Annotated in this window: 45 protein-coding genes and 1 pseudogene (1 of these 46 only partly in view); 35 read left to right on the top strand and 11 right to left on the bottom strand. The window is 40.9% G+C overall.

Annotated elements, in window-relative coordinates:
- From MTBBW1_RS18645 to MTBBW1_RS18565, 16 genes and pseudogenes are all read left to right on the top strand, one after another.
- On the top strand, positions 1 to 684 hold the final stretch of the coding sequence (locus MTBBW1_RS18645; RefSeq protein WP_186441486.1) for a TolC family protein. 762 nt of this gene lie to the left of the window's left edge; the window shows 684 of its 1,446 coding nt (coding positions 763-1,446); the start codon falls outside the window, past its left edge; it ends in the stop codon at positions 682 to 684.
- A 27-nt stretch (positions 685 to 711) separates the two neighbouring features.
- Entirely contained in the window at positions 712 to 3,831 is a 3,120-nt protein-coding gene (locus MTBBW1_RS18640; protein WP_080805848.1) for a peptidase domain-containing ABC transporter, read from the top strand.
- Between the two features lie 125 nt (positions 3,832 to 3,956).
- A complete protein-coding gene (locus tag MTBBW1_RS18635) occupies positions 3,957 to 4,499 on the top strand; it encodes a transposase (RefSeq protein ID WP_186441484.1) in 543 nt (180 codons plus the stop codon).
- A gap of 222 nt (positions 4,500 to 4,721) precedes the next feature.
- Complete coding sequence (argC, locus tag MTBBW1_RS18630) at positions 4,722 to 5,924, top strand: N-acetyl-gamma-glutamyl-phosphate reductase (protein ID WP_080805843.1); 1,203 nt, start codon at positions 4,722 to 4,724, stop codon at positions 5,922 to 5,924.
- Between the two features lie 229 nt (positions 5,925 to 6,153).
- Positions 6,154 to 8,694: a preprotein translocase subunit SecA gene (gene secA, locus MTBBW1_RS18625; RefSeq protein ID WP_080805841.1), complete on the top strand. Its 2,541-nt coding sequence runs from the start codon at positions 6,154 to 6,156 to the stop codon at positions 8,692 to 8,694.
- A gap of 172 nt (positions 8,695 to 8,866) precedes the next feature.
- Positions 8,867 to 9,181: an ATP-dependent Clp protease adapter ClpS gene (gene clpS, locus MTBBW1_RS18620; RefSeq protein ID WP_080805839.1), complete on the top strand. Its 315-nt coding sequence runs from the start codon at positions 8,867 to 8,869 to the stop codon at positions 9,179 to 9,181.
- A gap of 2 nt (positions 9,182 to 9,183) precedes the next feature.
- Complete coding sequence (clpA, locus tag MTBBW1_RS18615; RefSeq protein ID WP_080805837.1) at positions 9,184 to 11,463, top strand: ATP-dependent Clp protease ATP-binding subunit ClpA; 2,280 nt, start codon at positions 9,184 to 9,186, stop codon at positions 11,461 to 11,463.
- 66 nt (positions 11,464 to 11,529) lie between these two features.
- Positions 11,530 to 12,246, top strand: coding sequence for a leucyl/phenylalanyl-tRNA--protein transferase (gene aat, locus MTBBW1_RS18610; RefSeq protein WP_342743935.1), 717 nt, complete (start codon positions 11,530 to 11,532; stop codon positions 12,244 to 12,246).
- 319 nt (positions 12,247 to 12,565) lie between these two features.
- On the top strand, positions 12,566 to 13,255 hold the full coding sequence (locus MTBBW1_RS18605; RefSeq protein WP_080805835.1) for an MBL fold metallo-hydrolase: 690 nt from the start codon (positions 12,566 to 12,568) through the stop codon (positions 13,253 to 13,255).
- A gap of 873 nt (positions 13,256 to 14,128) precedes the next feature.
- Positions 14,129 to 14,317: a hypothetical protein gene (locus MTBBW1_RS18595; RefSeq protein ID WP_080805830.1), complete on the top strand. Its 189-nt coding sequence runs from the start codon at positions 14,129 to 14,131 to the stop codon at positions 14,315 to 14,317.
- On the top strand, positions 14,310 to 14,594 hold the full coding sequence (locus MTBBW1_RS18590; RefSeq protein WP_186441482.1) for a type II toxin-antitoxin system RelE family toxin: 285 nt from the start codon (positions 14,310 to 14,312) through the stop codon (positions 14,592 to 14,594). The genes MTBBW1_RS18595 and MTBBW1_RS18590 overlap by 8 nt, the downstream gene beginning before the upstream one ends.
- Positions 14,595 to 14,739: 145 nt before the next feature.
- Positions 14,740 to 17,129 (top strand): annotated as a pseudogene (gene hsdR, locus MTBBW1_RS18585) (EcoAI/FtnUII family type I restriction enzme subunit R).
- 67 nt (positions 17,130 to 17,196) lie between these two features.
- The gene (locus MTBBW1_RS18580; protein ID WP_080805826.1) at positions 17,197 to 17,562 is read left to right on the top strand and encodes a four helix bundle protein; all 366 of its coding nucleotides are present in this window, start codon (positions 17,197 to 17,199) and stop codon (positions 17,560 to 17,562) included.
- A 16-nt stretch (positions 17,563 to 17,578) separates the two neighbouring features.
- Positions 17,579 to 18,997, top strand: coding sequence for a class I SAM-dependent DNA methyltransferase (locus MTBBW1_RS18575; RefSeq protein WP_080805823.1), 1,419 nt, complete (start codon positions 17,579 to 17,581; stop codon positions 18,995 to 18,997).
- Entirely contained in the window at positions 18,997 to 20,010 is a 1,014-nt protein-coding gene (locus tag MTBBW1_RS18570; RefSeq protein ID WP_080805820.1) for a PDDEXK nuclease domain-containing protein, read from the top strand. Before MTBBW1_RS18575 ends, MTBBW1_RS18570 begins: the two co-directional genes overlap by 1 nt.
- Positions 20,010 to 21,359, top strand: coding sequence for a restriction endonuclease subunit S (locus MTBBW1_RS18565; RefSeq protein ID WP_222424102.1), 1,350 nt, complete (start codon positions 20,010 to 20,012; stop codon positions 21,357 to 21,359). Before MTBBW1_RS18570 ends, MTBBW1_RS18565 begins: the two co-directional genes overlap by 1 nt.
- 348 nt (positions 21,360 to 21,707) lie before the next feature.
- Here the strand turns inward: MTBBW1_RS18565 and MTBBW1_RS18560 are convergent, their stop codons facing one another.
- Both MTBBW1_RS18560 and MTBBW1_RS18555 read right to left on the bottom strand, forming a co-directional pair.
- Positions 21,708 to 22,883 (bottom strand): RtcB family protein, encoded by a 1,176-nt coding sequence (locus tag MTBBW1_RS18560; protein WP_080805818.1) that lies wholly within the window; start codon positions 22,881 to 22,883, stop codon positions 21,708 to 21,710.
- Between the two features lie 75 nt (positions 22,884 to 22,958).
- Complete coding sequence (locus MTBBW1_RS18555; RefSeq protein ID WP_080805816.1) at positions 22,959 to 24,713, bottom strand: adenylate/guanylate cyclase domain-containing protein; 1,755 nt, start codon at positions 24,711 to 24,713, stop codon at positions 22,959 to 22,961.
- Between the two features lie 329 nt (positions 24,714 to 25,042).
- Between MTBBW1_RS18555 and gap the strand changes: the two genes are divergently transcribed.
- Positions 25,043 to 26,062, top strand: coding sequence for a type I glyceraldehyde-3-phosphate dehydrogenase (gap, locus tag MTBBW1_RS18550; RefSeq protein ID WP_080805814.1), 1,020 nt, complete (start codon positions 25,043 to 25,045; stop codon positions 26,060 to 26,062).
- Between the two features lie 157 nt (positions 26,063 to 26,219).
- Here the strand turns inward: gap and MTBBW1_RS18545 are convergent, their stop codons facing one another.
- A complete protein-coding gene (locus MTBBW1_RS18545; protein WP_080805811.1) occupies positions 26,220 to 26,897 on the bottom strand; it encodes a zf-TFIIB domain-containing protein in 678 nt (225 codons plus the stop codon).
- A 54-nt stretch (positions 26,898 to 26,951) separates the two neighbouring features.
- Positions 26,952 to 28,265 (bottom strand): SPFH domain-containing protein, encoded by a 1,314-nt coding sequence (locus MTBBW1_RS18540; RefSeq protein WP_080805806.1) that lies wholly within the window; start codon positions 28,263 to 28,265, stop codon positions 26,952 to 26,954.
- A gap of 223 nt (positions 28,266 to 28,488) precedes the next feature.
- On the opposite strand from MTBBW1_RS18540, the gene MTBBW1_RS18535 reads away from it, so the two are divergent.
- The 3 genes from MTBBW1_RS18535 to aroB all read left to right on the top strand — a co-directional run bounded on the left by MTBBW1_RS18535 (position 28,489) and on the right by aroB (position 32,162).
- The gene (locus MTBBW1_RS18535) at positions 28,489 to 29,937 is read left to right on the top strand and encodes a sensor domain-containing diguanylate cyclase (RefSeq protein WP_080805804.1); all 1,449 of its coding nucleotides are present in this window, start codon (positions 28,489 to 28,491) and stop codon (positions 29,935 to 29,937) included.
- 164 nt (positions 29,938 to 30,101) lie between these two features.
- Positions 30,102 to 31,121 (top strand): 3-deoxy-7-phosphoheptulonate synthase, encoded by a 1,020-nt coding sequence (aroF, locus tag MTBBW1_RS18530; RefSeq protein WP_080805802.1) that lies wholly within the window; start codon positions 30,102 to 30,104, stop codon positions 31,119 to 31,121.
- A 24-nt stretch (positions 31,122 to 31,145) separates the two neighbouring features.
- The gene (gene aroB / locus MTBBW1_RS18525; RefSeq protein WP_342743934.1) at positions 31,146 to 32,162 is read left to right on the top strand and encodes a 3-dehydroquinate synthase; all 1,017 of its coding nucleotides are present in this window, start codon (positions 31,146 to 31,148) and stop codon (positions 32,160 to 32,162) included.
- Between the two features lie 107 nt (positions 32,163 to 32,269).
- On the opposite strand, the gene MTBBW1_RS18520 is transcribed toward aroB, so the two are convergent.
- A complete protein-coding gene (locus tag MTBBW1_RS18520) occupies positions 32,270 to 32,887 on the bottom strand; it encodes an FmdE family protein (RefSeq protein WP_080805797.1) in 618 nt (205 codons plus the stop codon).
- Between the two features lie 306 nt (positions 32,888 to 33,193).
- Between MTBBW1_RS18520 and MTBBW1_RS18515 the strand changes: the two genes are divergently transcribed.
- From MTBBW1_RS18515 to MTBBW1_RS18490, 6 genes are all read left to right on the top strand, one after another.
- The gene (locus MTBBW1_RS18515; protein WP_139786817.1) at positions 33,194 to 33,721 is read left to right on the top strand and encodes a class I SAM-dependent methyltransferase; all 528 of its coding nucleotides are present in this window, start codon (positions 33,194 to 33,196) and stop codon (positions 33,719 to 33,721) included.
- A gap of 317 nt (positions 33,722 to 34,038) precedes the next feature.
- Positions 34,039 to 37,041 (top strand): transporter substrate-binding domain-containing protein, encoded by a 3,003-nt coding sequence (locus MTBBW1_RS18510; protein WP_186441480.1) that lies wholly within the window; start codon positions 34,039 to 34,041, stop codon positions 37,039 to 37,041.
- Positions 37,042 to 37,125: 84 nt separating this feature from the next.
- Positions 37,126 to 37,830, top strand: coding sequence for a BamJ family beta-barrel-assembly machinery protein (gene bamJ / locus MTBBW1_RS18505; protein WP_080805790.1), 705 nt, complete (start codon positions 37,126 to 37,128; stop codon positions 37,828 to 37,830).
- Between the two features lie 534 nt (positions 37,831 to 38,364).
- Complete coding sequence (locus MTBBW1_RS30030) at positions 38,365 to 38,679, top strand: type II toxin-antitoxin system HigB family toxin (protein WP_080805787.1); 315 nt, start codon at positions 38,365 to 38,367, stop codon at positions 38,677 to 38,679.
- Entirely contained in the window at positions 38,655 to 39,056 is a 402-nt protein-coding gene (locus MTBBW1_RS28515) for a helix-turn-helix domain-containing protein (protein ID WP_186441478.1), read from the top strand. Before MTBBW1_RS30030 ends, MTBBW1_RS28515 begins: the two co-directional genes overlap by 25 nt.
- Positions 39,057 to 39,104: 48 nt before the next feature.
- Positions 39,105 to 40,082: an NAD(P)H-dependent oxidoreductase gene (locus MTBBW1_RS18490; RefSeq protein WP_186441476.1), complete on the top strand. Its 978-nt coding sequence runs from the start codon at positions 39,105 to 39,107 to the stop codon at positions 40,080 to 40,082.
- On the opposite strand, the gene MTBBW1_RS18485 is transcribed toward MTBBW1_RS18490, so the two are convergent.
- Positions 40,068 to 40,652 carry a CYTH domain-containing protein gene (locus tag MTBBW1_RS18485; RefSeq protein WP_080805778.1) on the bottom strand — a complete coding sequence of 195 codons (585 nt, stop codon included), beginning with the start codon at positions 40,650 to 40,652 and terminating at the stop codon, positions 40,068 to 40,070. The two genes, MTBBW1_RS18490 and MTBBW1_RS18485, sit on opposite strands and share 15 nt — an antisense overlap.
- 418 nt (positions 40,653 to 41,070) lie before the next feature.
- Between MTBBW1_RS18485 and MTBBW1_RS18480 the strand changes: the two genes are divergently transcribed.
- The 4 genes from MTBBW1_RS18480 to MTBBW1_RS18465 are packed head-to-tail and all read left to right on the top strand — an operon-like array spanning position 41,071 to position 46,042.
- Positions 41,071 to 42,210: an ABC transporter substrate-binding protein gene (locus MTBBW1_RS18480; protein WP_186441474.1), complete on the top strand. Its 1,140-nt coding sequence runs from the start codon at positions 41,071 to 41,073 to the stop codon at positions 42,208 to 42,210.
- Positions 42,211 to 42,259: 49 nt separating this feature from the next.
- Positions 42,260 to 44,800: a hybrid sensor histidine kinase/response regulator gene (locus MTBBW1_RS18475; RefSeq protein ID WP_186441472.1), complete on the top strand. Its 2,541-nt coding sequence runs from the start codon at positions 42,260 to 42,262 to the stop codon at positions 44,798 to 44,800.
- Positions 44,797 to 45,504, top strand: a complete 708-nt coding sequence (locus MTBBW1_RS18470) for a response regulator (protein WP_245809464.1) — start codon at positions 44,797 to 44,799, stop codon at positions 45,502 to 45,504. The genes MTBBW1_RS18475 and MTBBW1_RS18470 overlap by 4 nt, the downstream gene beginning before the upstream one ends.
- A gap of 52 nt (positions 45,505 to 45,556) precedes the next feature.
- On the top strand, positions 45,557 to 46,042 hold the full coding sequence (locus tag MTBBW1_RS18465) for a DUF2058 domain-containing protein (RefSeq protein WP_080805771.1): 486 nt from the start codon (positions 45,557 to 45,559) through the stop codon (positions 46,040 to 46,042).
- A 418-nt stretch (positions 46,043 to 46,460) separates the two neighbouring features.
- On the opposite strand, the gene MTBBW1_RS18460 is transcribed toward MTBBW1_RS18465, so the two are convergent.
- The 3 genes from MTBBW1_RS18460 to MTBBW1_RS18450 all read right to left on the bottom strand — a co-directional run bounded on the left by MTBBW1_RS18460 (position 46,461) and on the right by MTBBW1_RS18450 (position 50,132).
- Positions 46,461 to 47,834, bottom strand: coding sequence for an alanine/glycine:cation symporter family protein (locus MTBBW1_RS18460; protein WP_080805768.1), 1,374 nt, complete (start codon positions 47,832 to 47,834; stop codon positions 46,461 to 46,463).
- A gap of 424 nt (positions 47,835 to 48,258) precedes the next feature.
- A complete protein-coding gene (locus tag MTBBW1_RS18455) occupies positions 48,259 to 48,786 on the bottom strand; it encodes a PadR family transcriptional regulator (RefSeq protein ID WP_139786815.1) in 528 nt (175 codons plus the stop codon).
- Between the two features lie 263 nt (positions 48,787 to 49,049).
- Positions 49,050 to 50,132, bottom strand: a complete 1,083-nt coding sequence (locus tag MTBBW1_RS18450) for a 4Fe-4S dicluster domain-containing protein (protein ID WP_080805764.1) — start codon at positions 50,130 to 50,132, stop codon at positions 49,050 to 49,052.
- A gap of 544 nt (positions 50,133 to 50,676) precedes the next feature.
- On the opposite strand from MTBBW1_RS18450, the gene MTBBW1_RS18445 reads away from it, so the two are divergent.
- Together MTBBW1_RS18445 and MTBBW1_RS18440 are read left to right on the top strand one after the other, a co-directional pair.
- Positions 50,677 to 50,931, top strand: a complete 255-nt coding sequence (locus MTBBW1_RS18445) for a type II toxin-antitoxin system Phd/YefM family antitoxin (RefSeq protein ID WP_080805762.1) — start codon at positions 50,677 to 50,679, stop codon at positions 50,929 to 50,931.
- A complete protein-coding gene (locus MTBBW1_RS18440; RefSeq protein ID WP_080805760.1) occupies positions 50,924 to 51,184 on the top strand; it encodes a Txe/YoeB family addiction module toxin in 261 nt (86 codons plus the stop codon). Before MTBBW1_RS18445 ends, MTBBW1_RS18440 begins: the two co-directional genes overlap by 8 nt.
- Here MTBBW1_RS18440 and MTBBW1_RS28510 read toward each other — a convergent pair.
- Positions 51,164 to 51,328 carry a hypothetical protein gene (locus MTBBW1_RS28510; RefSeq protein ID WP_186441470.1) on the bottom strand — a complete coding sequence of 55 codons (165 nt, stop codon included), beginning with the start codon at positions 51,326 to 51,328 and terminating at the stop codon, positions 51,164 to 51,166. The genes MTBBW1_RS18440 and MTBBW1_RS28510 overlap by 21 nt on opposite strands.
- A 141-nt stretch (positions 51,329 to 51,469) precedes the next feature.
- On the opposite strand from MTBBW1_RS28510, the gene yiaA reads away from it, so the two are divergent.
- Complete coding sequence (gene yiaA, locus MTBBW1_RS18435; protein WP_080805758.1) at positions 51,470 to 51,967, top strand: inner membrane protein YiaA; 498 nt, start codon at positions 51,470 to 51,472, stop codon at positions 51,965 to 51,967.
- A complete protein-coding gene (locus MTBBW1_RS18430) occupies positions 51,968 to 52,498 on the top strand; it encodes a Sir2 family NAD-dependent protein deacetylase (RefSeq protein WP_080805756.1) in 531 nt (176 codons plus the stop codon).
- A 164-nt stretch (positions 52,499 to 52,662) separates the two neighbouring features.
- Here the strand turns inward: MTBBW1_RS18430 and MTBBW1_RS18425 are convergent, their stop codons facing one another.
- Entirely contained in the window at positions 52,663 to 55,707 is a 3,045-nt protein-coding gene (locus MTBBW1_RS18425) for an ATP-binding protein (protein ID WP_080805755.1), read from the bottom strand.
- Between the two features lie 233 nt (positions 55,708 to 55,940).
- Here MTBBW1_RS18425 and MTBBW1_RS28505 point away from each other — a divergent pair.
- Positions 55,941 to 57,671, top strand: a 1,731-nt coding sequence (locus MTBBW1_RS28505) for a transporter substrate-binding domain-containing protein (RefSeq protein WP_186441468.1), incomplete at its 3' end; no start/stop codon positions are given.

Here is a 57,671-nt window from a genome sequence, read left to right as displayed (position 1 = left end):
GGAACCCTGCAACTTGTGACATGTTCAAAATCATTAATTAACTTGTTTAAACCTGCTTCAAAGGAACAGACAATTGAACATGTGTTGGCAATGGATTCTTTTTTAATCTCCCTTGAATATAGTAAAAAGGAACTTGAGCAGGATCTTCTTATTGCCTTGGACAGGGCAAAACCAAAACTTGACGTTGTTTTCCAGGCCGGTATCAATGGATATGACCCAAATGGATTGGATGGAGCTTTTAAAGATATTGATACTGCCAACCATTTCATGGCTTTTAAAACATCCTTTGAAATTCCCCTGAAACAGGATGGAAACCATGCACGGATTTCAATTGTAAAAAAACAGATAACAAATATTGATAACAGCATTAAAAAAAGAACTGCGGAACTTAAAAAAGAGATAATTGGAATATATGATGACCTCACTGACCTTGACAGGCAAATTGCATATTCCCGTGAGATTGTCGCCCTTTCAAAGCAGAATCTTGAAAATGAAGTTGAAAGGCTTGTTCAGGAAAGAACAACAGTAATTAATCTCCTTGATTACCAGCAAGAACTTATAGCATCAGAATATGAACTTTTAGCACTTAAACAGGAGTATCTTATGCTTGTGGGAAAATATTATCATATCAGAATGGAGCTATCCTGGTTTATTAATCAAACAGAAATTATCTGCTGTGATTAATTTTTATGGGCTTTAGGATTTGAATTTATGCAGATGCACGATACTGAATTATTTTTAAGAAAATTGTGGCTATTTTCAATTTTATCAGATGAGTCATTGCAGTATATCGCCAAAAACTCAAGGTTTGTATCATCACAAGCCGGGGATTTGATTTTTGACCAGGGTGATGCAGGTGACTGCTTTTATATCATATACAGCGGCAGAATCAGAATTATTTTCAAGGACAACAGCGGTAAAGAGATCAACATGGGGGTGAGAACCCGTGGAGATCACTTTGGGGAAACTGCCCTGATTTCCCATAGACCCAGAAATGCAGCAGCAAGGGCTGTTGAACAATCTCTTTTGATAGCCATAGATAATGAAATCTTTGAAAAATTTGTTTTCAGCAAACCTGAAATCCGTGGTTATTTTGATAAGTTTATCCATTCCACATCAATTCAGCTTTTCTTAAAGGGTTGCTCCCTTTTATCTCCTCTAAAGCCCAAGGATGTACAGCAGATTGTGAAAAATTTCAACCCAGAATCCTTTATGGCAGGGGAAGGGATTTTCAGGCAGGGGGATGAGCCTGATAAATTTTATCTAATTGAATCGGGGAAATTAAAGGTTATAAAATGGGAAGATGGAGATCAAAGTATAATTAATTTTCTTCACCAGGGGGAATTTTTCGGGGAAAAGGCACTAATTGAGGATAGCCCACGATATGCAGATGTTGTCTGTCTGACAAATTGTCATCTTTTTGCATTGAGCAGAGACACATTTAAAGAACTGATCCAGAAATCCCCGGATCTTAAATCGCTATTCTCCGACAGACTGCACCAGTATCGCTCCATATCTCCCCCCAATATCACCCCAAATATATATACAGACACACAACCTGAACACAACAAAGGGGAATTGAATCAAACCCGGGATTACAGGGAAAAGCCACCGGAGGTAGAGCAGAACACCATAGATACATCATCCCCATCCACAGCGAAAAAAAAATACCACGGATTGCGTTTTCCCTTTGTAAGACAGCATGACGAGATGGGCTGCGGCCCTGCCTGTCTTGTGATGATTTCCCGTTTTTATGGGAAAAAATTTTCCCTGGCCAGAATTTCCGAGCTTTCCCACGCAGATAACTCAGGTGTAACCCTTTCCAACCTTGCCTCGGCAGCTGAACACCTGGGCTTTTTGACCAGGGGGATAAAAATCAAATTTGATGGGCTCCTTGATATAAAGTTGCCCTGTGTTATTCACTGGCAGGGTTACCACTATTGTGTTGTTTACAAAGTTTCAAAAAAATATGTATGGGTTGCAGACCCGGCCATGGGTCTCAGAAAATACCACAGGGAATATTTTTCAGATAACTGGAATGGAATCACCCTTATTATTGAACCCACACCACTTTTGGGTAACCAGGAGGTGGATAAACAATCTTCCCTGAAAAAATTTATTGGTTTTGTTACTCCCCATAAAATGATCCTTGCAGAGATTTTCCTTGCGTCCATGCTCCTGAATTTACTTGGCCTTGCCACCCCTGTTTTTACCCAGAATATAGTTGATAAGGTATTGTACCACGAAAACATATCCTTTCTTAACATTATGTTAATAGGAATGCTTATTGTTCTTATATTCAGAATATTGATAACCATTGTCAGGCAGTACCTAATTGTACATACAAGCATGAAAATTGATATAAGTATGCTGGTTTCATTTTACAAACATCTATTGGCATTGCCCCTTGGTTACTTTAAGGCCAGAAAAATTGGCGATTTTGTATCAAGGTTTGGTGAAAATGAAAAAATAAGAACTTTTATGACTCAGACAGCTTTGACCGTTGTTCTGGATACCTTTCTCATCATAATCTATTTAGGGCTTATGCTTTATTATAACGCCAATATGACTCTTCTTGTGATCTTGTTTATCCCTTTTTTCATTGCCATCACCCTTGGATTTACTCCGTTTTTAAAAAAGCTCAATATTGATGCCTTTGCTGCCGGAGCTGAAGCAAAATCCCATATGATTGAATCCATTAAGGCCATAGATACAGTAAAAGCGATGCACCTTGAAAATCAGATAAGATGGAAATGGGAAAACAAATTTATAAAAAGTATCAATATAGAGTTTTCCCTCAGCCATCTAAAAATATATTTCCACTCCCTTGGCGATTTCATGGGAACACTTGGTTCCACTATTATCCTTTGGTATGGTGCCCATGAAGTTATAAAACATAATATTTCAGTTGGTGAACTCATGGCTTTCATGGCCCTCATGGGAAGCGTTGTCACCCCCATTAATCGAATTATAACTGTATGGGATCAACTACAGGAGACCCTGGTCTCGGTTGACCGCCTCAATGATGTTTTTGCAGCTAAAACCGAATATGGTGAAAGGGATGGTAAATCCCCGGGCATAGTCATGGAGAAGCTTTCCGGCAATATAAGATTTGAACAGGTATTTTTTAGATATGGCGGTGTTGATGACCCCTGGATTCTATCCAATATCAATATCGAGATTCCTGCTGGAACAAGATGTGCCATTGTGGGACGCAGCGGATCAGGTAAAACAACCCTTGTAAACCTCATAGCAAGGTTTTTTCATGCCAATGAAGGTTCAATATCAGTTGGTGGTTTTGATATCAAAAATTTAAATCTTTCCTTTTTAAGATCCAATGTGGGTTATGTACTCCAGAACAGCTTTGTATTCAGTGGAACAATTGGGGACAACATCTCTTCGGATGATCCTTCTGCCACAATGGAAAAAATTATATCCGCAGCAAAGCTTGCCAATGCACATGATTTTATCTCTAATTTCCCCAATGGTTATGAAACAAAGGTTGGAGAATCTGGATTGCAGTTATCAGGTGGACAGATGCAAAGGATTGCCATTGCCCGTGTTCTATATAAAAATCCTGGAATAATTATCTTTGATGAAGCCACAAGTTCTCTGGACATTGAGTCTGAACAGGCTATACAAAAAAACATGGATACAATATTAAAAAACAGAACCGCCATAATCATTGCCCATCGTCTGAGTACTGTTCGCAGTGCAGATACCATTATTGTCCTTGATAAGGGTGAGGTGGTTGAGCAGGGAAACCATGAAGAGCTTATGGGCAAAAAAGGTCTTTATTACTATTTGAATCACCAGCAACTAAATTTATAATCAGTGTCTAAACCAATAGTTCGGACAGTTTTTTTGAAACATAAAAAAAAGGATGGACAAGAGTTTTCCAAAATTGGAAGATTATGTTTTACACACAACATTACAGTCCAACAAAGGAGATCTCTATGAGAACAATAAACTGTATTTTGTCCAAAATAACCAAACATCAGCATAAATTTTTACTGACACTTTTTTCAACTATAATGCTACTACAAGGTCGAATGAACTTTCGCAACATGGGGCGCTATAGCAATTTGAATGAGAAAAGTTATTCGAGAAATTTTAGAAAATCATTCGATTTTACACTTTTCAATCACCTGCTGATTATGGACACTATCCCAAATACCAATAAACGAATAGCTGCTATAGATGCTTCTTATGTTCCCAAAATAGGTAAGCATAGCTATGGGATAGACAAATTCTGGAGTGGCGTTGCGGGTAAGTCCCAAAAAGGTCAAGAGATTTCATCCCTCGCAATTATCGATTTGGACTACAATACCGCATACAATCTCTCTGTTGAGCAAACCCCTTCCAGCTATGAAATTGGTGAAGAAGAAGAAAACCGCATCGACTTCTATCTTCAACAAATCAAAAAGAACAAAGAATACTTAATCTCCCATGGTGTGAACCATATAGCTACCGATGGTTTGTACAGTAAACGGGCATGATTGTGTATTATCACCCCCAACCATAAAAATGATAGTTATTTTCACGGTAAACCGTCATGGACGATTTTCGGCCACCCCCGAATATGAAAATTTGTATCCATTTTCACGGTAAAAGATTATGGTTCAGCCTTGTGTTGCACTCAGAGCTTGAAAAGATGATTTCTCTCTGGTAGAGTAATTGCTTAATCTTCAATAACATAACAAATTTATTCAGGATATGAAATGATAAAAACTGCTGTTGCCGGAGCAACCGGATATACCGGAGCTGAGCTTGTCAAACTTATTACAGGACACCCTGATGCCGAACTTACATCTGTAACCTCACGTTCGTATGGCGGTAAAAATATTGCAGATATTTTTCCTTCAATGAGGGGTGTTGTTGATATTACATGTCAGGATATGAATCCGGATGAACTCAAGGGCAAGGTGGACTGTGTTTTTCTTGCCCTTCCCCACAAAATTTCCATGGGGTATGCCCCTCTTTTTCTGGAAAATGGTATCAAGGTCATTGATCTTTCTGCTGATTTTCGTTTTAAAAGCCTTGAAACCTATGAAAAAACATACCAGAAACACAGTGCTCCTGATCTTTTGAAGCACTCTGTTTATGGTTTAAGTGAAATATATAGAGATGAAATACAAAAGGCAGATCTTGTCGGTAACCCCGGATGTTACCCCACAAGCCTTCTTCTGCCGATTATTCCCCTTGTCAGAGATGGCCTTGTAAGAACAGAAGGAATCATTTCTGATTCCAAGTCAGGTGTAAGCGGTGCAGGACGCTCCCTCTCCCTTACCTCTCATTATTGTGAAGTGACAGAGTCCTTTAAAGCCTACAAGGTAGGTTCTCATCGCCATGTGCCTGAAATGGAAGAGATTCTTACAGCCCATGCCCCTGATAAAAACGCTGGAGCTGAAACTGCAATTCAGGGTAATGACAAAATGGAAGCTGAAATTCAGGGTAATGACAAAGTTGAAGCTGAAATTCAGGATCATCACAGATTGAAACCAGCAATTGCGGAAAATGATAAGGTGGCGTTTGGCACTTCAGACGGTAATGTCAATAATATCAAGATAACCTTTGTGCCTCACCTTCTTCCCATGAGTCGGGGAATGCTGACCACCATATATGCAGGTATTTCTGATAATGCAACGGAAAATAGTATCAGAGAGACCCTTGCAGATACCTATAGGAACAACTTTTTTGTAAGGATTCTTCCTGAAGGTATGTTTCCTGATACCGCCCATGTGAGGGGTACAAATTTTTGTGACATTGGATTGTGGGTGGACGAATCCTCAAAACGTATTATTATTATTTCTGCCATTGATAATATACTCAAAGGTGCAGCAGGTCAGGCCGTTCAAAACATGAATCTTATGTTCGGTCTTGATGAGGCAACAGGATTGAAAATAATTCCGGGAGCAATATAGTAATTGGGTTTAATTAACTTACCCAAACTCCCCCTTGCAAGTCTGTAAAATGTGGCTGGGGCGAGTTGAATGGACAAGTTATTAAAAATCAATTCCTAACGTACAACCCTGATACTCCGGAATAACAGGGTTAAAAATAATTAATGGAGCAAAATAACTAACAACTCTTGCAAAGCAGGGGTTTTTAAGGTTTTTGCCCTCAGGGTAAAGCAAAGGCGAAATAAAGTATATGGTATTCAGTTTACTTACAAAAATATTTGGATCAAACAATGACCGTCAGATAAAAAAAATCATGCCTCTGGTGGAGCAGATCAATGCACTTGAAGACGGAATGAAAGCTCTGACAGATGAAGAGATGGCTGCAAAGACCCTTGAATTCAGAGCTCGTCTTTCAAAGGGTAAAAACCCTGAAAGCTCTGAATCACTTGACGATCTTCTCCCCGAAGCCTTTGCAATTGTACGTGAGGCTGCTGTAAGAACCCTTGGAATGCGTCACTATGACGTTCAGTTGATAGGTGGGATAGCCCTTCATCGTGGAATGATTTCAGAGATGAAAACCGGTGAGGGAAAGACTCTAATGTCAACTCTGCCTGCTTATCTTAACGCCCTTTCAGGCAGGGGCGTTCATGTTGTGACTGTGAATGATTATCTTGCAAAACGAGATGCCGAATGGATGGATGCCATATATAGCTTTCTTGGCCTGCGGGTGGGGGTCATTATACATAATCTCAATGATGCCCAGAGAAGGGAAGCTTACAGCGCAGATATCACCTATGGCACAAACAATGAGTTCGGGTTCGATTATCTTCGGGATAACATGAAGTTTGACAGAGAGTCCCTTGCCCAGGGAGAGCTTAATTTTGCAATTGTGGATGAGGTGGACAGTATCCTCATTGACGAGGCAAGAACGCCTCTTATCATTTCAGGTCCTGCTGAGAAATCAACTCATATGTATCATCAGGTTAACACAATCATCCCTTCATTTGTGGCAGAGACTGATTATTCCATTGACGAAGAAGCTAAAAGTGTTACTCTTACGGAGGAGGGTGTTGCAAAGGGCGAAAAACTTCTTGGTGTGGAAAATCTCTATGATCCCAAAAATATAGAAACCCTCCACCACTTGAATCAGGCACTTAAAGCACATACCCTTTTTAAACGGGATGTCGATTATATTGTCAAAAATGACGAGGTTGTTATTGTTGACGAATTCACAGGCCGGCTTATGGAGGGTAGGCGTTACAGTGAGGGGCTTCACCAGGCCCTTGAAGCCAAGGAAAATGTGAAGATTGCCAACGAGAATCAGACCCTTGCATCCATTACATTTCAGAACTATTTCAGAATGTATGAAAAACTCAGCGGCATGACAGGAACCGCTGAAACCGAAGCAGCAGAGTTCAAAAAGATTTACAACCTTGATGTTCTGGTCATTCCTACCCATAAACCCATGATCAGAAAAGATATGCCTGATGTTATCTACAAAACCAAAAAAGAGAAATATGAAGCTGCCATTAAAGAGATAATCAGGCTTCATAAAAAAGGTCAACCTGTCCTTGTGGGAACCATATCAATTGATGTCTCTGAAGATTTAAGCAGGCAGCTTGAAAAAAGAAATATCAAACATACTGTGTTGAACGCCAAACATCACAAGGCAGAAGCTGAAATTGTTGCAGCAGCAGGCCAGAAGGGTGCTGTTACAATATCCACAAACATGGCAGGAAGGGGAACCGATATTGTTCTCGGAGAAGGTGTCAAAGAGCTTGGCGGTCTTCATATACTTGGAACATCCCGCCATGAATCAAGGCGAATTGACAACCAGCTTCGGGGTCGTTCCGGCCGTCAAGGGGATGAGGGGTCTTCCCGTTTTTATCTATCCCTTGAAGATGATCTTTTGAGAATTTTCGGAGGAGAGCGAATATCCTCCATAATGGATCGTCTTGGCATAGATGAAGGGGAGCCTATTGAACACAATCTCATAAGCCGTGCAATTGAAAATGCCCAGTCCAAGGTGGAGGGTCATAACTTTGAGATAAGAAAGCAGCTCATTGAGTATGATGATGTAATGAATCAGCAGCGTGAGGTCATATACCGTCAGAGGCGTCAGGCCCTTACAGAGGAAAATCTCAAGGATGAATTTCTCCAGATGATTGAAGAGCGCTGCTGGGATATTCTTGAGATTTTTGAAGATGAGAAACTACCTGTGCCGGATTGGGATATTGAGGGGTTGTGTGATACTTTTAACCGTCAGTTTAATTGCACTCTCCAACCTTCAGATTTCGACAGGGAAGATATTGACGGCGAAAAAGCAGGTCGTATCATGGTAGATAAAGCTCTTGAAAAATATGTGGAAAAGGAGACACTGATAGGAGATGCAGAGTTTCGGCAGCTTGAAAAATATGTCATGCTTCAGACTGTTGACTCTCTCTGGAAAGATCACCTTCTTAATATGGATCATCTCAAGGAGGGTATTGGCCTTAGAAGCTATGCCCAGCAAAATCCTCTGGTTATCTACAAGAAAGAGGGATTTGAGATGTTCCAGGGTCTTATTGACCGTATAAGAGAGCAGACTTTAAATATTTTGTTCAGAATCCAGATTGTAAACCCCGATGACCTCAATCAGATTCGTAAACCCAAAAATGAAAAACTGACGCTTTCCCATTCTGACAGCTCTGCACCAAGGGAGCCTGTAAAAAGAACTGAAGCAAAAACCGGCAGAAATGATCCATGCCCCTGCGGAAGTGGCAAAAAGTATAAAAAATGTTGTGGTGCGTGAGTAATTTTTTTTGATTATAGTATTCCAGATAATTAAATTGATAATGGAAAAGTCTAACTATCTGTTATCTGTATTAATTTTATTACCAAAAAAAATAATATTTTTCTGGAAAGCTATAGTATAAAAGTAGGGGAGTGTTTGCCCCTTAAATACCGAGGAATCATTAACACAAATGACGACACTTGATCCGGAAACCAAAAAAAGAACATCATCTGATACGGATTTTAAGCGGGGTTTCCCCCCTATGTATAAGGTGATACTGCTGAATGATGACTACACTACCATGGATTTTGTTGTTGAAATTCTCATGGCTGTTTTTGGAAAATCATTGGAAGACGCCACACGGATCATGCTTAATGTACATGAACAGGGAAGGGGCGTATGTGGTATCTATACACGTGACGTTGCAGAGACCAAGGTTCATACAGTGCACGTCCTTGCAAGGGAGAGGGAGTTCCCCCTGAAAAGTATAATGGAGAAGGAGTAGCCATGATAAGCAAAGAACTGAGCATAACACTTGGTGTTGCTGTTAGAGAAGCCAAAAGAAGGCGGCATGAGTATGTCTGCGTGGAGCATGTTCTATACGCGATACTCAGCAATGCTGAAGGATATGCCACTGTGAAAAACTGTGGCGGTAACCCCGACACCATCAAGGCAAACCTTGATCTTTTTTTCAAGGATAAAATGGAGAGTATTGAGGAGGGGCAGGATTATGTTCTTCAGCAGACCATAGGGTTTCAGCGAACAATCCAGCGGGCCATTAACCATGCACGATCCGCTGAAAAAACAGAGATCAATCTTGGAGATATCCTTGCATCCATTTTTCAGGAAAAGGATTCCCATGCAGCCTATTACCTTGAATCAGACGGAGTTACAAGGGTAGATATCCTGAACTACATCTCCCACCACGCACCGGCAAATTCAACCAGAGCAAGGGGGACTGCAAAGAGCCGGCAGCAGGGCAAGAAGAGTCCAGGGCAGGGTGATAGCAGCGGAAAGGGAGAGCAGCAGCCTCAACCCCAATCTGATCCCTTAGCAATGTTCACCACAAATCTGCTTGAAAAGGCTGAAAAAGGCAGAATTGATCCACTTATAGGCCGTGAAAATGAAACAGACAGAGCAATGCAGGTGCTGTGCCGCAGAAGAAAGAATAACCCTGTTTTTGTGGGTGACCCAGGTGTTGGAAAAACAGCCATTGCAGAAGGGATAGCCCTTAAGGCATTTAAAGGAGAGGTTCCTGAATTCCTTGCATCATCGGAAATGTACTCACTTGATATGGGAGCACTCCTTGCCGGTACAAAATACCGAGGGGATTTTGAGCAGCGTTTAAAAGATGTTATTGATGCTCTTGAGTCCAAGGAGAATGCCCTGCTTTTTATTGACGAGATACATACTGTTGTAGGAGCAGGAGCCACAAGCAGCGGTTCACTTGATGCATCCAATATACTGAAACCCGCACTTTCAACCGGTACCATCCGCTGCGTTGGCTCCACAACGTATGAAGAGTTTAAAAACTATTTTGAAAAGGACAGGGCACTTTCAAGGCGGTTTGAAAAAATTGAGGTGCCAGAGCCTTCTGTTGATGAGACAATAGAGATACTTAAAGGGCTTAAGCACTGCTATGAGGAGCATCACCAACTCAATTATACGGATGAGGCTCTTGAGTCTGCGGCAAAGCTTTCAGCCAAGCACATAAATGACCGTTTTCTCCCTGACAAGGCAATTGATGTAATTGATGAGACAGGTTCTCTGATACGTCTTTCAGGAAATGCCAGACGAAAGAATGTCCTTGCAGGAGACATTGAAAAGACAGTTGCAAAAATGGCCAAGATTCCACCTACAAGTGTCACTTCAACGGATAGATCAAATCTTGAGAACCTTGAAAAGAAGCTTTCCCAGGTGATATTTGGCCAGGATAATGCCCTTTCGCTTTTGTGTACTTCCATTAAGCGTTCAAGGGCCGGCCTCTCAGCGCCGGGGCGTCCAATTGGCTCCTTTCTGTTCACAGGCCCTACTGGGGTTGGCAAGACCGAGGTTGCCAAGCAGCTTGCATCCAACATGGGCGTTAAGTTCCTTCGCTTTGACATGAGTGAATATATGGAAAAACACTCAGTTTCCCGCCTCATAGGTGCACCTCCTGGTTACATTGGATTTGAACAGGGTGGTATTTTAACTGACAACATCCGCAAAAATCCCCACTGCGTTCTTCTTTTGGATGAGATAGAAAAAGCGCATCTGGATCTTTTCAATATTCTGCTTCAGGTGATGGATTATGCCACATTGACTGATAACAACGGCAAGTCAGCAGATTTTAGAAATGTTGTTATCATTATGACATCCAATGCCGGTGCAAGGGAGATGACATCCAACAAGATAGGGTTTGGTGATCAATTAAAAGATGTTACATCAAAAGGTATGAAGGCTGTTGAGAAGACATTCAGTCCTGAGTTCAGAAACCGTCTTGATTCCATTGTACAGTTTAACCCTCTGTCCCATGAAACAATGGAGCTTATTGTTGACAAGGGCATGAAGGAGTTGAAAGAGCTTCTTGCCAACAAAAATGTCTCCTTAAAATATACTCCTAAAGTTCGCTCCTGGCTTGCGGAAAAAGGATTTGATCCAAAATTTGGAGCACGTCCTCTTGATCGTGTAATACAGACAAATATCAAGGATGTTCTGACAGACCAGATTCTTTTTGGAGCCCTTGACAAAGGCGGAGAGGTTTCCATAGGTATAAGGGATGGCGAACTGACCTTTAACTATAAATAGTTTTTTTTGAAATAAGTGTCACTAAAATGTTGGTCAACTTTTGTTCATAACCTGATTGGTGATTAGTTGATCAGCATTTTTTATGACACCACTTTATTGAATATGCCGGTTTTCATGCTCTCAGATGAATTTATTTTTCCTCCTGCCGATTTTGCACGACATGACGGTCTGCTTTGTGTGGGAGGAGATCTTTCATATCATCGCCTTATTAAAGCCTACAAGAGCGGCATCTTTCCATGGTTTTCTAAGGGAGAGCCAATCCTGTGGTGGTCACCTGATCCCCGCCTTGTACTTTTTCCCTCAAATATCAGAATATCAAGAAGTCTTGGAAAAAAAATCAAAAAAGGTACCTTCTCAGTTACAATGGACACTGCTTTTGAGGATGTGATTCGGGAGTGTGCTACATCAAGGATTGAAGCAGGCATTGATACCTGGCTTGTGGATGGTATGATTGAAGCCTATGTTGACCTTTATAACAGAGGCGATGCCCATTCGGTTGAAACCTGGCAGAAAGGCAGACTTGTAGGTGGCCTTTATGGTGTATCCATTGGCAGGATTTTTTTTGGTGAATCCATGTTTTCCCGTGAAAGTGATGCATCCAAGATTGCCCTTGCAGCACTTTGTTTCCATCTTCAAAAATATAAATTTGATCTCATTGACTGTCAGGTTACAACACCGCATCTTGTTTCAATGGGAGCTGAGGAGATTCCGCGACAGGAGTTTCTTTTGCAGCTTAACTCATCAGTGAAAAAAAAAGGTCTGTCAGGAAGATGGATTTATTAAGGATTCAAAATCGGCATCTTATTGCTTTTTTTGCAGTTACCGTATCTGTCTGAATCTGTTTGAATCAGTCAGTATCAGGATAATCAGGATAATCAGGATAATCAGGATAACCAAGATAATCAAGATAATCAAGATAATCAAGATAATCAAGATAACCAAGATAACCAAGATAACCAAGATAACCAAGATAACCAAGATAAAAATGATGTTCAAGATTAATAATCCTGCATTATCCTGTTAATCCTGGACATCTTGATTCAGACAGTATTGACAATGCTTAAAAAATTACAGGCATAGACTTTGAGTAAGGAGATTGATAATGGATATTGTTGGACTTTTGTCTCAGGATAGTATGGCAAATTACAGTTACCTTATTGTTGGAGCAGAAAACAGGGCATTTTGTGTTGATCCATGGGATGGTTCCTCAATTTTCAAGGTTATCTCAAATCGCGGTCTTACCCTTGAAGGTATCATCAATACCCATCTTCATTTTGATCATACCCGTGGAAATGATAGCCTTGCAAAGTTGACAGGCGCAGAAATCTTTTCAAAGGAGAGTTTGCTGGAAAAGGGCAGTATTGACCTTGGTGATGGCGCTTCCATGGAATTCATGGATGCCAATGGTCATACCATGGATCATCTCGTGATTCTTTTAAAGGAAGGTAGTGAAATTGTTGGCTTTATCAGTGGAGATGTTCTTTTCAACTGTGGCGTTGGTAACTGCAAAAGTGGCGGTAACGTGGATATCCTGTATGAAACAGTGACAAAAATAAATTCTATTTTACCTGATGAGGCCATTCTATATCCAGGTCATGACTATATGGCAACAAATCTTGGTTTCTCCATGGCAAATGGTGTTGTCAAAGCAGGGGAACTCATTGACAGCATTGAAGATACCACATGCTTTAATACCACAATGGGCCTTGAAAGGGAGCTTAATCTTTTTTTACAGGCAGACTCCCTTGAAACTTTCAGAACTCTTAGAGATAAAAGAGATCAATGGGCGTGAATGGTCAAAAAAATAGGCTGTTATGAAGACTTTTTCCCATCACAATGACTATCATTTTTATTTTTGGGAATGATTGATGCGCAACCATGCCCGTTTATTAACATAACTACATGCGAGGTAAGAGGAATCGGAGAAAAACGCCTTTCGTGGATTCACGAAAAAGAGGACTTCTCCCCGGTCAAACTTGCTGAACTCATTGCCCAAGGGGAATCGTCCTTAACAAGTTCTATCTGTGTAACACACCAACCGTTGCAAGTGCCTTAAAAGTGATACCTGACAAAAAGTGCCAGTCTTTAAGGTTCCGGTGTGCTGGATTGTTCTACCTTTCCCTTCCTTCACGAATGATATCAACTATTTCCTTAGTTGTGATTTTAGCCTTTATTGATGGAACATTTAGGGGGGATGTCACTGCATTTTCTGGTATCAAAGCGAAAGTGCGCCCATCTTTTCTTCGAATTAATACTTTGCCCGTATTTTCTGATTCTAATTTTTTTGTGGTCAGATACTACATTCCGACATGTAAGCTGAAATTGGTAAATTATGCAATTAATTTTAATTATAACTAACCCATTTAACTTGTGAATAGGAGAGGAATTGGTAGAGTTTTGGGCGATTATGCCTCGTTTTTGACTAAACCACAAAAAAATTAGAAACAGGATATTTCACTGCCCTTGCTCAACAATATATTTTTTATATCTGACAGATAATTTCGTGCAATTTAAAGATTTATCAATTTGATTTAACAGGCAAATATAATAAATACGAACAAGTTATATAAATTAAAAGCGTTATTGTTAAATTTTAATGCAAGAAATGAAATATTTGTATTCGCCAATGTCCAAAAATCTGATACCATTTTTGAAAGGAAATGATATGCCACAACTGATGATAAATATACCTGTTCAGCAGGTTGCAACTATAATCAACAGCATGAATGAAGGTGAAATGGAAACTTTACTTTTACTTCTATCTGAAGAAGGGAAGGAACTTGTAAAACGTTCAGAAGACTTCAAAAACAAGAAAGTTAAATATCTATCAAGGGATGAAGTTTTCGATGTATAAAGATGAATATCACCCACAGGTAAAGAAGGATCTTAAAAAAATTGATACTCCGATAAGGAAAAAAATCAAGGAAGATTTAATTCCTGAAATATTGCAAAATCCTGAAATTGGAGTCAGCCTTACTGGAGATTTAAACGGTATTCAATCTTACCATTTTACATATGCAAGGAAACAATATCGAATAGCTTATATTGTTGATGAAGATGATAAAATCGTATTTATACAAATGGTTGCTAAAAGAGGAGATTTTTATACCTTACTGAAAAGAAGAATATAACCTGGTGCTGAACTCGGACGCAAAAGGATTCCGGTCGCTATCGCTCCCTCCACCCTTTTGCGCCGGTTAGCTTAGCCTTTATTTGCAAAGTTATCTTTTCCAAAATAAACATCGAGGCATCAATAATAAAAATGAGTAGCAAAAAATGACATCTAAAAAAGACCTATCAGAAAGAGACATCTGCACAAAATATATCCAGCCAGCACTTGAAAAAGCTGGTTGGAACCCGCTTACCCAAATTCGAGAAGAAGTCACTTTCACTGATGGTCGTATCTATGTTAAAGGCAACCTGACAAGCAGAGGAAAAAGGAAAAGAGCGGATTACATCCTTTATTATAAGCCAAATATCCCCATTGCCATAATTGAGGCAAAAGACAATAAACACTCAGTCAAAGCAGGTATCCAGCAGGGGCTCAATTACGCCGAGATTTTAGATATCCCCTCTGTTTACAGCAGCAACGGTGACGGCTTTTATGAACATGACCGAACCTGCACAGATGGCAATATAGAAACAGACCTTACCCTTGATCAATTCCCTTCGCCGGAAATACTCTGGCAACGCTACAAAAAATATAAAGGCATTGAAACAGAAGAACAGGAACGTATTACAGCACAGGATTATTTCTTTGATGGTTCAGACAGAACCCCACGCTACTACCAGCAAATAGCCATCAACCGAACGGTTGAGGCTATTGCCAAGGGACAAAATCGTATATTGCTAACCATGGCAACAGGCACGGGCAAGACTTACACCGCATTCCAAATTATCCACCGCCTTTGGAAAGGAAAAACAAAAAACGCATATTGTTTCTGGCTGATAGAAACGCCCTGATTGATCAAACTAAACGGGGAGATTTTCGTCATTTTAAAGATAAAATGACGGTTATCAAAAAGAAGAAAATAGACAAATCCTATGAAATCTATCTGGCCCTGTATCAGGGTTTAACCAACTACGATGAAGACAAAGACGCCTACCGTGAATTTAGTCCCGAATTCTTCGACCTCATCGTCATTGATGAGTGCCACCGTGGCAGTGCCGCCAGCGACAGTGCATGGCGTGAGATTCTCAATTATTTTGCGGGGGCAACCCATATCGGCTTAACCGCAACTCCAAAAGAAACAAAAACCGTTTCCAGTACCGAATATTTTGGCGACCCAATCTATACATACTCACTAAAACAGGGCATAGAAGATGGTTTCCTTGCCCCCTATAAAGTTGTACGAGTAGGCTTGAATGTTGATTTGGAAGGCTGGCGACCAGAACAGGGCAAGACCGACAAGCAAGGTTTGCTTGTCGATGACCGCATATACAACCGTAAAGACTTTGACAAGAATTTGGTCATTGATGAACGAACCGAAACAGTTGCCAGAAAAGTCACCGAATTCCTGAAAAAGACCAACAGATTTGATAAAACCATTATCTTCTGCGTTGACATTGATCACGCCCAGAGAATGAGGGCTGCCATAGCCAACGAAAACAGCGATCTCATGGCACAAAATCCCAAATTTGTCATGCAGATTACCGGCGACAATGATGAAGGAAAAATGGAACTGGACAACTTCATCAACCCAGAGGAGAGGTACCCGGTTGTTGCCACCACTTCAAAACTTATGACCACAGGCGTGGATGCTCAAACCTGTAAACTTATTGTGCTGGACAGCAACATAGGCTCCATGACGGAGTTCAAACAGATCATTGGCCGTGGAACACGCATCAATGAAGAATTTGGTAAAACATTCTTCACCATCATGGACTTCCGCAATGTAACAGATCTCTTTGCCGACCCAGACTTTGACGGTGATCCAGTCAGGGTAAAAGTACTTGATGAAGATGATGAATTCGAATCACCGGAAGAAGAAGCAGAATCACTTGATCCGATCATTGATGAAGACGGCGAGGAAATAATCTTTGATCCACCTCCTTATGAGCCTGATATCACCACAGGTGGAGACATTGTTGCCGAGCCGAGAGAAAAATACTATGTCAACGGTGTCAACGTGACTGTACTCAATGAGCGTATCCAGTATATGGATAACAACGGCAAACTGATTACCGGCAGCCTCAAGGATTACACCAGAGAAAAAGTGCGTGAGCAATACCGCACCCTGTCTAACTTCCTTAATAAATGGAATCAAACCGACAAAAAACAGGCTATCATCGAAGAACTGACAGAACAGGGTATTATTTTTGAAAATCTTAAGGAAGCCATTAACAAGGAAATGGATATTTTTGACCTCATCTGTCATACAGCATTTGACCAACCACCACTGACCAGAGCGGAACGGGCGAACAATGTCAAAAAACGGGATTACTTTACCAAATATGGAGAACAAACCCGCAAAGTGCTGGAAGCTCTGCTGGAAAAATACGCGGATGAAGGCATTGAAAACATTGAAGATATGAAAATTCTGCAAGTGAACCCACTGGATCAGTTCGGCTCTCCCCTTGAGATTATCAGCCTTTTCGGTGGTAAAAAGAAGTATTTGCAGGCAATCACAGAACTGGAAGCGGAAATTTATTCAATTGCGAGTTAGGAATTAGAAATTACGAATGAAACGTGATAATATTATTCAATTGCGAGTTAGGAATTAGAAATTACGAATGAAACGTGATAATATTATTCAAGAAAAGAGTTATGCGTTTGCTTTGCGAATAGTGAAGCTTTATCGCTATCTCAAGGGTGAAAAACAGGAATATGTTTTAGGGAAACAGGTTCTAAGAAGTGGCACATCGATCGGAGCAAATGTGGAGGAAGCAATTGGCGGACAATCAAGTAAAGATTTTCTATCAAAAATGAGTATTGCCTACAAAGAATCAAGAGAAACTCATTACTGGATAAGATTGTTATCGGACAGTGGATTTATTAAATCATATGAAAAGGATTCATTGCTAAAGGATTGCGAAGAGATAATGAAAATTATCGGGAGCATCCAAAAAACAATGAAACAAAAGATTCGTAATTCTTAATTGGAAATTGGTAATTATGATCAGCGGTATTGTAAAATCAGCAAGAAACATCATGCGCCAGGACACAGGAACCGGCAGTGATGAACTGCGTATCCTGCAATTGGGCTGGATGCTTTTTTTAAAAATATTCAGCGACAAAGACAAAGAATTGGAGTTGTTGCAGGACGACTATATTTCCCCCATCCCCGCTGAACTGCACTGGGATGAATGGGCCGGAGATGACGAAGGCATGACCGGTGACGAATTACTGGCCTTTGTCGATCAAAAACTTTTCCCAACTCTATCAAATGTCGATCTTTCCACCGGCAACAAACGTGCTGTACTGGTACGTGAAGTTTTTGCAGGTAACTACAATTACATGAAATCAGGTATTCACCTGCGGCAGGTCATTAATAAACTCAACGAAATTGACTTCAACAACTCCAAAGACAAGCAGGTCTTCGGCCAGATTTATGAGACCTTTTTAGGTGAACTGCAAAGTGCCGGTACATTGGGTGAGTTTTACACTCCCCGTGCCATTACCGAACTGCTCACCGAACTAACCGACCCTAAAGCAGGTGAAAAGGTGCTTGATCCTGCCTGTGGCACGGGCGGTTTTCTCACCGCCGCACTGGAACATCTCAAGGCCAAAGCTTCATCCGTGGCAGAACGGGATGCTATCCAGAGCAATGTCATGGGCTGGGAGTACAAACCACTACCTTATTTACTCGGTAATACCAATCTGATCCTCCATGATATCAATCTGCCCAATATCAAATATGGCGATTCGCTGGCAACCCCCCTGACCGAATACCGCCAGAAAGACCGGGTTGATGTTATACTTACCAATCCGCCTTTCGGTGGCGTTGTTTCCAATAACAACGAAAACAATTTTCCCCAGACCTACCGCACCAAGGAATCGGCAGACCTGTTTTTAATCTTGATGATCCATCTGCTAAAAGAGGGCGGAAGAGCAGCCATTGTATTGCCCGATGGTTCCCTGACCGGTGATGGCGTAAAGCAGCGTATCCGCCAAAAACTGCTGGAAGACTGCAACCTCCACACCATTATCCGGCTGCCAAACTCAGTGTTTCAGCCCTACGCATCGGTGGCAACCAATCTTTTGTTCTTCACCAAGGGCGAACCAACGAGAAATGTTTGGTATTGGCAACATAAATTGCCAGAGGGCTACAAGGCTTATTCCAAGACCAAGCCCATCCAGTCTGCCGAGTTTGATGGGCTTAAAGAGTGGTGGAATGAACGAGAGGAAAGCGAACTGGCTTGGCGGGTTGATATTAAAACCATCAAGGAAAACGGGTACAACCTTGATATTAAAAATCCCCATCAACCCGAAGAAGAAAAGCAATACAGCAGTGCGGAATTACTTGATTTACTCCATAAGTCCTTTGCCAAAGGAGATCAACTGCTTCAGCAGCTTAAAAAGGAGTTGTCCTGATGGCAAATCAGATAGAAAAACAAAAAACCGAAAAACAATTTGCTGAGATACTTCACCGCATACAACAGGCCAAACAGCGTGCTTTTCAGCAGGTCAATACGATTTTGGTGGAGTTGTACTGGAATATCGGCGAGTATATATCAAAGCAGGTAAAACGTTCAGGTTGGGGCAAGGGCGTTATAAAAGAACTGGCACACTTTATCAAAACCAGTGATCCTGAATTAAAAGGTTTTACCGACAAAAACCTGTGGCGGATGAAGCAGTTTTATGAGACATACCAGGATGATGAAAAACTCGCCTCACTGGGGCGAGTTTTAAGCTGGACCCATAATCGGCGAATAATGACCTTGAAAACACCTGAAGAGCGTGAGTTTTATCTTTTACTCTGCAATCAAAAAAACTATTCTGTCAGAGAGCTGGACAGGCTCATCCAAACCGGCACTTTTGAACGTACCATGCTTGCCAATGAAAAACTGTCTCAGACTATTACAGAACTCCCCCAATCCACGGAAAATGTTTTCAAAGACAGCTATGTGTTTGAGTTTTTGAATTTGCCAACCCTCTACCGGGAAAAAGAACTACAACAGGCACTGATGGCTTCTCTCAAAGATTTTATTCTGGAGTTGGGCATCGGTTTTACCTTTATCGGCCATGAGTACCGCCTGCAGGTGGGCACCGATGATTTTTTTGTTGATCTTCTTTTTTTCCACCGCCATCTGCAATGCCTGGTCGCATTTGAACTGAAAAACGACAAGTTCAGGCCGGAGCACCTGGGGCAGTTGGAGTTTTATCTTGAAGCCCTGGACAGGGATGTCAAACTTGATTTTGAAAATCCCAGTATCGGCATACTTCTTTGCCGGGAAAAAAATGACGAGGTGGTGAAATACGCCCTCAGCCGTTCGGTCAGCCCTGCCGTTATCGCTGATTATGAGACCAGACTTATTCCAAAACAGCTTCTGCGGGATAAGTTGAATGAAATATACGCAGTGCTTGAGCGTGGGGAGGGGGAGTAGTGGCATTTGATAAACTGGATCGCTTTATCGAAAAAAAATCTGTCAAGGCTTATTCTTTGCCCAATTTTGACTCCATGCAAGTCCTCGGTGTATCAAACCAAGTTGGGATTGCAATTACTGATCATAAAAAATCCAAAGACCTCTCGAAATATCAGCTAATAGAAGAGGGAGATTTTGCATATAATCCGTACCGTATTAATGTTGGTTCAATTGGATTGGTACCGAAAGGTGTGAAAGGCCTTGTCAGCCCTGCTTATGTGGTATTTAAAACAAAAAATTCTTTGTTACCCGAATTGTTGTTTGACTTTTTGAAGTCCGCAGATGGGCTTTTTCAAATTGCTAAATATGCAAGAGGTACCGTAAGAAAATCGTTACGGTTTAATGATTTATGTCAAATTGAAATGCAGATACCTCCCATTGATATTCAACGCTCTATCCTCAGAAAAAAGGAGAGTGTTCAAGTTGAAATAAACGAATTTAAAACCGAACTCACCCATCAGCAAACCCTGCTGAAAAAACTCCGTCAACAAATTTTACAGGAAGCCATCGAAGGCAAGCTCACCGCCGAATGGCGGCAGCAAAACCCCGATGTTGAGCCAGCAAGTGAACTACTTGCCCGCATTCAGGCAGAAAAAAACCAGCTGGTGAAAGACAAAAAAATCAAAAAACAAAAACCGCTACCGCCAATCAATGAGGAAGAAAAACCGTTTTCTTTGCCGGAGGGGTGGGAGTGGTGTCGGATTTGGGACGTAGCGGAGCTAATCACTTCTGGGTCACGCGATTGGGCAAAGTATTACGCGGATGAAGGAGCAATCTTCGTTACAATGGGAAACCTTTCAAAAGACTCATACCGCCTCCGCATGAATAAAGTACGTTATGTAAAAGCACCCTTAAACAGCGAAGGAAGTAGGACAAAGCTTCAAGAGGGTGACTTGCTGATTTCTATTACAGGAGATGTCGGCAATCTTGGAGTGATCCCCAAAGGTTTTGGTGAGGCGTATATCAACCAGCATACTTGCATGCTTCGCTATATGCCTGAGTGCAGAAGACAATATTATCTTGAGGTCATGCGTTCGCCTTTTGCGAAATGGCAATACAACGCTCCGCAGAGAGGAATAAAAAACAGTTTCAGATTGGGTGATGTAGGAGAGATGCTGCTACCTCTACCCCCTGCTAAAGAGCAATATGTTATAGCTGAAAAGGTCAAATATCTCACCTCACTCTGCGACCAACTCGAAGCCCAAATCACCGACAACCAGACCCACGCCGAACAACTGATGCAGGCGGTTTTACGGGAAGCCTTTTCCCATTCTTCCGGCCAACAAAATCAAGAGGCGGTCAATGCTTAACAAGGCCGCCAAAGTCACCCTTGTCGCCACTTCGCTGGCACCTATCTGCCTGACTCTCTGGTTTTTAGAGTTCAGTAAGGCGTGGGATTTGCGAGATGGTTTGAATTATTTGTTGGTGGCGGCCCTGCTTAGTTTGCTTTGTGCTGGTTTGATCTTGCTTTCCGGCAAAAACCTGGAAAAACTGCCGGTCAAAATAAAAGCCGTAAAAACCGTGGATAAGGCAATAGTCGGCTTTCTGTTGGTTTACCTGCTACCGCTCATCAACCAGACCAATAACAGCATCAGTGTGCCGGTGCTGATTTTTATCTTGCTGATCTTTTTCTTTATCGTCCAGATTAGTTGCCGAAATTATCCTTTGACTACTGCAAGTGGCCTTAATTCCACATCAATATCAACAAGATCTGACTGGTTTTCCATGACAACCGAGATATCTTTGTATGCTCCTGCTGCCTCATCCAGGCTCTTTTTCCCCCGCAGGGCATGCAGTACCCCAAGTCTGTCAAGCCTCTCCTGTTCAGCTTTCAGGTTAAGTTCGCGCTGTGCCTGTTTTCTGCCAAGTTTTCTGCCTGCCCCATGTGAACAGGACATGAAGCTGTCAGGATTTCCCTTTCCTTTTACAATATAGCTTGAACTGCCCTGACTGCCTGGAATGATGCCGGTCTGATCAGGAAAAGCCCTTGTTGCCCCTTTTCTGTGAACCACAACTTTTTCGCCAAAATGCTTTTCAACAGCAGCATAGTTATGGGCAATGTTTATCATCTCTCCAAAATCAACATTTCCATGGGTATTTTCTTTAAAAATTTTTTTTACCACATCCAGCATCCGCTGCCTGTTAGTGAGGGCAAACTCCACACAGCAGTTCATTTCGGTAAAGTATGCTCGCCCGATTTCATCATCAAGGGGCAAAAATGCAAGCTCCCATTTTTTAGGTACTGAAGAGAACCATTTTTCGTTCATTTTAATGGCAAGATCGTTGTAATGTTTAGCCACCTTCAACCCCATATTTCGGCTTCCGGAGTGTATCATTATCCAGATATGACCATCACTGCCTCTCTGGATTTCAATAAAATGATTCCCGCCGCCAAGGGTGCCAACCTGCTTTAATGATGCTTTATACTCTTTTTCAATAATGCCATCTTTGATGAATTTGCATGAGGCCTCACATGAATGTATCCAATCCGCCTGTTCCCTTGAATGGTGTTTGAAACCAAGGGGGATGCTCATCCGGATTTTGCCAAGTATTCCTTTTAAAGTGTTGGTGTCAATTTCTGTCATCGATGTTTGAACAGCACACATTCCGCAGCCGATATCAACCCCCACAGCATTGGGAACAATGATATTTTGTGTAGCCATCACACCACCTATGGGCATGCCGTAACCAAGGTGTGAATCAGGCATGATTGCAACATGCTTGAATATGAATGGCAGGTTCGCAAGGTTTTTTGCCTGGTCAAGGGCAGCATTATCAATATCGTCAAGCCATAACTTGATGGGTTTTTGTTCTGTTGTGATAACCTGTTTCATACTTTGTTCCTTTGCAATCTTATTCCGGTTCCCTGAAGTTGCAATTTTTTATTAGGCAGGTATCCGCCATGTACGTTATTTGAAGCCCATCATGAATCCTATAAAGTCCCTGTCACGCATGATTTCATGGTTTGCAAGCCACTCCACAAAAAGGGATTCTATTCTGAGAAGAAGGTGTAGAGCCTCGGATTTAAGGCTGTAGTTGGTGATGGATGCCAGTTCAAGAATGCTTTCTGAATGGACTAAAAACTCCTTGTGAAGTTTCAGATGCTGCTCATATTCAGGATATCCTGCCTGTAACATCATTTTTTCTTCTGTCTGAAAGTGCTGAGCTGCCTTTCTATTGAGCTCAATAAGCCCAAGGATGATTTTTTCATTGGTCTGGCTTTTTTTTATGGTCTCCATAAGTTGATCTGTCAGGTAGAACATCTCCACATGATCTTCGTCAATTACAGGGATATCACAGAAAAGAGTTCTTTTGAGTTCAAGGTGTTTTCTGTTTTGCCAGGGAGAGAAGAAAATGTTGCTCCTGTTTGAGGGTGATGTAAGGTATCTTTCAATTACAGCATCTTCCGGACACTGTTCTGACAGTGCTCTCAAAAGGGTTCTTGCCTGCTCCATGTCCTGGTAGTGGAAATGGTACATTGCAGTTTCAAAGAGGTGATTATAGGAGCGTTTTGCTTCAAAAATATCAGGCTCATCAGCATTGAAGATTTCATATATTGAAATGGGTTCGTTTCGTCCCTTGACAAGAACACGATCAATGAAGCGGATGGCAAAATCTGAACTCTTTTGCAGGGAGTGGAATGTGTACTCACTTATCAGAAGAGGCGTCTTGTATGTTTTTGTCAATTTTTCAAGACGGGCAGCAGTATTGACAGCATCGCTTATGACAGTGCCTTCCATACGGTCTGCTTCTCCAACAGTTCCAAGTATAAGGGTTCCGGTATTTATGCCAATACCGATCTCAATGGTGCGATATCCGGCTCTTTTGCGGCCTTCATTATATTTTTTGAGCTTATTCAGCATTCCAATGGCTGCTGATACTGCATCATCTGCATTTATACCAAAAAGAGCCATTATTGAATCTCCAATGAATTTGTCAATAAACCCATTGTGTTCCCTTACAAGCGGCCCCATATGGCTTAAGTATGAGTTGATGAACTTGAAATTTTCTTCAGGAGTCATTCTTTCTGAAAGCGTTGAAAATAGACGGATATCGGAAAACAGTACGGTCATTTTTTTCTGTATCCGGTCATTTAGCTCCACATCTTCAATGCTTGTTTTGCCAAGTGTTTTTAAAAATTCGTATGGAACAAACCGTTCGTATGCTTTGTTAAGTTTTTTAAGTCTGTTCAGGCTCTCTTTTCGCTCTGTAATATCTTCAATTACACAGTCAACCCATTTGATTATGCCATTTTTCCTTAAAAATTCAGGATTGTTATATGTAACTGTATTTCCATTGTTTTTTTCTGGCTGCTCATATTTTGCTATGGCATTTAGAGATACCCATATTGGAGTTCCATCCTTTTTACGCATTGCAATTTCTTTATTTTTGCATTGGCCATAAACACGAATATGCTCAATGATTTCTTTCTGCTGCCTCGGGTGTTGGTAGTAATCTTTCATGGAGGTTTGCATGAAATCTTCCATAGATTCATGACCAAAAATATTTGCAATGGCAGGATTGGCATGAAGGATGGTCATACTGTAGGGGGTGATACGGAAAATGCCTACATTAAGAGATTCCACAAGCTCACGATACATGGAATCATGCTCATTTGAAGTGGGCTGTTGTAATGAATTTTCCGGAGTGGTTGTCTGGTTCATTTAAGCTTCACAGGATTTTTTGTGGTCTCTTATGGTCTCTTCATACCTGTTCCTGCTCCGGAGCCATATTAAAAATAAATTGACTCCAGAGAGATGACAAATAATCTTATTTATGATAGTTGCCCGTTAAATAGATTTCCAGAAAATAATTTTGAAATCTCAACTCTGGAGAGGGCAGCCACACAGGTCTGCCCCCTACAGTGCTTGCCAATTTCATTATCTGGAAAATTATAGCAGCTATTTTATGTAAAATACTTGAAACAACGGTATTGCCTGTTAACATACATGTGTCAGAAATACAAGCTAATTAAGGAGAGAAATCAAGCCCAATGGCGTATCGAATTGCAATTAACGGTTATGGGAGAATCGGCAGGTCAGTTCTGCGCGCTCTGTATGAATCCCACCACTACAGGGAGCTTGAAGTGGTGGGGATAAACGAACTTTCCGATATAAAGACCATTGCCCATCTTACAAGATATGACTCGACACATGGCAGATTTTCCGGAAGTGTGGAGATATGCGGAAATGATTTTTTTGTGAACAACAACAGAATAAGGCTCTGCCATGAACCTGATCCTGGAAAGCTTCCCTGGAGAGAGCTTGAAGTGGATGTGGTGCTGGAGTGTTCAGGTTCTTTCTCTTCAAGGGAAAAGGCAATGGAGCATATTAAAAGCGGAGCACGCAAGGTGATATTTTCCCAGCCTGCTGAAGAGAACGTTGATGCAACCATTGTCTATGGAATAAATGAAGATATCCTTACAAGAGATCATCAGATCATCTCAAATGCTTCATGTACAACCAATTGCAGCATTCCAGTACTCAAGGTTATAGATGACAGTATAGGCATTGAAGCTGGCATCATTACAACCATTCACTCAATAATGAACGATCAGCCGGTTATAGATGCCTACCATCACCATGATTTGCGCAGAACAAGATGTGCCGGGCAATCAATTATTCCCGTAAATACAGAGCTTGCAAAGGGTATTGACAGGATTTTACCACAGCTTTCAGGGCGTTTTCAGGCTGTCTCCATGCGGGTTCCCACAATTAATGTGTCAGCGCTTGATATTACCCTTGTTGTTGCAGAGAGTGTGAGTGTGAAAAAGATCAATGCCATACTTGAGTCTGCCTCTTTAAGCCCAAGGCTTTCAGGAATACTTGGCTACACAGAGGAACCCCTTGCATCCTGTGATTTTAATCATGATTCAAGGTCTTCGGTTGTGGATGGCGGACAGACAAGGGTAAGTGGGAAAAATCTTGTCAAAATTCTTGCCTGGTTTGATAATGAATGGGGCTATGCAAACAGGATGCTTGACACAACAGCCGCTCTTATGAGGTCATCCTGAATATTCCTTTTCTCCTGGTTAATGCAAATGGTCAAAATTAGAAGTTAATGCAAATGGATGAGATTAGAAGTTAATGCAAATGGATGAGATTAGAAGTTAATTCAAATGGATGAGATTAGAAAAACTCCAAATCCTTTAGCTTAAAAACACTTCTTACTTAAAACAGCCAGGAGAGAACGCCTTTTATAACAGTGCCGAGATTTTCATCTCTTGTGCCGTGTCCCATGGGGTTATCTGTCCAGGATGCGTATTCCATTGATCTTTGCCTTTCCTCCCTCTCTTTTTGTAGCTGCTCCTCCTCCATGCGCTCAAGTTCTCGCTTATCATGCAGAAGTGAGCCGCCGGCTTTTTTCCATTCAAACAGGTGGCGCAGCTCTCCCCCATCAAGCCAGATACCGTGTTCCCTGCAACGATCCACAATTACCCCGCTTCTTGTGCCGAAGTTCATGCGGTTCATGAATTTTCTGCATACAGGGCACTTGATGTAGGTAATCTTGATTTTGTCAGGGGTCATGGCTGTGTTTATGTTGTCTAACTTTTCAAGGTTTATATCATAGACATTTTTGACAGATTCTTCCAGAAGAAGCTCAAGCTCGCCTGGATCAAAAAAAAGTCCCATGCACTGATCACATCTTTCAATAAAGAATCTGCCGTTTATTTTAAGATCAATTGTCTGCAAAGTTATATTACATCTGGGGCAGGTTCTGCCTGATTCAAGTTCATGGGTTGTGTAGGTATGAACCCCCATAAGATCGGTATCATTGCGACTTCCGCAATATTCGCATGTGATTGAGTTGGGAGGAAGTGGAGCAGAGCAGTTAATACATTTTGACATTGTTTGAAATCCTCTCAATTTTTTGTGGTGTTGTTCTAAAGTCTGACATGTACGTTACTCAGGTATTGGCGGGGGAACAGCCTTAAAAGTTGCAGCAAATTCTTCTAAGGTCTCTGCCATCTGCCATGTCTCCATTCCCTGGCGCCATATAAGGGTGTCCTTTTTGATTTTTTCCTTTTTAATATTGTGGAGTATGATATCCATCTCAAGAGGGCCAATCTTTTTGCCTTTTATCACTACGTAATATTCCACAACAGGTTCTGTAAGCGGGATTGGCGGGGGTGTTGTTGCTGTCTGGCCATGGCTGCCGCTGCCTCTACCTTGATCATTGATACTGCCGCCCATCTGTGGTGCATTTATATTGTTGCCCGACTGTTGTTCATTGATACTGTTGCCCGACTGTTGGTCATTGATATTGCTGCCCGACTGTTGTTCATTGATACTGTTGCCCGACTGTTGGTCATTGATATTGCTGCCCGACTGTTGGTCATTAATACTGTTCACCATCTGTTGATCATTAAGAGTTCTACCCATCTGGTTTGCCATGGCAAAGCCCATGCCCATGCCGATGCCTGCGGCAGCCTCTCCACCCTGGTTCTGGGCTGCGAGCTCAAGTGCATTGGCGCTCTGAAATTTAAAATAGTTGTCAAGATTTCCAAGTACTCCCATGCTGCTTTTTTTGTCTAAGGCAGCTTCCACTTCCGGTGGAAGGGATATATTTTCAACAAGAAGTTTTGTTAGATCAAGACCATACTCCAGAAATTCAGGAGCGATGATGCGTGTCAGAATGGCTGATAGCTCATCATAATTCGCTGTAAGTTCCATAACCGGCAGTTTTTTCTCTCCAAGCAGGTCGGAAAATCTTGTTACAATAAGATTTTTGAGCTGCTCAACCACTTTTTCAACTGTAAACAGGCTGTCTGTTCCCACAATTTCTTTGATAAATTGGTCAGGTCTTGAAACTTTGATAACATACGTGCCAAAAGCACGAAGCCTTACAGGGCCAAATTCCGGATCCTTTAGTATGACAGGGTTGCGGGTTCCCCACTTCAGGTTTGTAAAGTTTCTAAGATTTACAAAATAGACTTCTGCTTTAAATGGGCTGTGAAAGCCATATTTCCACCCTGCAAGCGTGGAGAGTATGGGAAGATTGTCTGTCTCAAGGCGATACTGACCGGAAGTGAATATATCTGCAATTTTGCCTTTGTTGACAAATACAGCAGCCTGGGATTGTCTCACAATGAGTTGGGCACTGTATTTAATTTCATTGTCATACCTTGGAAATCGGTACACCATAGTGTTGGGTGAATCATCTGTCCACTCGATAATGTCAATGAATTCTCCCTTGGCTTTATCCCATATTGTCATGATCATCTCCTTTCTTCATGGTGTGACAGGTTTCCATTGATGAATCTATAAAATTTGAATATATCTTTGGGTATAGATAAATTCAAGGCTTTTCATAGGGTTTGATTATGTGGTAATGTTTTTATGATAAACTGCATCCATATGTGATTCTAAATCAAAACTAAAACGACTCTGTAAATTGTGAAAGTTACATGAAATGAATAAGGGTACTATTGAATATCCAATGCAGAAGAGAAAAATTCGCCTGATTATTATTTTAACTCTTATGCTTTCAACAGGCTTTCTTCTCACAAGCCTTGCCAGTTATTTTGTCTCAAGGGCATCACTGCGTGAGGAAATTATGCAGAATGAACTTCCTCTGACCAGTGATAATATCTATTCTGAGATACAGCGTGATCTTCTTCAGCCTGTTTTTATATCATCACTTATGGCATCTGATACTTTTTTGCGTGACTGGGTGATATCAGGTGAGAATGATACAAAAAAAATAGTGCGTTATCTTAAGGAAATTAAGGTTCGCTATGGAACAGTGACAAGCTTTTTTGTCTCGGAAAAAACAGGAATATACTACCAGTCCGGGGGAATTTTGAAGACTGTTTCAAGTGATGATGAAAGAGATAAGTGGTATTTCAGAGTCAGGGATATGCCTTCAGATTATGAGATAAATGTGGATACTGATATGGCCAATCATGATACCATGACTATCTTTATCAATTATCGTGTATATGATTATGACGGAAACTATATCGGTGCCACAGGCGTAGGTTTAACAGTATATGCTGTCAAACAGTTGATAGAAAAATATCAGGACAAATTTGAAAGGAAAATTTTTTTCGTTGACGAGAACGGAATCATTGTTCTTTATGGTTCAGGTTTTTCCAGTGATCTGAAAAATATTTCTGATATTGAGGGTATTGCCCCCCTTGCAATGGAGATTCTTTCCACCAGCGGGAACTCATTCCACTATAAAAAAGATGGCCACTCCTTTCTGCTTAATACTCGTCATATTCCGGAGTTTGGTTGGCATCTTTTTGTGGAGCAGTCCGAAACCAAGGCGTTGAAAGGAATAGTAGTAACTTTATTTTTTAATGTTATTGTCTGTGTTCTGATAACATCTGTTGTTTTATTTATGATTCATTTAACCATCTCTGCATATCAGCAAAAGCTGGAGGAGATGGCAACACTTGACAAGCTTACAGGTATCTATAATCGCCAGGCTTTCTCCATTCTGTTCACAGAGATGATAAAAGAAGTACATCGTAGATTTATTCCTTTTTCAGTTGTTATGATGGATATTGACCATTTCAAGTTGATTAATGATACACATGGTCATATTGCAGGTGATGCGGTTTTAAGACATCTTGCGTCTGTGACAAGAACAGTTCTTCGGGACTCTGATCTGCTTTGCAGGTGGGGTGGAGAGGAGTTTATTCTGCTTTTAAAGGAGTGCAGACTGGATGATGCTGTCAATCTGGCTGAAAAGATCAGAAAAAAGGTTGAAGATACCCGATTTTCATGGTTGGGAACTGAACTTGTCTTTACAGTTAGCCTTGGAGTAAGTCAGTGGAATCTTCTGGATGACAGGGAAGAAGATTCAATTGTATCAAGGGCTGACAAGGCACTTTACATGGCAAAGGAGCAGGGCAGGAACAGGGTTGTAAAACGGGTTTAAGTGTATCCCTTTTGAACTATTTCCCCCCCTCTCCAGTCATGGAAAGGGGGCCGGGGGGAGAGGTTACATAGCAACGATTTATGTCGGATATTCAAAAAAAGGTACACTCAACGGGTTTGAAGTCAAATATTGAAAAAGAAACAAACTGCAGCAGGAGATAAAAAATGCTGATCGTTATGAAAAAAGGTGCAACAGAGGAGAGCGTTCAGGGTGTTGTTAATGCCGCTGAAAAAAGAGGTTACACAGCACGTCCCATACCTGGTGGAGACAGGGTCTCCATAGGGATTTTGCATAACAAGGGCTCGGTGGATGCTGGCCATTTTCTGGGGCTTTCTGGTGTAAAGGAGGTTATTCCGGTGACAAAACCCTATAAGCTGGTAAGCCGAGAGGTTAAAAATGAGAATACAGTTGTAAGGGTTGGAAATGTGGCATTTGGAGATGGTTCCATGCCTGTAATTGCAGGGCCTTGCGCTGTGGAGAGTGAGGAGCAGTGTCTTGTGATTGCAAGGGCAGTTAAAAAGGCAGGAGCTGTTATGTTCAGGGGCGGAGCATTTAAGCCAAGAACATCTCCCTACTCTTTTCAGGGCATGGGCAAGGAGGGTCTTGAGATACTTGCAAAGGTAAGAGAGGAGACAGGGCTTCCTGTGGTAACTGAAGTTATGGATGTTGAAAACTTTGACATTGTGGAAGAGTACGCAGATGTGGTACAGATAGGTACCAGGAACATGCAGAATTTCAGCCTTCTTAAACGTGCCGGCAAATCAGGGCGACCTGTTATGCTCAAGCGTGGTATGTCAGCTCTTCTTCAGGAGTGGCTCATGGCTGCTGAATATATAATGGAAGAGGGCAATGAGCAGGTTATTCTTTGTGAACGGGGAATAAGAACATTTGTCCGTCACAGCAGAAATACACTTGATCTTTCCGTGGTTCCGGCAGCTAAAAAAGAGACTCATCTGCCCCTTGTAATTGATCCAAGCCATGCTGCTGGTGTAAGGGATCAGGTTATTCCACTTGCCAGGGCTTCGGCAGCAGTTGGCTGCGACGGCATGATGATAGAGGTGCATCATATACCAGATGAGGCAGTAAGTGACGGTGCTCAGTCGCTCTATCCAGACCAGTTTGAAAAGCTGATGCAGAAGATTAATCAGATTCATGCCATTTCAGGTGATCTGTCTTGGGAATAGGCATCTTGCAACAGGAGAGATATTGTGAAAACAGTTGAAGTGCAGGGTGCCGGGGGGCTTTCCCATATTCATGTGGGAGAGCAACTGCAAAATGTCAAAAAATATTTGCCGGATGTACAATGCATCATCATCACAGATCAGGTGGTAAGGCAATATCATGGAGCCATGTTTCCCGATGCTCCTGTAATAACTATTGGCATTGGTGAAGGTATAAAAACCCTTGCCACAGTTGAAAAGATTTTCAGGGAACTCATTGAACTTGGAGCTGATCGCTCAACCTTTATTCTTGGTATTGGTGGGGGGATTGTATGTGATATTACCGGATTTGTGGCATCAACCTACATGCGTGGGTTAAGGTTTGGGTTTGTTTCAACAACACTTTTATCCCAGGTGGATGCAAGTGTGGGAGGAAAAAATGGCGTAAATCTTGATGCATACAAGAACATGGTTGGTGTTTTCTGCCAGCCGGAATTTGTAATATGTGATCCTTTGATGCTTCCAACCCTGCCTCCGGAGGAGGTCTCCAACGGTTTTGCCGAAATTGTAAAGCACGGGCTTATAGCAGATGCAGAAATGGTTGCTTTTATTGAAGACAATGTTGAAAAAGCATTGTCCCTTGACAAGGATGTCATATCACGTCTTGTTCTGGATTCTGTCCGTTTAAAGGCAGGGGTTGTGCAGCGGGATGAACGTGAAGCAGGTGAGCGTAAAAAACTAAATTTTGGACACACCCTTGGCCATGCCCTGGAAAAACTGACTGGTATGGGGCATGGAAAGGCTGTAAGTATAGGTATGGTGGCAGCCGCTGAATTTTCACGCAGACGGGGATATCTCGATGAAAGCGACTGCAATAGGATCAAAAGCCTTCTTGATGCCCTGAAGCTGCCGGTATCACATAAAGAGTCGCCGGAAAAGATAATGGATGCCATGTTCAGGGACAAGAAGAAGCAGGGCAACCATATAAGTTTTGTTTTTTTGAATGGTATCGGTCAAAGTGTGGTGGAGAAGATGAGTTTTGAAGAACTTGAAAAACTCCTTTAATGAATGAATCCAAAATAACTTTCCCTTTCTCCCCCCTCGTAAGTCTTTGGGGGGAGCTGGGGGTGAGTTAAACGGGCAAGTTACTAACAACCGATTCCTATACAAGATTAAATTTTTTGTTCGTGTTTTATGAAGCATGGAATGCAAAGATAACGACCGTCAAAACGACGGATACGCGACTCCATTGTCATCTCCCTGCACTCTTCACACTCTATGCTTTGAAGAATTTTTGCCGGTCTTACTGGTGGCTCGGATATCTCGCTGACTGTAAAAAGAGATTCCAGCTTTGCATTCATAACCCTTTTTATGGCATCTTTTCTGTGGGCTTCACATGCTCTTTTCTCTTCTTCTGTTGCCTGGTTTGAAGATATCTTTTTCATTAAAGAAGTAACCTCTTCCTTGTGCGGATCGCTGCTTCGGAAATCTTCTCTGAAAAGTGCCCTGAATCCTTTCCCTGTGTCTCTGTTGAAAAATGTAAAACCGGATTTGCCATAATCCCTATGAATCAGGTTCCCCTTGCCGATGGAGCAGCCGGTGAGAAATTGTACAGCATCAAGTGCGCACATATCTGTTTCTGCCACACAAACCTTGGCTGATGCATTGTGGATGTCAAGGCGTGTCATTGCAAGCTCTGAAAGCCTGATGCCGATGGCAAGTCCTGGGCATGTGTGGCCGTGGAATTCAATTGTTTTGTCGATGAGTTCCTGATTGATGGTGCAGCTCATTTTTTTGTTCCTCCTTAATTTCTGTTTTTCAAACTCAATAGTGCTTCTTCAAGTTTAAACTGTCGGGTGACTTTTAAGGCTTTTCAAAGGTTCAAGGCATTTTTTACCCGACAATCAAACCTTAAAAGAACAATAGCAACTATCCCATGGTGAGTTCTTTTGTCAATTGTTTAAAACCAGGAATTCTTAGTTAATGTAAGATTCTGAGGCGATGTGAAAAGATACTACCAGCAAAATTATCATACATATTTTAAAAAGACAGTGTCTATTGATCCCGCACCATTTCTGGAGCCTTTTGTCAGATGCATGAAAAAAAACAGGGATATAACAGATGTAAACTGTAAAATAAACAGATCAGTGTGGGATATCGGGTGTGGATCAGGAAGAGACCTTTTATGGCTTAAGCAAAGGGGTTTTCATTGCACTGGTCTTGAGTACTCATTTGACCTTGCATTAATGGCAAGGAAGATTTCAGGGTGTGATGTTGTTGTTGGTGATTTTGAAAATTTTGATTTTTCAAGATTATCGGCAGATGGTATTCTTCTCATTGCTGCACTTGTTCACCTGGCTCCTGACAAAGTCTGTAATGTGTTAAGAAATGTTGCACAAGGGATAAAAAAAAATGGAATAGTCTATATTTCCATGAAAAAGGGAACCGGAATGTTCAGTGATGATACTGGCAGAAATTTCTATCTCTGGCAACCTGAAGAGCTTGACATTTTGTTTCAAAAGGCAGGTTTTAAAATATGCTCTTTTTCAGTCAGCTCATCAGCGCTTGGAACTGATGAGAGATGGCTTGGTTTTCTGCTGCATCAACATCATGAGAATCCTTAATGTTCTTTCAATGTTTTGATTGTCTAATGGAAAACTGCTTGAACAAAACCATTCCTAAAAGAGCATCACAATGGTGGATATTAAGAATATCTGTTTTTCTCATTTGTATTTTTTTATTAATTTCATTTGTATTTTTTTATTAAAATATGTTATTGCGAATTTCTGCAAATAATAACCTGCCGTCAAAATTAAAACATTTAAGGACTGAAAATCTTGTGATGGGTAAATACTCTCCTTTATATATACATGAAATGGGTGAGCTCTCTATTCTGCATAAAAACAGGACTGGAAAATTCTCTTTTCTGAGGAAAAATGTGATGAGTAGTTTTTTTTCACTATACAAAAATGGGATCGCTGGTTTTTTTGTTCGGCTCTGCTTTGTTTTTTTCATATGTTGTTCAGGAGATCTTATATTTTGTTCAGGTGATCTTTTATATGGATATAATAGTAATACTGTGCGGTTGAATCTGACAGAAGCTGAAGAGCAGTTTCTCCGTGAACATCCTGTTATAAGGGTAAGCAACGAAATGGACTGGCCGCCTTTTGATTTTGCTATATCAGGCCAGCCTTTTGGCTTCAGCATTGATCTTTTGAACATTCTGGGGGAACGTCTTGGCATTGAATGGGAGTATGTTAATGGATACCAGTGGCTGGAGTTGATGGAGCTTTTTAAAAAAGGTGAAATTGATGTTTTACAGTCTGTATATAAAGATGAGGAGCGGGAGGAACTTGGGCTTTTTACCAGACCCTATTTCAGGGATAAAACCGTTTTTATAATTTCAAGGTATTCAAAGCCTGTCAGCAGCATAGATCAGCTCAAGGGAAAGATTATTGTTGCACCAAAGGGTTGGGCATATGAAAGTTTTCTACGGAAATATTACCCTGATATTGATCTTCTCAGCGTCAGGAATATGGAGGAGGCTTTCCATGCAATTGTACAGGGCAAGGCAGATGCTGCAATTGAACTTTCCGGTGTTGCCCAGTTCATGTTTGAAAAACACTATTTTGATTCACTTAAAGTTTCCGGATGGTTTGAGGAGTATGACAGAGGTCTTAAGAAGGCTTTGCATATCATGGTGAGAAATGACTGGCCGATTTTGCATGAAATGCTTGAAAAGGGTCTTGAGTCACTTACACCAGGAGAGTTGATTGAGCTTGAAAAAAAATGGCTGGGATATCGGAATATCTATCCATCACAGAAAATTACCCTCACTCCTGATGAGAAGCTCTTTCTTGAAAAGAACTCTGTGATAAGAGTGGCAAATGAGATGGACTGGCCCCCTTTTGATTACATGGAGAACGGCAAACCAGCAGGTTTTGTAATGGATTATATTGCTCTGATAGGAGAGATGATTGGTATCGAACTTGAGCTTATAAATGGTTATACCTGGCCGGAACTTCTCAATATGGGGCAGCAAAAAGAGATTGATATTTTTCCAGGTATCTGGAAAACAGCGGAAAGAGAAAAGTTTTTAACATTTACACCACCTTACATGAAACTCACAAAAGTACTTGTATCCAAAGACAATAATCTGAAAAACTACCCATCCCTTTCCCATATGAAAGGCAAAAAAATTGCCCTTCCTGAAGGATATGGTACTACAGAACTTGTTGTGAATGAGTATCCCGGCCCTGAATATATTATTGTCAAGAACAATGAAGAGGGGATGAATCTTCTTGAGATGGATACGGTTGATGGATTTGTAGGTACCTTAGGGGTGGTCAATTATATCCTCAAGAAACACTTTATGACAGATATCAAAGTGATCATGGAAATTGAGCTTTCCCATGATCTGCCTTTGCAGATAGCTGTCAGAGATGACTGGCCTGTGATGGCAACAATCCTTAATAAGGCAATTGAAAATGTTACTTCAGAGCAGTATGATGCTCTTGTGTCAAAATGGATAGGCACAATTGACGGCCTTGAGAAAATTACCACTCTTTCCATTGAAGAAAAACGATATCTTGAGCAGAAAAAACAGTTGTGCATAGGGGTGATAGATCCTCTAAATATGCCTTATGAATATATTTCAGAAGAGAATACCTATGAGGGAATTGTTGCTGATTACTATAAACTTGTATGCAGCAAGACAGGGCTTTTTCTTAAATGGAAGGTAATGGATTCTGTTGAAGCTGCAAATAAGGAGCTGCAGAAAGGTAATTGTGATATCATATCTGTTGTAAACACTTCTGACAGTGAACTTGTTGGAATAAATATAACAACACCTTATGTTGAGTATCCCCTTGTAATTGCAACAGATAACATGGCAGTTTTTATAAGTGCCCTTGAAAATCTTTCCAAAAAAAAGATCGGTATTGTCCAAAATAGCCCATTTTATTATACAATGGTAAAGAAATATCCGGCCATTGAATTTGTGGCAGTTAATAGTGTTCCGGATGGACTTTTCATGGTACAGGAAAAAAAGATCTTTGGTCTTATCTCCACTGCTCCGGAAATAGCTCATTATATTCAGTTAAATCAGATGGTTGATCTAAAAATATCCGGTGAGGTTCCTTACAGGGTTGAGTTCAGAACAGGTGTCTCCAAGGATAATAAAATGCTTCTGGATATCATGGAAAAAGCAAGCAACTCAATGACTCAGGAGCAGAAAAATCATCTTTTTCATAACTGGATTCGAGTCACCTACCAAAAAGGTCTTGATCATGCGGTATTGTGGCAATTTGGAACAGCGTTTCTCCTTATTATTGCATTTTTTATATATCGGCATGTATCTATCACTCGTTACAATAGAAAGCTGACAGCCATAAACAAGGAGTTTGTACAGGCCAACAGAAAGCTTGAGGCCATTTCCTATATAGACGGTCTTACACAGATTCCCAACAGAAGGCGTTTTGATGCGGTTCTTGAGACTGAGTGGCAGCGTTGCGAGAGAAATCAGCACTATTTGACACTTATTATGATGGATATAGACTATTTTAAATTATACAACGATCGTTATGGTCACCTTTCCGGAGATGAGTGTTTGAAAAAAGTTGCAGAGGTTTTACACCGTGTGCCTGGACGATCAAGTGATTTTGTTGCACGATACGGTGGAGAAGAGTTTGGAGTGATTCTGCCAGATACAGATGAGGTTGGAGCCAAGGCAGTTGCAAAAAGGATACTTGATGATGTCCAGGCTCTTAAATTGATTCATGAGGATTCAAGTGTCTCTGATTATGTCTCTGTCAGCCTTGGTGTGGCTTCAGTTGTTCCTTCCCGTCTTCTTTTTCCAAGACAGCTTGTGGATTTTGCAGATCAGCTTCTCTATCAGGCAAAAAAAGGCGGAAGAAACCGGTATGAATTTTTGATTCTTGAATAGCAATCAATCAATGATTGATATTAATGCACATATCTGATACCAAGTTGTTTTAGTTTGTTTATATTAATTTTCAGGAGGATTTTAATGTTTAATGTAAAAAAAGCGTTTGCACTGCTTGCATCCGGAGTTATTCTTTGTTCTGGTGCCCAGGTTTTTGCAGCGGACAAGGAAGAAAAAAAGATGGAAACCGAGCAGGAAAAAATAAGTTATGCCCTTGGATATAATATAGGGCAGAATCTTAAAAGAGATTATGAAGTTGATCTGGACATGTTTTTTAAAGGCATCACAGAGAGTCACGAAGGGAAATCTAGCCTCTCTGAAGAAGAGATGCAGCAGACAATGATGACTTTTCAGAATAAAATGAAAGAGAAACAGATGGCTCAAATGAAGGAATCTGCCGAAGCTAACAAAGAAGCTGGAGAGGCATTCCTTAAAGAGAATAAGGGAAAAGATGGTATTGTTACACTGGAAAGTGGGCTTCAGTACAAAGTAATCACTCAAGGTGATGGTGAAAAACCCCAGCTCACAGATACTGTCAAGTGCCACTATAAAGGAACCACAATTGACGGCAATGAATTTGATTCATCCTACAAAAGGGGAGAACCTGCATCTTTTAAGGTCAACGGAGTTATCAAGGGATGGACTGAGGCCTTGCAGCTTATGACCGTGGGTTCTAAATGGATGCTTTATATCCCTTCTGATCTTGCCTATGGTGACAGAGGAGCTGGACGTTCCATTGCACCAGGATCAACATTGATTTTTGAGGTGGAGCTGCTTGGGATTGAATAATCTGCACAGGAGTTAACACAAAGTGCTTTGCAATAATGCATTACACAGAAAATAAAAATGCATTAAATCATAAAATCATATGGCAGCCCCGCTCTCAAAAGTCCGGTGGCTGCCATTACTGTTTTAAGTGCTTTATTTATTAGAAAATCTCCATAACATGCTGATATATAACAACTTTCATGTTTAGTTGTGATGCGTCAGCAAACATGGGGGGGATAAGAAAGTCTCTTTAACTGACTGTATTTAAAATGACTTTAATTCCTTCGATTGTGGTGGAAATCCGCCATGTACGTTATAACAATGTACATGGCGGATGTTTGTTAAAAACAATTGTATTCTCTATTTGAGAATTCTATTGACAGTAAATTTTATAATCTGTATTTTTTAATACACACTCATATAGCGAGTGCATCAAATAGCGAGTGCATCGCAATGATACATTAAAATTTTTATATATCAACATGTTATAGAAATTTTCTAATAAGCACCCCTGTTTGCTGATGCATTGCGATACCACCAATCTTTAAGGTTGTTATGCACATTATAAGTTACAAGAAAATTCGTGAATTTTGTCAAAAATATAACTGTGCGGAATCTTCCTTACAGCATTGGTATCGTATCGTGAAACGAGAAAATTTTACCTCATTCATGGATGTCAAAAAAGTCTTTCCAAGCGCCGACACTGTTGGAAACTTTGTTGTATTCAATATTGGTGGAAACAATTATAGGCTTGTTGCATATATTCGTTATTCACTCAATCGCTTATATATACGACATATTTTGACTCATGATAAGTATGACCGTGATAACTGGAAGGAAGACTTATGGTTCAAGCGTACCAGCAATTAATGGAAGTCTGGCCATCAATTTCACCATATTTTAATTCACCAACTAATGAAGAAGAGCTTGATGATCTGATTGAACTTGCTGATTATCTCATGGATCAGACACAAGGTGAGGTCAATCATCCGCTAATAGGTTTGCTTGACATTGTAGGTACATTGATTTCAGATTATGAGCGTACTCATATTCCAGAGCCGAAAGGAACTCCTGTAGGTTGTCTTAAATATTTTATGAGAGAATATGGTTTGAAACAAAAGGATTTGACTGAAATCGGAAGTCCTGGGGTTATATCTGAAGTTATGTCAGGAAAGCGAGAGCTTAATAAACGGCAAATCAAAGCACTTAGCGCTCGTTTTGGATGTAATCCAGCGGTTTTTATTTGAAAGATACTTATTTTGTACAGAATGTTGGACACACAGGAGGGCTTTATAATGTTTGTTTTAGGGTTCAGTGCAAGCCCAAGGGTTAACGGAAACTCTTCGCATCTTCTCTCTCTTTTTATGGAGCAGGCTGAGACAAAAGGATTTGAAACTTTTGTGATCTCTGCTGGAAAACAGCTTTATGCACCCTGCAGTGGTTGCGGGAACTGCGAAAAAAAAGGAACCTGCTCACTCAAGGATGATATATCTGGTAATCTTTTTTCCCTCATCAGAAGAGCTGATTTGATAGTTCTTTCCACGCCTGTCTATTTTTATGGTGTTCCTGCCCTTATGAAAGGGATCATTGACAGGGCACAAACTCTATGGTCAAGAAAGTACAGATTTGATCTTAAAGACTCCGGAGAATCTTTTAAAAAAGGGATATTGCTTTCTGTGGGAGCCACAAGGGGAATGACTCTTTTTGACGGCATCCGCCTTACAACACGATACTTTTTTGATGCTGTGGGTGCCCATTATGCAGGAGAGCTTTGTTATTCCGGCATTGACGGCAAAGGAGAGATACAGTTTAAGGAAGGGGTGGAAAAGGATATTTCAGAGATTGCCCATAAAGTGTTGACACCATTGCAGAATCGTAAAAAAATCATGTTTGCCTGCCGTGAAAATGCCGGCAGAAGCCAGATGGCAGCAGCCTTTGCAAAGGAGATTGCAGGCCATCGATATTGCGTTTTCAGTGCCGGCAGTCAGCCTGCGGAAAAGATAAATCCTGTTGTTGTAAAGGCTATGGGAGAAAAGGGGCACGATCTTCTATTTAATGTACCGTGTTCGCTGGAAGATGCCTTAAATAAAGCCCGAGGTGCTGTTGATATGATTGTCACCATGGGATGCAAAGAAGAGTGTCCGTTTATTCCGGGGTGTAAACAGGTTGACTGGAATTTATCGGATCCTGCTGGTAAATCAATTAATGAGGTCAGGATAATAAGGGATGATATTGAAATGAAGGTTAAATCCCTTTTGTCATCTCTTCCATGAGCTGAATGGGTAACAAATCAGATTTGAGTTGTAATATCGGGGATCTCCTGTTACCTCTTTTCCTGCCCATGGGGGATATTCAAATTGTTGTTCTTCATGTTCAAGTTCGATTTCCGCAACAGCAAGTCCCTGGTTGCTTCCGGAAAAAATATCAATGCTCCATTCAAATCCTTTAAAGTTAACCATATAACGGATTTTTTCTATAATTGCCGGTGCTGTAAGTTTTGCGGCATAGTCGGCAACAATTCCGTGGCCATCTACTGCAATTTTTTTGTCATTGGATTCCGCAGCAACCTCTTTGGAAGTGTTGGAAACTCTCTGTTTATGGCGACACAGATCAAGCATCTCAATGGCATCCTGTAAAGGTATATTGTATTCAAATTCAAGTCGGGTTGCTCCTGTTGTTTTTCCCTTTACGGTTAAAAATCCACTGTCCCCTGAGACCCTTACCCTTACAACTGCTTCCGGACTGTTGGCTATATATCCCTGTTTTATATGGATACCTTTTAGATCAGGGGTTTTCCAGGAATCGTTTTGAAGAAGAAATTTTCTCTCTATTTCAATACCCAAGACTCTTCTCCTTTTTTAATTTCTTTTCCTTATTATCTTTAAAACAGTGTGAAAGGTTATCAGCAGCAAGTTGAAAAAGTTTTGTTGCTCTGTTGGTTTGAAGTGTTATCATATTCAAATCATATCTCAATATTTTATCGTACTCAAGAGTCTTGGGATTTTAATAACAGAACGTTAATGGCTGAGCAATGCAGCCCTCCTTATTACTCAAAGTCGATACCTATGATCTTGTAAGCTTTGTCAACACTGTCTGAGTCAGGATTCCCAAGATTAACAAAGATAAGGCAGGATTATCTAACCTGAGCATCCTATCCATCCTGGTTCAGACAACTGCAATAACTTCTGAAAAAGCAATAAGATGTCGATTTTGAGTTATTATAAAACTTTGTATCTATTTCCAAGGAAAAAGGAAAACAACATGAAATTTACTCTAAAATCATTAATTGAATCAATTATAATCTCTTCAATTACCATTTCCATATTTTTTTCTTTGACCGGTTGCAGCAGAGAAAAGGAACCTGTCAAAATAGGCTTTGCAAACCCATTGTCGGGAACTCTTTCCGATTATGGACTTCCATGCAGGCGTGGTGCTGTTTTGGCTGTGGAAAAACTAAACAGCTCAGGTGGCATAAAGGGCAGAAAGATAGAGTTGCTGATAAAGGATGATAAGAACGATCCGGAAGAAGCGGTCAGGGTTGACCTTGAGCTTGTTGAGGCTGGTGTGGTTGCCATAATTGGTCATTTTACATCCACAGCCTCAATGGCAGCAGTACCTGAGATGAATAAAAAAAAGATGCTTATGATATCTCCAGGAGCTTCCACAGATCAGCTTTCAGGTATTGATGATTTCTTTTTAAGAGTAATAGCACCACACACTATTATGGCTGAAGGGCTTGCCACTGAGGCATTTAACTCACAGGGAGCACGCAATGCAGCACTGATTTTTGATGTTGCCAATCGTGCATATTCTGAAAATTATATCCGTGCTGCTGAGGCTATTTTTAACAAACTTGGTGGAAACATTCTTATGGAAATTCAGTTTGATTCCAAGGATGGACTTTCTGATGAAGATATCAATCGTCTTGTAAAATCAGGGCCGGACTCGGTTTTTGTGGTGGCTGGTGCTCTTGACACCGCGATGCTTGCCCAGGAGATTCATAAAAGAAGTGAGAGCATTAAAATCTTTTCATCCTCATGGGCCATGAAAGGTGAATTTCTGGAAAATGGTGGAAAGGCAGTTGAAGGGGTTATTATCTCGGGAACTTATGATATAGCTGAAGATACTCCAGTTCTGATAGCTTTTAAAACAGAATATGAAAATCGCTTTGGAGAACCTGCCACCAGGGCAGCAGCCTTTGGGTACGACTCTGTCATGGTTTTGAAAAAGGGAATTGAAAAAGCAGAAAACCTTACACCTTCTGCAATCAAAAAAGCAATTCTGGAAATAGAGCTGTTTGAAGGTATTCCTGAAGATTTTACAATTGATAAATATGGAGATCCCAGAAGGCCGGTCTGTATATATGAGGTCAGGGATGGTTATTTTAAAATCAAAAGATGATTATGTTGCAAAAGACCATGCGAAGAAAAAAAGATCATGGAGAGATTTAATGTTATCTTGCTGGCCTGGTCGAAGCCTGAAAAACATTTTGACCTCTTCTCTGATTTTTCTGGTGGTGTTTCCGGGAATTATGTCAGGGCTTTTGACCCTTAATAAAATTGCATCCAATATGGAAAATGAGATTCTTGTCTCAAACCTTGTCATGGCCAAGTCTCTCTCTGTCCAGATTGATGAAATTTTGTCCCAGGCAGAAAAGATAGTTTCTGTCACAGGAGAAGCTGCCTTGAACAAGGTTGCAACCGGCTCTGACCTGGATGCTCTTCTGATTGGTATTGCCAAGGCATTTCCAGCTTTTTCACGTCTGAATATCCTTGACAGTCAGGGTATTATCAGCCACTCTTCCCGTAAGCATGATTCATGGATAGGCTATGATTTTTCAAGGCACTCCTCTTATCTTGGAGCATTGAACAAGGAGGGCTTCTGCTGGTCACTTTCGCATATCCCCGTCAAGGGTAACACACCGGGCATTGCAGTCAGCCGCATGTTTGACTCCCTTGTGGTTCTGGGCTATCTTGATTTGGCTGATCTTTCCCGAAATGTGGGCATACTTGCATCAGAAGCTGAAGTTCGTGTTACTGTCCTTGACCGTAAGGGAACAGTGGTCGCAAGCTCAGAGCATGGCATGGCCGAGCAGCGCCTGAATCTTCTCAATATTCCATATATCAGGCAGGCTCTTAAAGGAGAGTTTGCATCCGGACGCAGATATGATGAGAAGGGGATAGAATCAATTGTAAGTGTGGATGAGATCGTTACAGCAGATCTTGTCACTGTTATTTTCAGGGATGCTTCAAAGGCACTTGCACCTGTTGTCTTTATCAGGAAGATTCTTATGATCTCTCTCTTTGTGAGCTGTCTTGGAACAACACTTGTCTTTATTTATCTCTACCGCAGTATCAAACTTCCGCTGACAGCACTTTCAAGCTTTACAGACCGTGTTGCACAAGGTCACTACGATCTTCAGGCCGGTAACTGGGGACTGGAGGATTTTAACCATCTTTCACATAACTTTGTCCTTATGACAAGAGCGATATCTGCCCGTGAGAGTGCTTTAGAAGATGCCAGAAAAGAGGCAGAAGCTGCAACAAATGCAAAAAGCGCATTTTTGGCCAACATGAGTCATGAGATCAGAACTCCTCTTAATGCCGTTACCGGCTTCAGCGAACTTTTGTCTTCCCTTGTTAAAGATGAGAAACAGAAACAGTACATATCTGCAATAAAAAATGCAGGAAAAAATCTTCTGACGCTTATTAACGATATTCTTGATCTTTCCAAAATGGAGGCTGGCAAAGCCGAGCTTAAATACACTTGCAGCGATTTGAGAGCTGTTATTTATGAAATAGAACAGATATTTGCATTGCAGACCTCAAGAAAAAATATCCGGTTTATTGTTGAAGTTGATGCGGATTTTCCTCCGGCTCTTATGATTGATGAAATACGTTTAAGGCAGATACTTCTAAATATTGTTGGAAATGCTGTTAAATTTACTGAAAACGGCACCATAAAAATGACTGTTACTTTTATGGAACTTGGCGATCTTCATATAATTGTTGAAGATTCCGGTATCGGCATACCTGAAGATGAGATCATGACCATTTTTGATTCATTTAAACAGCAGGCAGGACAGGAGAATGCACAGTACGGCGGCACAGGTTTAGGCCTTGCTATCTGCAAAAGAGTTGTAGAAATGATGAACGGCCGGATTCTTGTGGAAAGTTCCCCTGGAAAGGGCAGTTGCTTTGAGGTAATTATACCTGATGTGCAGGCGCTCTTTGATGAGGTTCCGCTTTTGGAAAAGAGCTTTTACCACGAAGATATAAGGTTTGAAAATGGAAAAATATTGGTTGTTGACGATATTGAGTCCAACAGACATCTTTTGAACGAGGTGCTATGCAAGGTAAATCTTGATGTTTTACATGCTCAAAATGGCCATGAAGCGTTGTTGATTGCCGGTGAACATCATCCGGATGTTATTTTGATGGATATAAGGATGCCGGTAATGAACGGATTTGAAGCATTGGAAAAAATTAAAAACAATCCTGTCACTCAAAAAATTCCGGTCATTGCAGTCACAGCTTCCTCATCTGTTATGGACAAGCCTGACATAATAAAAAGAGGTTTTGATGGCTTTCTTGCAAAACCTGTTGAAATAGATAAACTTCTTGCAGAGTTGTCAAAATATCTGCCGTTGACAGAAACTGATTCGGGTTTGAATGAAGAGCATAAAAAAGCAATCAACTCCCTTTCAGGAGACAGAATCAAGATTTCCCAAATTCTGGCCACTCTTGAATCTGATTATATGGAGCAATGGCGATCATTTAAAAAAAGGCAACCCATTGACAAGGTAAAACTTTTTGGTGAGAATATCAGAGTGCTTGGTTTGAAAAATGATATTGAGTTATTGACACAATATGGTGATAATCTTGTCAATTATGTGGATAACTTTGATATACTCAATATGAGACTGGCAATAGCTGAATTTAAAAAGATAATACAAGAGGTCAAATCTATGATCCAGGAAATGAATCCATGACAAATGAAACTTCTGGCAATCATCTGCCAGGCGCTCATCAGGCTGAAAAAGGTAAGCATGACATTCGTCGGGAGGAGAAGCATCAACCAGACAGCCATAAGGCAGAGTACCATATGCACGACAATAGTCCACCTGACAATCATTTTTCAATATTAATTGTTGATGATGAACCCATGAATATCCAGCTTCTTGGCAATCTTTTAAAAGATCAGCACTATAAAGTTGAGTTTGCCACAAGTGGTAAGGAAGCCATTGACTGGATTTATAGCTATCCTTTTGATCTGGTGCTTTTAGACATCATGATGCCCGGTATGAGTGGCTATGAGGTTTGCAGAAAAATAAAGTCAGACAAAACCAAAAAGCATATACCTGTCATTTTTCTTACTGCAATGGCAGATACTAAAGATATTCTTAAGGGATTTGAGGTCGGCGGATCCGATTATATTACAAAACCTTTTCAGGCTCTGGAACTTCTGGCAAGGGTGAAAGTACATGTAGAGATCAAGACCCTGCGTGGCTTTATTCCAATTTGCTCTAAATGCAAGGATATCCGTGATGACAAAGGGGCATGGACAAGGGTTGAGGCTTATATTCAGAAGCATTCCGAGGCACTTTTCAGCCATGCTCTCTGTCCTAAATGTATGGAAAGCTTATATGGTAAAGAACCTTGGTTCAAAACTAAAAAATCAGGTTCCAATACTTGATGCACAGAATTTTTGATTTTTTACGAGACCATCAGGATTTAGCGGGGAAAAAATGGGTAATTCGTTTCAGGATCAGCTTCTGAAGGCTGGGCTGGTGAACAAAAAGCAGGTAAATAAGGCAAAGCATGACAAGCTTGTCAGTAAAAAAAAGCAGAAGCATAAGGGTGACTCATCATCAGGAGAGACAAGCCTTGCCAGAAAAGAGAGGCTGGCCATTGAGCAGCAGACCAGAGAGCTGAACCGGCAGCGCAATGAAGAGAAAAAAAGACACGAAAACATGGCACAGGTAAGGCATCTGATTGAAACAAATCATCTAAAAGAGGATGATCATGGGGAACCTTATTATTTTGCAGTGGGAAAAATAATAAAGAAGCTGTTTATCTCTGAAGATATGACGCAAAGGCTAAGTAGCGGGCAGCTTGCCATTGTCAGACTTGATGACAGTTATAAAATTGTACCTGCCAGGGTAGCACGTCAGATAGCAGAGCGCGATCAGGGGTCTCTCGTGGTTTTTCATGGAGAAAAGATTTCAGTATAACTCCTGAGTCAATAAAATAGTGCTTCTTCAAGTTTAAACTGTCGGGTGATTTTCCAGGCAATGGAAAGACTATGCGTGTTTTTACCTGACAAACAAACCTTGGGAGAACACTAAGTCAATATTCAAAATCGACACCTATGATCTTGTAAGCCTTGTCAACACTGTCTGAATCAGGATTCCCAAGATTAACAAGATAAGGCAAGATTAACTATCCTGAGCATCCTATCCATCCTGGTTATCCTGGTTCAGACAACTGCAATAACTTCGGAAAAAGCAATAAGATGTCGATTTTGAGTCAATAACATAGGAATGAGTACAAAATAAGATACACAATTGGAATTTTAGAAAGTTTGACTGTAAAGTAAAGCTTGTCTGTTTTGAAATGTGCAAGTTATTTGATAGCCATTCCATGTCAGGATTATTTTGAATATGATGGATATACCCTTTCAGGATCTGAAAAGTATTCTTTTGTTTTTTTCACGACAAAAGGGCTTAAAAAGATAATTCCCACAAGGTTTGGCCACGCCATTAACGCATTGAAAATATCGGATATTGTCCAGACTGTGGAGAGCTTTATGGTTGCACCAACAGGAATAATAAAGCAGTAAATAATTTTATATGGTTTAACAAATTTTTCACCAAACAGATAATCTACACATCGATCCCCGTAGTATGACCACCCAACCACTGTTGAGAAAGCAAAAAATATGATGCTTATGGAGACAATGTAATTACCTCCGCCAAAGGGCAGACCAAGTTCAAATGCCTTGGCAGTCAGATCAGAACCTGACAGGGCCTTTCCTGTCTCTCCAAGCATTGTGTAAGCGTCGGTCATGACAATGGCAAGTGCTGTCATGGTGCAGATCATGATGGTATCAATAAATGGCCCCAGCATGGCCACAAGACCTTCTCTGACTGGCTCTTCTGTCTGTGCAGCTCCGTGGGCAATGGGAGCACTTCCCAGACCTGCCTCATTGGAGAATACACCCCTTGCAACGCCAAACCTTATAGCCTGGGCAACAACTGAACCTGTAAAACCGCCTGCTGCTGCACTTCCGGTAAATGCATCACTGAAAATTGTGCCAAAGGCTGAGCCCACGTCGCCAAAGTTGGCAAGAATAATACACAGCACACTAAGTATGTAACATACTGACATAAAAGGAACGATTTTGCTGGCAAAATTTCCGATTCTTTTTATTCCACCCACAATAACCAGAAAGCATAGTACAGCCATGACAACGCCTGTCACTATTTTGGGTACACCAAATGCTGTCTGAAATGGCTCGGCAACAGAGTTTGCCTGTACCATGTTTCCAATACCAAATGATGCAATAGTGGCAAAGAGAGCAAAGGCAATGCCAAGCCATTTTTTTCCAAGCCCTTTTTCAAGATAGTACATGGGACCTGCTCCTACGGAACCGTCTGGATGTATTGTTCTGAAATTCAGTGAGAGCAGGCACTCTGCATATTTAAGGCCCATGCCGAAAAATGCTGTCACCCACATCCAAAATACAGCTCCAGGCCCACCAATGGCAATGGCTGTGCCAACGCCTGCAATATTACCGGTGCCGATGGTTGCAGAAAGGGCAGTGGAAAGTGCCTGAAAATGGGTCACTTCTCCTTTGTCATCAGGATTGTCAAATTTACCTGAAATAAGCTTCCAGGCATAGATGAAATGCCGAATCTGGATGAACTTTACCATAAAGGCAATCAAAATACCGGTACCCACCAATAGGCAGATGGTGACGGGTCCCCACATAAAACTGTCTAAAGCGTTTAGAAAATCTGTCATTTTTGCTCCTTTGCAAAGAGGTTAAGGAATTAGTACTAAAAAAATGCTCAAATCCGACACCTATGAACTTTTGAGCTGTGTCAATACTGTCGTATCGCAATGATGCGCAGCAAGTGTATCGCAATGATGCGTGGCAAGTACATCGCAATTGAAATGGCATGGAAATTACGCAATAAACCTGCCATCATACGTAGGAGCTATGGAAAAAATGCCAGAATCCCATAAAATGAACAGATAAAGGGCATATATAAGGGATTTGTTTGGTTGGTTTATGCAAGAACTAAATATGTTTCTGCTTAAAAATGGTAGTTTAAATTACCGTAAAGGCTGGGATATTTTATTATAAAATACTATAATTATAGGTTATTTTTTTATAAATTCTTTTATATTACCAGTGGTAATTTTTGGGCATTGGACAACTAAATTAATCTTGGTCGGGACTGTTTTTTAAAAGCATTTCATTGAATATTTGTTCCAGAAAATTATAATACCGGATGCCGAACTCCAGAGTCATCATTTTCCAAGGTTCTACTTCGACTTCGCGGGTGGATAGTCGCTCCTTTATGGATAGAAGGTTTTGGACATGTTGACTAAGATCTCCGACATATCCTTTAAGCTGGGGAACTATTTTGTCATCTTCAAGATGATCAAAGAAAAACACTTTTAACAGAGCTTCATCCCGTATGCGTCCTATTTCTGGCTTTATCTCCAGCCACTCAAGAAACGCCTTTTTGCCCTCATCCGTAAGTGTATAAAGTTTGTTGAGCTTACCGTTTTTGATAACCTGGCTTACCCGCACACGTTCTTCTTTTTCCAGTTTTTTGAGTTTTGGATAGATGCTGCTGAAGCCGGTGTTGAAAAAATAGTGGGTGCTGTTTTCCATATATTTTTTTATTTCATATCCGGTCTTCTCACCATCCATGAGAAATCCCATCAGCATCATTTCAATCATATCATCCTCAATTTTTTTTAATTTTCGGGATTGACTCTGCAACAGCCGCCATATAGCTCATTTTTTGTGAAGAGAGCCGACAAACGGCCATTATCTCCATAAAAGTTTCAAGATAAGGAATAAATTTTAAATAACGTGCCCATTTAAATCAGGGCGCGCGGTCTTCACGGCCACTTCGTTTAATCAAAATGGGAAAGTTATTTTGTGCTCATTCCTAAGTTAAATTTTAAAGGTGTCAAAAGCAGAATCAAGCCCGGGCAGTTTTATTGTTGCATCTTGATGGGAACAAGATTTGTTCCCCTTTTTTCTGCTGTAATGTCCATGAGTTCCTTGCCACTGGCCGGAGGCGGCACCTGGAGTTCTTTGGGTTTCTCTTCTAATTTGATTGCATCCATGGGACATGTCGTAACGCAGAGGCCACAACCGATGCACCTTGCCTCATCGATCTTGGCTGTATCATCAATTGTAATGGCGTTCATCTGGCAGCGGTCTAAACAGGCTTCGCATCCGGTACACTCTTCCTGGTCGATTACAGCCCAATAGCGATTATAGACAAGTTCACCCGGGTTGGGTAGAAGATTCAGGGCTCTGAGTACGCCACAGCAGTCTCCGCAGCAGTTGCACATACCGCCGGGATTGACCATATTGGCCGGTTGATTGACAAGTCCGGCTTCCTCGCATTGATCCAGTATCTTACATGCCTCTTCACTTGTGATATATCTGCCCATCTTGTTCTCAACATAGTATTCTGCATGGGATCCAAACAACAGGCAGACTTCCATTGGCTTATTACAACCCTTGTCAAGAAGATTCTGTTGTGTACGGCAGATGCAGTTTGCCACTGCAATCTTGCTCTTTCCGTTTACGATGGCTTTGGCATCCTCATAGGCTGCCACCTGATGGACAACATCCACAGATTTTCCCACAGGTATTGTTCTCAATGGGGGTATGTTATTGGCCATCCCTGACAGAAAAGCTTCTTCCATGTAGCTGTTGGTAAGCCTTGCCAGCTCTTCGTCCATACGCCCGAGCTGGAACTCGTATGAACCAACGACAAATGGAATTGCAGAGTATCTTTTGTTTCCATTTTTTACGTGACGAAAGAGCAATCCTCTTTGTGCCATGTTTTCAAGCTTTGCTGATGCATCTTCCGGGGAGCGATTTGTCCTTGCTGCAAAGTTTTCGGCGGATTCCAGAAGCATGGAAAGATCAAGGTAGAGTTCTGCATCCTCTTCTGTAAAAAGTTTTTCAAGGATTTTTAACTCCACACCTGATTTTGTGGCTGGAAAACCTGTTGAATACTGATCCATCTGTTCACGAAGTTGATGATATATTGAAGCCGTCATTGTATCTCCTTATCCTTTTAGTATAAACGGTCACGGCCGACATTCAGCCACTCCCGAATATGGAAATTTGTATCTATTCCCACGGAAAAAAAATAGCCCTCATGATTTTCATGATCGGGAAGGTCTTTGAATTGGGCCATGAGGGTTTATATTTAGATAGACATATATCAATGTGATATATGTCTATCTACTTATATAATTTTTTTATGTCAACCATTTTTTTATAAGAGTTAAAAATTCTTCTCACCACTCGGTTAAATACCGGTGAACATTGGTGTTCGATTTCAAAATAATCTAAAACTTGTACAAAATAGTGGACAAGTATAAAAGTATGTATTACTGTATTTTACAATAAATAATACAATTATGGGCATCCTTCATATCAACTCAAAATTAGTTTACACTTTTTGAAAAATTCTGAACCATGATTAAAGGATTTAAGGATTAACACGATTAAAAATCAAGGTAATCCCTTAATCATGAAAATCATGGTTCAAAAAAGTAGAAACCGACAAATGAAGGGTGCCCAATTATGGAGGGTATTATGAGAGTGATAAATTTTAGCGAAGCAAGAAACAATCTGAAGTCAGTGCTGGATCAGGTTGTTTATGATGCTGATTACACAATAATTACACGTCGTGGCTCTGAAAACGCTGTTGTTATGTCGTTAGAAACCTTTAATAGTTTTATGGAGACATTTTATCTGCTTAGATCACCTGCTAATGCTTCTCATCTAACAAAATCAATTGAACAATTCAAAAATGGGAAAGTCCAAGAAAGGGATCTAATAGATGAGTAGGAAATTGGCCTGGACTGATGAGGCTTGGAAGGATTACTTATATTGGCAAACACAAGACAAAAAGACAATCAAACGCATTAACAAGCTTATCAATAATACGATAAAGCAACCATTTGAAGGTATAGGAAAACCTGAGCCTTTGAGAGAGAATTTATCTGGTTTTTGGTCGCGAAGAATTGACGATACTAATCGGTTGGTTTTTGCTGTCGATGATCATTATATTACGGTAATTTCATGCAGATATCATTATTAAATCGAACATGAGATTCTCCTGAAACTCCATGGCAATCAGTGGGATATCAGTATTCTGGTAATAGAGACGGGAGTACAGATAAATGGCTGCCTCATCCTTTGTTCCATCTTTGCCAAAGGCCATTCCTATATCAATTTTGTCCATATCGCCGGTGGGGATTCTCAGATAGACTTGTGCGCTTGATAGATTTTGTGGAAAAAATGTTTTCTAATGGATTGCGTTAATTCAATGATCAATTAATCATTCAACCGATAAATGAGCCGAGAGGTTAAGGAGAACTACACAATGAATATGGAATATCAGAAACCAACTGGAGCCTTTGTTGGAGCGTCCTGGACAGCACTATTGGCAGGCATTTGTGCATATTTGATCGGATTATGGAATGCGACGATGGGGCTTAACGAGAAAGGGTATTATTTGGTGATTTTGATGTATGGCCTTTTCTCTGTGGTTTCTCTTCAAAAAACAGTTCGTGATAAAATTGAGGGGATACCTGTAACTGGTATATATTATGGACTTTGCTGGATTTCTGTTATCTCCGCAATGTTGCTTTTAGCTGTAGGGCTTTGGAACGCGGCTCTTACATTAAGCGAAAAGGGATTCTATGCAATGTCCTTTATTCTTAGTCTGTTTGCGGCAATTACTGTACAGAAAAATATCCGTGATATGGGCAGGATATCTGATAAAATGAATATGCCAAACAATGATAAATCTAACTCTGATTCAACAAAAGATCCAAAAAAAGAAAAACCCCTGCAAGATGAGATAGTTCCTGAAAAGTGAATGGGAAAAAATGTGGATGGATTGCATATCCGAGCAGGAAACAGCATTGATCGAACTTACCAGATTCACGGAAACATCGAATATATGCGTTGCATAGCCCCTTGTAGCGAGGATATCATTCCCATTTCTCAAGAAATGCCCATAATTTCACGAGAAGAAAAGTTGCCTGAAAAATATTGGGAACTCCTGAGATGCCCCGTTTGCGGGAGGCAAACGCGTCCCCATGTGCTACTTTGGGATGAGTCATATAACGAACACCATTATCTATTCCAAAGCTCCCTTGATGTTGCCTTGAAAACCGATTTACTAATTATTGCCGGTACGACAGGTGCCACCAATCTTCCCAATCAAATCGTCTCTCAAGTCATGGCAATAGGGGGTACAGTGATAGATATTAACATTGAAAGAAATATTTTTTCAGATATGGCAGAAAGAAGTCGAAACGGTTTTTTCTGGAAAAGCACAAGCGGTTCGGCATTTCCCCAAATAGTTGAGGTATTAAGAGCCTATCAAGGGATTTTGCAACATTGACAATATTCTGTATATATTTTTGTTGTCTGAATCAGGATGCCCAGGATATTCAGGATTTGCATAATGAGCTTTTATCCTCATTATCCTGTTAATCATAGGTATCCTGATTCAGACAATATTGACAAGGCTCAAAAGATCATAGTTGTGGTTTTTTGAGTAATTATCTATTCGTTAATTTTTTTCTGAATATTTTCTGCAACAGATATTGCTTCCTTGAACCTGTATTTGCTGATAAATCGCCCAAGCTCTGCCACATCATCTCCAAGGTGAGATGGCCACCCAAGGGAACTGAGTTTTTCAAAAAACTCCTTGCTTGGTGCAGGTTTGCGTTTCAAAAGATGTGGCATTATCTCTTCAATTCCATTTACAAGCTCTTCATGTGAAGATGGCTCTACATCTCCTGAAGCTGCTGGCACTGACGTATCTTCGGGTATAAGTGCCAGTCCCTGCTGAATGGTATCCATATCCTGGGCAAGGGTTTCGAGTAAATCTTTTGTATCTTTGGGCGACTCTTTGGAATCTGGGAGATCTCTTAATATGCTTTCAACAGCACCTGCTGACTTTTGAAGAGCCTTTGCACCAAGATTGCCGGCAACACCTTTTATGGTATGGGCAATACGACGGGCATCGTTATGTTTTCCTTCATCCATAAGATTACGGATATCTTTGGCAGCCTCTGCATAATCATTTTTTACCTTAAGAAGCATATTGCGATAGAGCATTTTATTGCCGTTGATTCGTTGCAGTCCCTGGGCAATGTCAATTCCGGGGAGTATGTCAGGAATAATTTTTTCCGGAGCATTTGAGGGTTTTATGAAATCGTTTTCCGGATCAAATCCTTCAGGCACTTCTCTTTCCCCTGGCGATATCCAGCGAAGCAGTGATGCGAAAAGTTCGGAAGGATCAATTGGCTTGGTGATATGATCAATCATTCCTGCTTCAAGGCTCTTTTCCCTGTCACCCACCATTGCATGGGCTGTCATGGCAATTATGGGAAGTTTTTTGAATATCTCCTGTTTCAGGATTTCCCTTGCAGCATCCTTTCCATCCATTACAGGCATCTGTATATCCATAATAATAGCGTCGTAACCCGTGTTTGACTGTTCCAGTGTCTTGTTGACACAATCTACAGCTTCTTGTCCGTTGCAGGCAATATCCACAAAAAAGCCTGCTCCTTCAAGGATCTCCCTTGCAACCTGCTGGTTAATTTCGTTATCTTCTGCAAGCAGAATCCGTGCACCCCTTATTGAAGCAAGCTTTTCAGGGTTAAAGGGCTTTTTTGTTGGATGATCAGTTGTTTTAAAAGTTGATATTGTTGAAAATCCGGTTTTTGTGCCGTTTCTTTTTCTGTCATGAAGGCCAAAAGGAATGTTAAACCAGAAGGTGCTGCCTTCATTGGGTATTGAGTCCACCCCGATCTCTCCACCCATAAGCTCGACAAGTTTTTTGGATATGGCAAGACCAAGACCTGTACCTCCGTATGTTCGTGTGGTGGAAGTATCTGCCTGTGTGAATGAGTGAAAAAGTTTTGAACGCTGATTTTCTGTAAGGCCGATCCCTGTATCACGGACACTGAATCTTGCAACAATTCCCTGTTCATTTTTTTCAAGAAGTTTTGCAGAGATTACAACTTCTCCTTTTTCAGTGAACTTAACTGCATTTCCTGCAAGATTGAGAAGTACCTGTCCCAGTCGAAGGGCATCTCCTACAAGCCCAAGTGGCATTTCATGCTCAATGTTAAAAACAAGCTTCAGCCCTTTTTCGTGTGTTTTTACGGAAATAAGGCTGGCAAGGTTTGTAAATACATCGTCAAGAAAAAAATTGTTTTTTTCAATATCAAGTTTTCCAGCTTCAATCTTGGAAAAATCAAGAATGTCGTTGATGATGGAAAGAAGAGCCTTAGCAGAGTGGTCAATTTTTGAGATGTAATCGTTTTGCTTTGCGGTCAGCTCTGTTTTGAGAATAAGGTGGGACATGCCGATTATGGCATTCATGGGGGTTCTGATCTCATGGCTCATGTTGGCAAGAAAATCACTTTTTGCGCGGGTTGCAGCTTCGGCCTTCTTTTTTTCCCTTTCAAGATCTTCCATCATGCTGCGCATTGATATCTGTACCTCATCCAGCTCTTTTATCCTTGCCTGGAGATCCTGTTCCACCTGTTTCTGACCTGTGATATCAGTTGAAATTCCGCAGGTGGCATAGGCATTGCCATCTGCGTCAATAAGAGGAAATTTCGTGGAGTAGTAGTAGTGGGGGGTACCATAAATATTGACAATCTCTTCGGTTGAAACAGGTTTCATGGCTTTTAGCACTTTTTTGTCATTTTTTCTGAAGGTATCTGCTATGCTGTGATCAAAAATCTGGAAATCAGTCATTCCTATGGGGTTCATTTTCCCAAGCCCCAGAATTGATGACCAGTCCCTGTTCACAAGTATGTATCGCCCTTCAATATCCTTGGCATAAATCACAGCGCCTGAGTAATCAATAAAGGATTGTAGAAACTGCTGCTTTTCAATCAGCTCACGTTGGGTTTTTCTTCGCTCTGTGATATCAATAAAGCTTTTAAGAAGGCTTTTGCGTCCCATGTAATCAATTATTGTCCCCTGGAAAAGACACCAGCGCAGCTCTCCGTCACCAAGGCGTTTTATCTGCATCTCAATCTGAAGACCGGAGAGAAAGTCACGCAGGATACGTGACCGATCTTCTGCAGGGTTAATGTAGAACTCCTTGATGTTCATCTTTTCAAGTTTTTTCCTTGAAAGTTTTGAAAACTCCTCATTTGCCTTGTTTACCCGAATGATATTGGCAGTTTTAAGATCTGTAATAAAAAGGGGAACCGGAATGGCATCAATTATTGCTTCTAATGCTGCATGGGCCTTTGCCTGTTGATTCAGATCCATGGTAAGCCTATTACGACTTTCATTAAGTTCGGATTCTGCTTGAAGTGCTTTTATGCGAAGAATTTTGTTATAATGCAGCATTACTCCTACAAACACGGCAATAAATAGACTTGCTCCAATACCTGCTGTAAAAATAAAATCAGCAACATCATTTTGATATTGTTCATATAAAAGCGGAGAAACAGTTTTGATTTCACTCTTTAAAATATCAAATGTTCTATTGGTGAATGTATTGCTTACGTAATAAGAGACTGTGCTCCCCACTGTAAGGAGTAAGGCCATCAGAGCTACTGTTTTCTTGGTTTCCATTTGGCTGTATCCTTTTTATAATATGGTGGAAAAAACAGAAAAAGAATGATTTATGAATGTTTGCATACAGCTTTAATATATAAAAAAAGGTTGTTGGGCAACATTTTTTCCCTTGTTTATGTAAACTGCTTGACCAGGCTGATTTGACAAAGTATGCTTTTTTTATTGTGTCCGGCATGTCGGCGAGAGTTATTTATTTGTAAAATAAACAAAATAAAATTTAAGAGCACATAATGTCAATGTTGAATAAAAAACAACCCTGCACATTCAGGGTTATTTTATTGCTTTTGTTTATATCTGTATTGATGGCACTTCCGTGTAATAGCGCTACTGTCCACTCAAGAGATCTTCAGTTGCTCCTTACAGATTCAGAAGAAGCGTGGCTTAGGGAACACCCTGTGCTGAGGCTGGGTGTTGATCCATCATTTGCGCCATTTGAATTTTTTTCCGATAAAGATATCTACAGTGGAATGGCAGCAGACTACATGGCCATATTAGAAAATCGTCTTGGAATACGCCTTAAGCCCTTAACCGGCCTGACATGGAAAGAGGTAACAGAAATGGCCAGAAAACATATGGTTGATATTCTGCCATGTGTGGGAATTACAGATGAGCGAAAGCAGTATCTGAATTATACAGATTCATACCTCAGATTTGTAAGGGTGATTGTTACACGGACTGAGTCAAACTCCATCAAGCGTCTTGAGGATCTTGAGGGCATACCTTTTGGGGTGCAGGCAAACAGTTCTCATCACGGTTTCATAAAGGAAACTACAAACTACACTCCTCTTCTTTTCAATACCCTTGAGGATGCCATGTTATCTTTGTCACGCCATGAAATTGAGGCTGTTGTGGCAAATCTGGCTGCTATCTCATATGTCATTCAGATGTCCGGTATTACCAATCTTAAAATTGCAGGTCAGGCATCTGACATTGTCAAGCCCCTTGCAATGGCTGTGAACAAGAATCTGCCGGAACTTGTACCTATTTTGAACAAGGCCCTTGCATCCATTACCCAGGAGGAGCACCTTGCGATTAGAAAAAAATGGATAGTTGTTGAATCTCCGGATACCTTGAAGGAGATGGAGAAAACCCTTTCTGCTCCTCCTGTGATCAGTTTGACGCCAATGGAGCAGAAGTTTATTAAAAACCATAAACCTGTCTCTTTCAGTGAAGTTGACTGGTCACCCCTTTCAATTGTTAAAAAAGTCCCTTTTGACAGTAGTGTCCCAGGGAAAGAGAGTGGGCTTGATAAAGATGTAGCCGTTTCAGAAGAAGGTTCTTTTTCAGAAGAAGGTTCTTTTTCAGAAGAGGGTTCTGTTTCAGAAGAGGGTTCTGCTTCAGGAGAAGGTTCTGCTTTAGGAGATAGTTTGGTATCAAGAAGTGCAGAAACTTCTAAGGATAGTTTTGGTCAAGAACAAAGTTCTGTTCCAGGTGATGTGGCTGTTACAATAGATGGTGGGGATGCCGATGGTAAGACTCTGCCTGTTTCAAGTTATATTGAAGGTGGCATGGAGTTCAGCGGTATTATTGCCGATTATCTTGATGTAATTACAAGTCGTTCCGGACTATGTTTCTCATTTAAAAAAAGTGAAAGCTGGTCAGATGTGGTTCAGAAATATGTGGATGAAGAGATCCATATGATTCCGGCAATTGGTTTAGATGATGAAATTGGCCGTCAGATTATTCTGTCAGAACCTTATGTCTCGTTTCCCCTTGTTATTGTGACCGGAGCAGATGTCGGCTATGTTAAGGATACTGATGAGCTTAACGGTAAAAAAGTAGCTGTGGGGCGAGGTTATACAAGTTATCACTATTTGAAAAAAAATTATGAAAAAATTGAGCTTGTTCAGGTGGATGATGTAAAGGAGGGACTTTTCAAGGTCTCTGATGGCCGGGTATTTGCGTTTGTGGGGCATATGGCAGTGGTCATTGACAATCTGAGAAGGCTTGGGCTCAAAAAT

Source organism: Desulfamplus magnetovallimortis, from assembly GCF_900170035.1.
Lineage (GTDB): Bacteria > Desulfobacterota > Desulfobacteria > Desulfobacterales > Desulfobacteraceae > Desulfamplus > Desulfamplus magnetovallimortis.
The sequence above is the reverse complement of the archived record's forward strand: the minus strand, read 5'-3'. Positions and strand labels throughout refer to the sequence as shown.

What these genes read in the sequence shown, in the direction of transcription:
- MTBBW1_RS18540 (WP_080805806.1), bottom strand. Translation starts at nt 28,265, where the DNA reads ATGACAATATGGGATAAAGCCAAGGGAGAATTCATTGACATTATCGAG.
- MTBBW1_RS18605 (WP_080805835.1), top strand. Translation starts at nt 12,566, where the DNA reads ATGGATATTGTTGGACTTTTGTCTCAGGATAGTATGGCAAATTACAGT.
- MTBBW1_RS18590 (WP_186441482.1), top strand. Translation starts at nt 14,310, where the DNA reads ATGTATAAAGATGAATATCACCCACAGGTAAAGAAGGATCTTAAAAAA.
- clpA (WP_080805837.1), top strand. Translation starts at nt 9,184, where the DNA reads ATGATAAGCAAAGAACTGAGCATAACACTTGGTGTTGCTGTTAGAGAA.
- MTBBW1_RS18580 (WP_080805826.1), top strand. Translation starts at nt 17,197, where the DNA reads ATGAAACGTGATAATATTATTCAAGAAAAGAGTTATGCGTTTGCTTTG.
- MTBBW1_RS18535 (WP_080805804.1), top strand. Translation starts at nt 28,489, where the DNA reads ATGCAGAAGAGAAAAATTCGCCTGATTATTATTTTAACTCTTATGCTT.
- MTBBW1_RS18510 (WP_186441480.1), top strand. Translation starts at nt 34,039, where the DNA reads ATGAGTAGTTTTTTTTCACTATACAAAAATGGGATCGCTGGTTTTTTT.
- MTBBW1_RS18545 (WP_080805811.1), bottom strand. Translation starts at nt 26,897, where the DNA reads ATGTCAAAATGTATTAACTGCTCTGCTCCACTTCCTCCCAACTCAATC.
- MTBBW1_RS28515 (WP_186441478.1), top strand. Translation starts at nt 38,655, where the DNA reads ATGGTTCAAGCGTACCAGCAATTAATGGAAGTCTGGCCATCAATTTCA.
- MTBBW1_RS18635 (WP_186441484.1), top strand. Translation starts at nt 3,957, where the DNA reads ATGAGAACAATAAACTGTATTTTGTCCAAAATAACCAAACATCAGCAT.
- MTBBW1_RS18450 (WP_080805764.1), bottom strand. Translation starts at nt 50,132, where the DNA reads ATGACGGCTTCAATATATCATCAACTTCGTGAACAGATGGATCAGTAT.
- MTBBW1_RS18490 (WP_186441476.1), top strand. Translation starts at nt 39,105, where the DNA reads ATGTTTGTTTTAGGGTTCAGTGCAAGCCCAAGGGTTAACGGAAACTCT.
- MTBBW1_RS18425 (WP_080805755.1), bottom strand. Translation starts at nt 55,707, where the DNA reads ATGGAAACCAAGAAAACAGTAGCTCTGATGGCCTTACTCCTTACAGTG.
- MTBBW1_RS18520 (WP_080805797.1), bottom strand. Translation starts at nt 32,887, where the DNA reads ATGAGCTGCACCATCAATCAGGAACTCATCGACAAAACAATTGAATTC.
- yiaA (WP_080805758.1), top strand. Translation starts at nt 51,470, where the DNA reads ATGAATATGGAATATCAGAAACCAACTGGAGCCTTTGTTGGAGCGTCC.
- clpS (WP_080805839.1), top strand. Translation starts at nt 8,867, where the DNA reads ATGACGACACTTGATCCGGAAACCAAAAAAAGAACATCATCTGATACG.
- MTBBW1_RS18640 (WP_080805848.1), top strand. Translation starts at nt 712, where the DNA reads ATGCAGATGCACGATACTGAATTATTTTTAAGAAAATTGTGGCTATTT.
- MTBBW1_RS18480 (WP_186441474.1), top strand. Translation starts at nt 41,071, where the DNA reads ATGAAATTTACTCTAAAATCATTAATTGAATCAATTATAATCTCTTCA.
- MTBBW1_RS18455 (WP_139786815.1), bottom strand. Translation starts at nt 48,786, where the DNA reads ATGATTGAAATGATGCTGATGGGATTTCTCATGGATGGTGAGAAGACC.
- MTBBW1_RS18575 (WP_080805823.1), top strand. Translation starts at nt 17,579, where the DNA reads ATGATCAGCGGTATTGTAAAATCAGCAAGAAACATCATGCGCCAGGAC.
- MTBBW1_RS18430 (WP_080805756.1), top strand. Translation starts at nt 51,968, where the DNA reads ATGGGAAAAAATGTGGATGGATTGCATATCCGAGCAGGAAACAGCATT.
- MTBBW1_RS28510 (WP_186441470.1), bottom strand. Translation starts at nt 51,328, where the DNA reads ATGGACAAAATTGATATAGGAATGGCCTTTGGCAAAGATGGAACAAAG.
- MTBBW1_RS18470 (WP_245809464.1), top strand. Translation starts at nt 44,797, where the DNA reads ATGACAAATGAAACTTCTGGCAATCATCTGCCAGGCGCTCATCAGGCT.
- MTBBW1_RS30030 (WP_080805787.1), top strand. Translation starts at nt 38,365, where the DNA reads ATGCACATTATAAGTTACAAGAAAATTCGTGAATTTTGTCAAAAATAT.
- bamJ (WP_080805790.1), top strand. Translation starts at nt 37,126, where the DNA reads ATGTTTAATGTAAAAAAAGCGTTTGCACTGCTTGCATCCGGAGTTATT.
- argC (WP_080805843.1), top strand. Translation starts at nt 4,722, where the DNA reads ATGATAAAAACTGCTGTTGCCGGAGCAACCGGATATACCGGAGCTGAG.
- MTBBW1_RS18560 (WP_080805818.1), bottom strand. Translation starts at nt 22,883, where the DNA reads ATGAAACAGGTTATCACAACAGAACAAAAACCCATCAAGTTATGGCTT.
- MTBBW1_RS18445 (WP_080805762.1), top strand. Translation starts at nt 50,677, where the DNA reads ATGAGAGTGATAAATTTTAGCGAAGCAAGAAACAATCTGAAGTCAGTG.
- MTBBW1_RS18595 (WP_080805830.1), top strand. Translation starts at nt 14,129, where the DNA reads ATGCCACAACTGATGATAAATATACCTGTTCAGCAGGTTGCAACTATA.
- MTBBW1_RS18555 (WP_080805816.1), bottom strand. Translation starts at nt 24,713, where the DNA reads ATGAACCAGACAACCACTCCGGAAAATTCATTACAACAGCCCACTTCA.
- secA (WP_080805841.1), top strand. Translation starts at nt 6,154, where the DNA reads ATGGTATTCAGTTTACTTACAAAAATATTTGGATCAAACAATGACCGT.
- aroF (WP_080805802.1), top strand. Translation starts at nt 30,102, where the DNA reads ATGCTGATCGTTATGAAAAAAGGTGCAACAGAGGAGAGCGTTCAGGGT.
- MTBBW1_RS18515 (WP_139786817.1), top strand. Translation starts at nt 33,194, where the DNA reads ATGAAAAAAAACAGGGATATAACAGATGTAAACTGTAAAATAAACAGA.
- MTBBW1_RS18440 (WP_080805760.1), top strand. Translation starts at nt 50,924, where the DNA reads ATGAGTAGGAAATTGGCCTGGACTGATGAGGCTTGGAAGGATTACTTA.
- gap (WP_080805814.1), top strand. Translation starts at nt 25,043, where the DNA reads ATGGCGTATCGAATTGCAATTAACGGTTATGGGAGAATCGGCAGGTCA.
- MTBBW1_RS18475 (WP_186441472.1), top strand. Translation starts at nt 42,260, where the DNA reads ATGTTATCTTGCTGGCCTGGTCGAAGCCTGAAAAACATTTTGACCTCT.
- MTBBW1_RS18465 (WP_080805771.1), top strand. Translation starts at nt 45,557, where the DNA reads ATGGGTAATTCGTTTCAGGATCAGCTTCTGAAGGCTGGGCTGGTGAAC.
- MTBBW1_RS18460 (WP_080805768.1), bottom strand. Translation starts at nt 47,834, where the DNA reads ATGACAGATTTTCTAAACGCTTTAGACAGTTTTATGTGGGGACCCGTC.
- MTBBW1_RS18570 (WP_080805820.1), top strand. Translation starts at nt 18,997, where the DNA reads ATGGCAAATCAGATAGAAAAACAAAAAACCGAAAAACAATTTGCTGAG.